This is a genomic window from Janthinobacterium breve (assembly GCF_051380895.1).
In the GTDB taxonomy this organism is placed as follows: domain Bacteria; phylum Pseudomonadota; class Gammaproteobacteria; order Burkholderiales; family Burkholderiaceae_D; genus Janthinobacterium.
The window spans coordinates 57,672-115,342 of sequence record NZ_JBNYXY010000009.1 but is presented as its reverse complement, the minus strand read 5'-3'; the positions used below and the strand labels follow the sequence as shown (position 1 = coordinate 115,342).

At 62.1% G+C, this 57,671-nt stretch carries 47 protein-coding genes and 1 pseudogene (2 of these 48 cut by a window edge); 28 read left to right on the top strand and 20 right to left on the bottom strand.

Annotated elements, in window-relative coordinates; genetic code table 11:
- A protein-coding gene (locus ACQ4W0_RS18860) for a PoNe immunity protein domain-containing protein (RefSeq protein WP_436578132.1) crosses the window boundary here: on the top strand, positions 1-1,168 show its 3' portion. The gene continues 239 nt to the left of window position 1, outside the view; the window shows 1,168 of its 1,407 coding nt (coding positions 240-1,407); its start codon lies beyond the left edge, outside the window; the stop codon is at positions 1,166-1,168.
- Positions 1,169-1,197: 29 nt separating this feature from the next.
- Positions 1,198-3,186, top strand: a complete 1,989-nt coding sequence (locus tag ACQ4W0_RS18855; RefSeq protein ID WP_436578131.1) for a DUF6630 family protein — start codon at positions 1,198-1,200, stop codon at positions 3,184-3,186.
- Between the two features lie 13 nt (positions 3,187-3,199).
- Here the strand turns inward: ACQ4W0_RS18855 and ACQ4W0_RS18850 are convergent, their stop codons facing one another.
- Positions 3,200-4,576 (bottom strand): YihY family inner membrane protein, encoded by a 1,377-nt coding sequence (locus ACQ4W0_RS18850; RefSeq protein ID WP_436578130.1) that lies wholly within the window; start codon positions 4,574-4,576, stop codon positions 3,200-3,202.
- A gap of 67 nt (positions 4,577-4,643) precedes the next feature.
- Here ACQ4W0_RS18850 and wrbA point away from each other — a divergent pair, with 67 nt between their 5' ends.
- From wrbA to ACQ4W0_RS18805, 9 genes are read left to right on the top strand one after another with little or no spacing between them, the layout of a single operon-like run.
- A complete protein-coding gene (gene wrbA / locus ACQ4W0_RS18845; protein WP_436578393.1) occupies positions 4,644-5,252 on the top strand; it encodes an NAD(P)H:quinone oxidoreductase in 609 nt (202 codons plus the stop codon).
- A complete protein-coding gene (locus ACQ4W0_RS18840) occupies positions 5,252-5,662 on the top strand; it encodes a DUF2069 domain-containing protein (RefSeq protein ID WP_436578392.1) in 411 nt (136 codons plus the stop codon). The genes wrbA and ACQ4W0_RS18840 overlap by 1 nt, the downstream gene beginning before the upstream one ends.
- Positions 5,663-5,673: 11 nt before the next feature.
- Positions 5,674-7,089 carry an FAD-binding oxidoreductase gene (locus ACQ4W0_RS18835; protein ID WP_436578129.1) on the top strand — a complete coding sequence of 472 codons (1,416 nt, stop codon included), beginning with the start codon at positions 5,674-5,676 and terminating at the stop codon, positions 7,087-7,089.
- Entirely contained in the window at positions 7,086-7,514 is a 429-nt protein-coding gene (locus tag ACQ4W0_RS18830) for a DUF4124 domain-containing protein (protein WP_436578128.1), read from the top strand. The genes ACQ4W0_RS18835 and ACQ4W0_RS18830 overlap by 4 nt, the downstream gene beginning before the upstream one ends.
- Complete coding sequence (locus ACQ4W0_RS18825; protein WP_436578391.1) at positions 7,502-10,093, top strand: FtsX-like permease family protein; 2,592 nt, start codon at positions 7,502-7,504, stop codon at positions 10,091-10,093. Before ACQ4W0_RS18830 ends, ACQ4W0_RS18825 begins: the two co-directional genes overlap by 13 nt.
- The gene (locus tag ACQ4W0_RS18820; RefSeq protein WP_436578127.1) at positions 10,093-11,169 is read left to right on the top strand and encodes a lipocalin-like domain-containing protein; all 1,077 of its coding nucleotides are present in this window, start codon (positions 10,093-10,095) and stop codon (positions 11,167-11,169) included. The genes ACQ4W0_RS18825 and ACQ4W0_RS18820 overlap by 1 nt, the downstream gene beginning before the upstream one ends.
- Positions 11,170-11,212: 43 nt before the next feature.
- Positions 11,213-13,066, top strand: coding sequence for an ABC transporter transmembrane domain-containing protein (locus tag ACQ4W0_RS18815; protein WP_436578126.1), 1,854 nt, complete (start codon positions 11,213-11,215; stop codon positions 13,064-13,066).
- Between the two features lie 12 nt (positions 13,067-13,078).
- Positions 13,079-13,753 carry a leucine efflux protein LeuE gene (gene leuE / locus ACQ4W0_RS18810; RefSeq protein WP_436578125.1) on the top strand — a complete coding sequence of 225 codons (675 nt, stop codon included), beginning with the start codon at positions 13,079-13,081 and terminating at the stop codon, positions 13,751-13,753.
- A gap of 9 nt (positions 13,754-13,762) precedes the next feature.
- Positions 13,763-14,848 carry a threonine aldolase family protein gene (locus ACQ4W0_RS18805; RefSeq protein ID WP_436578124.1) on the top strand — a complete coding sequence of 362 codons (1,086 nt, stop codon included), beginning with the start codon at positions 13,763-13,765 and terminating at the stop codon, positions 14,846-14,848.
- A 106-nt stretch (positions 14,849-14,954) separates the two neighbouring features.
- Here the strand turns inward: ACQ4W0_RS18805 and ACQ4W0_RS18800 are convergent, their stop codons facing one another.
- Positions 14,955-16,397 carry an OmpP1/FadL family transporter gene (locus tag ACQ4W0_RS18800; protein WP_436578123.1) on the bottom strand — a complete coding sequence of 481 codons (1,443 nt, stop codon included), beginning with the start codon at positions 16,395-16,397 and terminating at the stop codon, positions 14,955-14,957.
- A 159-nt stretch (positions 16,398-16,556) separates the two neighbouring features.
- Positions 16,557-19,301 (bottom strand): bifunctional diguanylate cyclase/phosphodiesterase, encoded by a 2,745-nt coding sequence (locus ACQ4W0_RS18795; protein WP_436578122.1) that lies wholly within the window; start codon positions 19,299-19,301, stop codon positions 16,557-16,559.
- A 205-nt stretch (positions 19,302-19,506) separates the two neighbouring features.
- Here ACQ4W0_RS18795 and ACQ4W0_RS18790 point away from each other — a divergent pair, with 205 nt between their 5' ends.
- Positions 19,507-20,481 carry a thymidylate synthase gene (locus tag ACQ4W0_RS18790; protein WP_436578121.1) on the top strand — a complete coding sequence of 325 codons (975 nt, stop codon included), beginning with the start codon at positions 19,507-19,509 and terminating at the stop codon, positions 20,479-20,481.
- Positions 20,481-21,524, top strand: a complete 1,044-nt coding sequence (locus tag ACQ4W0_RS18785) for an SMI1/KNR4 family protein (RefSeq protein ID WP_436578120.1) — start codon at positions 20,481-20,483, stop codon at positions 21,522-21,524. The genes ACQ4W0_RS18790 and ACQ4W0_RS18785 overlap by 1 nt, the downstream gene beginning before the upstream one ends.
- Here ACQ4W0_RS18785 and ACQ4W0_RS18780 read toward each other — a convergent pair.
- From ACQ4W0_RS18780 to ACQ4W0_RS18765, 4 genes are all read right to left on the bottom strand, one after another.
- Positions 21,521-23,794, bottom strand: a complete 2,274-nt coding sequence (locus ACQ4W0_RS18780) for a TonB-dependent receptor domain-containing protein (protein ID WP_436578119.1) — start codon at positions 23,792-23,794, stop codon at positions 21,521-21,523. The genes ACQ4W0_RS18785 and ACQ4W0_RS18780 overlap by 4 nt on opposite strands.
- A gap of 185 nt (positions 23,795-23,979) precedes the next feature.
- Positions 23,980-25,314: a VWA domain-containing protein gene (locus ACQ4W0_RS18775; protein ID WP_436578118.1), complete on the bottom strand. Its 1,335-nt coding sequence runs from the start codon at positions 25,312-25,314 to the stop codon at positions 23,980-23,982.
- 19 nt (positions 25,315-25,333) lie between these two features.
- Entirely contained in the window at positions 25,334-26,587 is a 1,254-nt protein-coding gene (locus ACQ4W0_RS18770; RefSeq protein ID WP_436578117.1) for a TerD family protein, read from the bottom strand.
- Positions 26,588-26,684: 97 nt separating this feature from the next.
- Positions 26,685-27,260, bottom strand: a complete 576-nt coding sequence (locus ACQ4W0_RS18765; protein ID WP_289947659.1) for a TerD family protein — start codon at positions 27,258-27,260, stop codon at positions 26,685-26,687.
- A 207-nt stretch (positions 27,261-27,467) separates the two neighbouring features.
- On the opposite strand from ACQ4W0_RS18765, the gene ACQ4W0_RS18760 reads away from it, so the two are divergent.
- The 8 genes and pseudogenes from ACQ4W0_RS18760 to ACQ4W0_RS18725 all read left to right on the top strand — a co-directional run bounded on the left by ACQ4W0_RS18760 (position 27,468) and on the right by ACQ4W0_RS18725 (position 36,017).
- A complete protein-coding gene (locus ACQ4W0_RS18760; RefSeq protein WP_436578116.1) occupies positions 27,468-28,265 on the top strand; it encodes an alpha/beta fold hydrolase in 798 nt (265 codons plus the stop codon).
- On the top strand, positions 28,262-28,747 hold the full coding sequence (locus tag ACQ4W0_RS18755; protein WP_436578115.1) for a dihydrofolate reductase: 486 nt from the start codon (positions 28,262-28,264) through the stop codon (positions 28,745-28,747). Before ACQ4W0_RS18760 ends, ACQ4W0_RS18755 begins: the two co-directional genes overlap by 4 nt.
- A gap of 237 nt (positions 28,748-28,984) precedes the next feature.
- A complete protein-coding gene (locus ACQ4W0_RS18750) occupies positions 28,985-31,249 on the top strand; it encodes an Orn/Lys/Arg family decarboxylase (protein ID WP_436578114.1) in 2,265 nt (754 codons plus the stop codon).
- A 158-nt stretch (positions 31,250-31,407) separates the two neighbouring features.
- Positions 31,408-31,665, top strand: coding sequence for a hypothetical protein (locus ACQ4W0_RS18745; protein ID WP_436578113.1), 258 nt, complete (start codon positions 31,408-31,410; stop codon positions 31,663-31,665).
- Positions 31,666-31,752: 87 nt separating this feature from the next.
- Positions 31,753-32,316: pseudogene (locus ACQ4W0_RS18740) on the top strand (sigma 54-interacting transcriptional regulator).
- A gap of 53 nt (positions 32,317-32,369) precedes the next feature.
- Entirely contained in the window at positions 32,370-32,639 is a 270-nt protein-coding gene (locus tag ACQ4W0_RS18735; RefSeq protein WP_436578112.1) for a hypothetical protein, read from the top strand.
- A gap of 120 nt (positions 32,640-32,759) precedes the next feature.
- Positions 32,760-34,562, top strand: coding sequence for a DUF1800 domain-containing protein (locus ACQ4W0_RS18730; protein ID WP_436578111.1), 1,803 nt, complete (start codon positions 32,760-32,762; stop codon positions 34,560-34,562).
- A gap of 9 nt (positions 34,563-34,571) precedes the next feature.
- On the top strand, positions 34,572-36,017 hold the full coding sequence (locus ACQ4W0_RS18725; protein WP_436578110.1) for a DUF1501 domain-containing protein: 1,446 nt from the start codon (positions 34,572-34,574) through the stop codon (positions 36,015-36,017).
- Here the strand turns inward: ACQ4W0_RS18725 and ACQ4W0_RS18720 are convergent.
- Genes ACQ4W0_RS18720 through ACQ4W0_RS18705 form a run of 4 tightly spaced genes read right to left on the bottom strand, consistent with a single transcriptional unit; the run spans position 36,014 to position 38,162 of the window.
- Positions 36,014-36,877 (bottom strand): dioxygenase family protein, encoded by an 864-nt coding sequence (locus ACQ4W0_RS18720; RefSeq protein WP_436578109.1) that lies wholly within the window; start codon positions 36,875-36,877, stop codon positions 36,014-36,016. The genes ACQ4W0_RS18725 and ACQ4W0_RS18720 overlap by 4 nt on opposite strands.
- Positions 36,835-36,999 (bottom strand): hypothetical protein, encoded by a 165-nt coding sequence (locus ACQ4W0_RS18715; RefSeq protein ID WP_436578108.1) that lies wholly within the window; start codon positions 36,997-36,999, stop codon positions 36,835-36,837. Before ACQ4W0_RS18715 ends, ACQ4W0_RS18720 begins: the two co-directional genes overlap by 43 nt.
- A 3-nt stretch (positions 37,000-37,002) precedes the next feature.
- Entirely contained in the window at positions 37,003-37,641 is a 639-nt protein-coding gene (locus ACQ4W0_RS18710) for a hypothetical protein (RefSeq protein ID WP_436578107.1), read from the bottom strand.
- 2 nt (positions 37,642-37,643) lie between these two features.
- Positions 37,644-38,162 (bottom strand): Spy/CpxP family protein refolding chaperone, encoded by a 519-nt coding sequence (locus ACQ4W0_RS18705; RefSeq protein ID WP_436578106.1) that lies wholly within the window; start codon positions 38,160-38,162, stop codon positions 37,644-37,646.
- A gap of 193 nt (positions 38,163-38,355) precedes the next feature.
- On the opposite strand from ACQ4W0_RS18705, the gene ACQ4W0_RS18700 reads away from it, so the two are divergent.
- Both ACQ4W0_RS18700 and ACQ4W0_RS18695 read left to right on the top strand, forming a co-directional pair.
- Complete coding sequence (locus ACQ4W0_RS18700) at positions 38,356-39,045, top strand: response regulator transcription factor (protein ID WP_436578105.1); 690 nt, start codon at positions 38,356-38,358, stop codon at positions 39,043-39,045.
- Between the two features lie 2 nt (positions 39,046-39,047).
- On the top strand, positions 39,048-40,565 hold the full coding sequence (locus ACQ4W0_RS18695; protein WP_436578104.1) for a sensor histidine kinase: 1,518 nt from the start codon (positions 39,048-39,050) through the stop codon (positions 40,563-40,565).
- Positions 40,566-40,606: 41 nt separating this feature from the next.
- Here ACQ4W0_RS18695 and ACQ4W0_RS18690 read toward each other — a convergent pair whose 3' ends face one another.
- Positions 40,607-40,957: a FlxA-like family protein gene (locus tag ACQ4W0_RS18690; RefSeq protein WP_436578103.1), complete on the bottom strand. Its 351-nt coding sequence runs from the start codon at positions 40,955-40,957 to the stop codon at positions 40,607-40,609.
- A gap of 167 nt (positions 40,958-41,124) precedes the next feature.
- Here ACQ4W0_RS18690 and ACQ4W0_RS18685 point away from each other — a divergent pair, with 167 nt between their 5' ends.
- Positions 41,125-42,348, top strand: coding sequence for a PrpF domain-containing protein (locus tag ACQ4W0_RS18685; RefSeq protein WP_436578102.1), 1,224 nt, complete (start codon positions 41,125-41,127; stop codon positions 42,346-42,348).
- A 41-nt stretch (positions 42,349-42,389) separates the two neighbouring features.
- On the opposite strand, the gene dcd is transcribed toward ACQ4W0_RS18685, so the two are convergent.
- The 4 genes from dcd to ACQ4W0_RS18665 form a co-directional block, all read right to left on the bottom strand.
- Positions 42,390-42,959, bottom strand: a complete 570-nt coding sequence (dcd, locus tag ACQ4W0_RS18680; protein ID WP_426073688.1) for a dCTP deaminase — start codon at positions 42,957-42,959, stop codon at positions 42,390-42,392.
- A 133-nt stretch (positions 42,960-43,092) separates the two neighbouring features.
- Positions 43,093-43,893, bottom strand: a complete 801-nt coding sequence (locus ACQ4W0_RS18675) for an alpha/beta fold hydrolase (protein WP_436578101.1) — start codon at positions 43,891-43,893, stop codon at positions 43,093-43,095.
- Between the two features lie 58 nt (positions 43,894-43,951).
- Positions 43,952-44,659, bottom strand: a complete 708-nt coding sequence (locus tag ACQ4W0_RS18670) for an HAD family hydrolase (RefSeq protein ID WP_436578100.1) — start codon at positions 44,657-44,659, stop codon at positions 43,952-43,954.
- A 24-nt stretch (positions 44,660-44,683) separates the two neighbouring features.
- A complete protein-coding gene (locus ACQ4W0_RS18665) occupies positions 44,684-45,445 on the bottom strand; it encodes a sulfite exporter TauE/SafE family protein (RefSeq protein WP_436578099.1) in 762 nt (253 codons plus the stop codon).
- 151 nt (positions 45,446-45,596) lie between these two features.
- Between ACQ4W0_RS18665 and ACQ4W0_RS18660 the strand changes: the two genes are divergently transcribed.
- Positions 45,597-46,520 (top strand): LysR family transcriptional regulator, encoded by a 924-nt coding sequence (locus ACQ4W0_RS18660; RefSeq protein ID WP_436578098.1) that lies wholly within the window; start codon positions 45,597-45,599, stop codon positions 46,518-46,520.
- A 3-nt stretch (positions 46,521-46,523) separates the two neighbouring features.
- Here ACQ4W0_RS18660 and ACQ4W0_RS18655 read toward each other — a convergent pair whose 3' ends face one another.
- The 4 genes from ACQ4W0_RS18655 to ACQ4W0_RS18640 all read right to left on the bottom strand — a co-directional run bounded on the left by ACQ4W0_RS18655 (position 46,524) and on the right by ACQ4W0_RS18640 (position 53,102).
- Positions 46,524-47,045 (bottom strand): GNAT family N-acetyltransferase, encoded by a 522-nt coding sequence (locus ACQ4W0_RS18655; protein WP_436578097.1) that lies wholly within the window; start codon positions 47,043-47,045, stop codon positions 46,524-46,526.
- A 45-nt stretch (positions 47,046-47,090) separates the two neighbouring features.
- Positions 47,091-47,528 (bottom strand): ComEC/Rec2 family competence protein, encoded by a 438-nt coding sequence (locus ACQ4W0_RS18650; protein ID WP_436578096.1) that lies wholly within the window; start codon positions 47,526-47,528, stop codon positions 47,091-47,093.
- A 339-nt stretch (positions 47,529-47,867) separates the two neighbouring features.
- The gene (locus ACQ4W0_RS18645; protein ID WP_436578095.1) at positions 47,868-51,989 is read right to left on the bottom strand and encodes a PIN domain-containing protein; all 4,122 of its coding nucleotides are present in this window, start codon (positions 51,987-51,989) and stop codon (positions 47,868-47,870) included.
- A 474-nt stretch (positions 51,990-52,463) separates the two neighbouring features.
- On the bottom strand, positions 52,464-53,102 hold the full coding sequence (locus tag ACQ4W0_RS18640; protein ID WP_436578094.1) for a hypothetical protein: 639 nt from the start codon (positions 53,100-53,102) through the stop codon (positions 52,464-52,466).
- A gap of 284 nt (positions 53,103-53,386) precedes the next feature.
- On the opposite strand from ACQ4W0_RS18640, the gene imuA reads away from it, so the two are divergent.
- The 3 genes in view from imuA to ACQ4W0_RS18625 are tightly spaced (at most 3 nt apart) and all read left to right on the top strand, a layout consistent with a single transcriptional unit that may run on beyond the window.
- Positions 53,387-54,247 carry a translesion DNA synthesis-associated protein ImuA gene (imuA, locus tag ACQ4W0_RS18635; RefSeq protein ID WP_436578093.1) on the top strand — a complete coding sequence of 287 codons (861 nt, stop codon included), beginning with the start codon at positions 53,387-53,389 and terminating at the stop codon, positions 54,245-54,247.
- Positions 54,180-55,649, top strand: a complete 1,470-nt coding sequence (locus tag ACQ4W0_RS18630) for a Y-family DNA polymerase (RefSeq protein WP_436578092.1) — start codon at positions 54,180-54,182, stop codon at positions 55,647-55,649. The genes imuA and ACQ4W0_RS18630 overlap by 68 nt, the downstream gene beginning before the upstream one ends.
- A 3-nt stretch (positions 55,650-55,652) precedes the next feature.
- Positions 55,653-57,671 carry the 5' portion of an error-prone DNA polymerase gene (locus tag ACQ4W0_RS18625; RefSeq protein ID WP_436578091.1) on the top strand. It continues 1,146 nt past the right edge of the window, so the window shows 2,019 of its 3,165 coding nt (coding positions 1-2,019); it begins with the start codon at positions 55,653-55,655; its stop codon lies off the right edge, out of view.

Genomic DNA, 57,671 nt, shown 5'->3' with positions numbered 1-57,671 from the left:
CTTCGAAGGCCGCCACGCGGCAGCCTTCGCGGCCGAACTGGGCTTGCAATACGACGCCAACAACCGCATCGACCGCCCCGGTGGCCTCGACGAGCTGCTCGAAGCCTACGAAGAGCAGACGGACGGCAGCTGGGCCACCCTGCCGAATGAACCGCCCGCGCCACCGCAGGCTGGCTGGGACGACGTGTACTTCCGCGTGCGCGACCTGAGCGACGGCAGGGCCATCCAGAGCGTGACTACCATCGCCTACGAGAGCAGCCGCTTCCCTGGCTACACCCTGCTGGGCACGACCATGGTGGGCGTCGGCGCCATCGTCCACGATGACGAGACGGCGCAGTATATGCAGCAAATCTTCGCTGATTGGACCATCCAGCGCGATTGCGCCGCCACCTGTCCGACTTCGTCCGCACCCTGGCCCTGCACGCCGCGCCAGGCGCCGCCCATGCCGCTCGGCACCCCATTCGATTTCGCCCGCAACCTGGCCTACCTGGACGCCCTGCTGGCGGCCTATGTGCGGGCACAGGCGCGGGCGCAAGACGAGGGTGGCGATAGCGCCTACTGGGATTGCGCGGCCGCCAGCGTGGCTTACCAGGTCTTCTCGCTGCGCTATACGGCCGGCCTGCCCTTGCCCGAGGTGGAGCCTGCGCTGGAAGCGGCCGTCGCCGCCTGCGAAACGGCGCGCGAGGAGCTGGCCGCCGCCTACGATGACGATGCCTTGCCCGCCTTTGATTTCGAACAATTGACGGATTACGCGCGCGCCTTGCAGTTGCTGGGCGCGACCTTGCTGTTCGGCCGCCACGACCTCGCTGCCCGCCTGGCCGCCCTGCAAACGGCCTTCGATGGCGAAAATGTGGTGTATGAAATGCTGCTGTCTGCCGTCGATCCGCAGCGTCCCGCCGTCGACGAATGGTATTTTGCCGAGCCCTATTCCGCCCTGTACGACTGCCTGGACGAGGACGATCCCGCGCAGCAGCTGGAGCACCTGCGGCACTACCTGGCCAGCTGGCATCGCGCGCTGGTGCGCGAAGACTGGTTCAACGGCCATTTGCGCGCGCAGGGCCTGGGCGGCTACTACGGCCTGTGGGCCTTCGAAGCGGCCGCCGCGGCAAAGCAGCTGGGCCTTGAGCGCAGCGCACTGGCCCACTGGGTCATGCCGCCGTCGCCCTGAGTACCCCGTTCACTTTTAGATAAATATCAATGATCAATACCGCAGCCCTGTTCAGCACGGCCTTCCTGCCCGGCCAAGCCGGCTTCGACACCGACGCCATCACGGGCCTGGCAGAATGGCGGCTGGACACACCCATGCTGTTCAAGCTGCTCATCGGCGCCGACGCGCAAGCCGTCGCCTGGCCCATCTATGACGATGGCGAAGACTGCCTCTGCGTGCTGGCCGCGCCAATGGTCCAGGCGCAAGCCAGCTGGCAAGCCCTGTCCGCCCTGATGGACAGGCCGCGCGACGCAGCGTCCATCAGCGCACGCAGCGCCATCAGCGCCCTGCTGGCCGGCGGCCAGCCATGGATCATCCTCGATAGCGTGCAGCTGATCCCGTACGATATCGACACGCCGGAATACGCGGCCGCGCTCGATGCCCAGCGCGCGGAAGCGCAAGCCTTGCACTCTGCCCTGCTGCGTGGCGACCGGGAAGCGCTGGCGTCCCTGCTGGCCGCCGGCGCCACTTCGCCCGCCACCGGCTACTGGTCGGCCACGGCCGATGCGCAACTTGCCGATGTCGAGGAGCTTGAAGGGGAAGACCTGCCCTTCCTGCAAGGACTGGAAGTGCGCAAGTGGCTGGAAGACGCGCTGTGCTACGAGGTCGCTGCGCTGGGGCAACCCGACATCCTGGGCCTGGTCACGCCGTATGGGCGCTGGATCGTGCCGCTGTCGCTGAACGTAACGACACTGGGCGTTTACCACGCGCACGATAGCTGGATCACCTTTGCCACGGCGGAGGCCCCCGATGCGCACGGCGTGCTGGACCTGAACGGCACGATGGTACTGCCGCCCGCACCTGGCGCCCTGAATGTGATCAGCCCCCACCTGGTACAGCAAATCGATCGCGACGGCGCCAGCCGTTTGCTGCGCCTGCCCGATGGCACGCTGCTGTTCGAAAGCGTGTACTACTTCCGCCAGCGCGACGATGGCTATATCGATATCCAGCGTCAGACGCACGATGACGAGCGCAATGTCTGCGGCGTGATCGACGCCACGGGCAAGGTAGTGCTGCCGACTGCCTACAGCTCCGTGCAGGATTTCGGCGCGAAAAAGAAAATCGCCATCGTCAGCCAGCGCATTGATGACCGCTTCCTGTTTGGCCTGGCGAATAAGCAGGGCGAACTGCTGGCGCCATGCCAGTACGAAACCATCGATTCCGCCACAACGTCGTCGCCGCCCAGGCTGCGCAAGAACCTGATTTTCGCCATCGATGCGCAAGGCCGGGCCTGCATGCTGACCCTGGATGGCAAGCAGGCGTTTACGCCCCTGTATCCGCCCGCCCACCATTTGCGCGGCGTGGCCGTGCAAAGCGACTTTTTATATGTCGTCAAGGATGGCATGGCCTGGACCATGGATTTCACGGGCCGGTTGCTGGAGCAGCTCGACACCGTGGACAACTTCAAGGCGGCCATCACGGCCCAATTGAGCGAGACCATGGGACTGGGCAAGAAGAAAGCGGTGCCACGCAACAGCTTTACGCCGGCGCAGATCCTGGCGCGGGCCGACCGCGAACAACTGCACGCCATGGCAACCCTGCTCTTGCTGGGCGATGCGGAACTGGCCGCGCGCTGCGTGGACATCACGCTGGAAGAGCTGGCGGAGGATGACCAGGAAGAAGAATACGAAGGCGATACGCCAGCAGCGGCGTGCTTCTTCCTGCTCTGGTGCACCGCCGCCGATGTGCTGGGCCACGGCGCCACCCTGGACTGGAAATCGGTCGATGAAGTACCGCACATCCACCTGCATATCGAACTGCCCGCGCTGCGGGACTTCCGCTGGGCGGAACGCGAAGACGGCGACGCCTTGGACGATGGCCTGGCCGCCATCGCCGCCCATTTGGCGCCGCATCAGCTGCACCTGGTGAACATGAACGGCGGCGAAGACACGTATTACCTGGGCGTGGTGCGCGCGCAGGATGCTGAGGCGTTCAGCAAGGTGGCGCTGCAGGCGGCCCTGCGGCCCGTAGTGTACTAAGAGTAAGGGGCGCTCAGTTGCATTTGACGGCCCCGAAATGCTGCGCCAGGCTCAGGCCCAGTCCCTGCTCCACGGCGTTTTCCACCTGCGCCGCCAGGGCGGCCGCGTCTTCGGCCGCCTTGATGTCGCGCTCGTTGGTGGAACCTGCCGGATAGCCGGAGTTCACGCGCATGCCGCCGAAGACGAATAAACGGTAGACATCGGCTAGGCTGATGCGGTTGACATTGCCCAGCAAGACCCAGTGGTCAGAACTGTCGGCCACGCGCTTGCCCCACTGCACGCGCACGGCGCCATCCACATTGACCCTTCCCACCCAGCCCTGCTGCACCATCTTGTCGAGCAGGGTTTCCATCTCTTCGAAACCCAGGCGCGTGCTGCGGCGGATCTCGGCCGCGCCCACCAGGGCCGAATCAGCGCAGTGGCAGGCCTGGTGCAGCACTTTCAAGATGGCGACGGCATCGACGAATTCGCTGCCCGGCGCCGCTTCGTACCACCAGCGCTCGTATTTCACGACAGGCAAGGCGGCCACCAGCAAGGCGCCCACCAGGGTGATCATCCAGCTCAGGTAAATCCATACGAGAAACAGCGGCAAGGCGGCCAGCGCGCCATAGATGCGCGAATAGGTGGGAAATTCCTGGATGAATTCACCGAAGCCCCGCTTGGCTACCTCGAACGCCAGCGCCGCCAGCAAGCCGCCCCAGGCCGCGTCGCGCCAATCCACGTCGCGGTTCGGCACGGCGATGTACAGCAGGGTAAACGCCAGCATGGTTAGGCCGACCGACACCAGCGTATAAAACACGGCGCCGAGGAAGGGCACGGCCCCCACCACGCCGCTGGTGGCCATGAACAGGCGCGAGGTCACCGTCAGCGACACGCCCACCAGCAGCGGGCCCAGGGTGACGATGGCCCAGTACACGAGCAGGCGCTTGGTCCAGCGGCGCTCCTGGCGCACGCGCCAGATGCGGTTGAAGACGCGTTCGATCAAGCCCATCATGCCCACCGAGGTGAAGATCAGGGCGCCCGCGCCAATGGCCGACAAGCGCGTGGCTTTCGAGGCAAACGTGGTCAGGTAGTCGAGGATGGTGTTCGAAATCCCCTTGGGCATCACGCTTTGCACGAAATAATCTTCCAGCGCGTGGCGGAAGGTATTAAACAGGGGGAAAGTGGTAAAGATGGCCAGGGCCAGGGTGAGCAGCGGCACAAGCGCGAACACGGTGGCGAATGTGAGGCTGCCGGCCACTTGCGGCAGGCTTTCCTCGCGCACGCGGCGGCGCGCGAACTGCAGCAGGTCGCGCGTTTCGGACCAGGTCAGGCCGCGCACGACGGCCAGCCCCATGCTCAGGGCGCGCCACAGGTATAGCAAGAACGGCAGTATATATTTTGAAAACATGTGCAAAATCAGAACGGCGCCATGACAGCAGTCGTATCAGGCTGTAAAGCGCCCTATAATACCAATGATGAAGCCAACCAATCTGATTATTCTCGTATTGTTTTATTCACGCCATGGCGCCACGCGCCAGTTGGCCGAGCTGATAGCCCAGGGAGTGGAAAGCGTGCCTGGCTGCGATGCGCGCCTGCGTACCGTGCCCGCCGTCTCCACCATAACCGAAGCAACAGCGCCGGAAGTCCCGCTTGACGGCGCGCCCTACGTGGAACTGGAAGACTTGCAGGAATGCGCGGGCCTGGCCCTGGGTTCGCCCACGCGCTTCGGCAACATGGCCGCCGCCATGAAGTACTTCTGGGATGGCACGGCCAGCGACTGGCTGTCCGGCAGCCTGTCCGGCAAGCCCGCCTGCGTGTTCACGTCCACGGGCAGCCTGCACGGCGGCCAGGAATCGACCCTGCTGTCGATGATGATCCCCCTCTTCCACCACGGCATGCTGGTCATGGGCCTGCCCTACACGCATGCGGAACTGATGACGACGACCACGGGCGGCTCGCCGTATGGCGCCACGCACTGGTCGGGCATCGATGGCGACAAGGCGCTCAGCGACGATGAAAAACGCCTGGCCATCGCCCTGGGCCGGCGCCTGGCGGAAAACGCCGCGAAACTGGCAGGCGCATGATGCACGGCGCACTGCACAAGTATTTTCACTGGGGCGCCATCGCCAGTCTCGTCACGCTGATTGTCTGGTGCCTGCTGTGGGAAACCGTCGTCGCGCCGCTGCAGCCGGGCGGCTCCTGGGTCGTACTGAAGGCGGCGCCCCTGCTCATTCCCCTGTACGGCGTCATCAAGCGCGACGTCTACACCCTGCAATGGTCGTCGATGGTGATCCTGCTGTACTTCACGGAAGGCGTGGTGCGCGGCTACAGCGACACGAATCCTGTCTCGGCCCTGATGGCCTGGGGCGAGGCGGCCATCGTCTGCGTCTACTTCTTCTGCGCCGTGCTGTATCTGCGCCCGTATAAAAAGGCTGCCAAGCGCATGGCCAGGGAACTGCTGGAAAAAGTGAATAAAGTGAGCATCAAGAAATGAGCGACACGCTAATGACTGACCAAACCGATTTCCTCGCCGCCTGCCGCGACCTGCTGGGCGACAGCTACGTACTCACCAACGACGCCGACACGGCGCCCTTCCTCACCGACTGGCGCGACAGGTTCACCGGCAAGGCACTGGCCGTGCTGCGCCCCGCCACGGTGGAACAAGTGGCAGGCGTGCTGCGCGCCTGCGCGCAATGGCAGATTCCCGTCGTGCCGCAAGGGGGCAATACGGGCCTGGTGTTGGGCAGCATCCCGGATGACGCGGGCACGGCCATCGTGCTGTCGCTGGCGCGCCTGAACAGCATCCGCGCGCTCGACCCCGTCAACCGCACCATCACGGTGGACGCGGGCTGCATCCTGCAAACCATCCAGGAAGCGGCCAGCGCCTCCGGCTGCCTGTTCCCCCTGTCGCTGGCGGCCGAGGGCAGTTGCACCATCGGCGGCAACCTGGCCACGAATGCGGGCGGCACGGCCGTGCTGCGCTACGGCAATACGCGCGAGCTGTGCCTGGGCCTGGAAGTGGTCACGCCGCAAGGCGAGATCTGGAGCGGCTTGCGCGGTTTGCGCAAGGACAATACCGGCTATGATTTGCGCGACCTCTACATCGGTGCCGAGGGCACCCTGGGGGTCATTACCGGCGCGGTGATGAAGCTGTATCCGCAGCCAAAAGCCTGCATCACGGCGCTGGCCGCCATGCCCTCGCCCGCCCACGCCTTGCGTTTGCTCTCCCTGATGCAGGACCATTGCGGCGCCAGCCTGACGGGTTTTGAATTGATGTCGCAGTATTGCTTGCAACTGGTGGCGGAGCAGTTCCCCCAGCTGCCACGGCCATTTGCCGAAGCCCATGGCCAGTACGTGTTGCTGGAGCTATCCAGCAGCCAGTCCGAGGCGCACGCCGTGGAATTGCTGGAAGCGAGCATCGGCGCGGCGCTGGAAGAGGAGTTGATCGAGGACGCCGTCGTCGCCAGTTCCGTGGCGCAGTCCGAAGGGCTGTGGCAGCTGCGCGAGCACATTCCGCTGGCGCAAGCGCAAGCGGGCAAGAACATCAAGCACGATATATCACTACCCATTTCCTGCATCGCCGATTTTATTGCCGTCACGGACGTGGCCCTGGAAACGGCCTTCCCCGGCTGCCAGCTCGTGTGCTTCGGTCACCTGGGCGACGGCAACCTGCATTACAACGTGGCGCCGCCGCCCGGCATGACAGATCGTGACTTCCTCGCCAACCAGGATGCCATCAACCGCATCGTGCACGACCAGGTCCATGGCTTTGGAGGCTCGATTTCGGCCGAACACGGTATCGGCGCCCTCAAAAAGAACGACCTGGCGCGCTACAAGTCGCCGCTGGAGTTGCAGCTGATGCGCGCCGTGAAACAGGCGCTGGACCCGCAAAACATCATGAATCCGGGGAAAATCCTGTGAAATCGCCGTCCCTCCTGCTCTGCGCCATGGCCTTGCTGGCCGGCTCCGCCAGCGCGCAGGACGTCTACAAATGCGTGCAGGATGGCCAGACCAGCTACAGCGCCACGCCATGCACGGGCGGCCAGTTGCAGATCCTGGAAATCCCCTCTCCCCCGCCTGCCGTCGACAAGGGCGCGGCCACGCGCCAGGAACGGGTAGCCAGCCAGATGGAAGCGGCACGCAAGAAGCAGGAAAATCTGGCAGACCAGGCGCGCGAACGGGCCGCCAAGCAGAAGGAAACGCATGACAAGCATTGCGCCCAGCTGCGCCTGGAGCAAAAATGGGCGGCGCAGGACGCCGTCGGCGCCGGCGACAGGAACCGCGACGCGGCGCAACTGAAAGCGCGGCGCGCCGGCGAACGCCTGGCCGTCGACTGTCTGAATTGAGTGCGCCGCTGGCCAGCCCGGCATCGACGCGCCTGCTGTCGCGCTGGCTGCTGCTGGGCGAATGGCGCGCGCATCCCGTGCGCGCCCTCGTCGCCATCCTCGCCATCGCCATCGGCGTGTCGCTGGGTTTTGCCATCCATTTGATCAACGCGGCCGCCTTCAATGAATTTTCCACGGCCGTCAAAAGCCTGTCCGGCCAGGCCGACGTGCAGGTGGCCGGGCGCGAAGCGTTGTTCGACGAAGCCATCTACCCATGGCTGGCGCAGCGCGACGGCGTGGCCATGGCCTCGCCCGTGCTGGACCTGCAGGCCGCAGTGGCCGGCAAGACGGACGGCGGCCCGCTGCACATCCTGGCGTTCGACGTCTTCCGCGCCGGCTTCATCTCGCCCGACCTGATCGGCGCACCCGCCGAAGGCCAGCCGTTCGACACCCTGGCCGACGACGCCCTCTTTTTATCGCCGGCCGCCTTGCGCTGGCTGAACGTGGCGCAAGACGACAAGATTGCCCTGCAATCGGGCACGGGCACGGTGTCGCTGCGCGTGGCCGGCTCGCTGCAGCGCGCGCGCGCGGGCCAGCGCATCGCCGTCATGGATATCGGCGCGGCGCAGTGGCGCTTCAACAAGCTGGGCAAGCTGTCGCGCATTGACTTGAAGCTGCGCCAAGGCGTCAACCGCGACGCTTTCCAGGCCGAGCTGGCGCGCGCGCTGGAAGCGCAGTACCCGGGGCGTTTCCAGGTAGGCCAGCCCAATGACGAGAACCAGAATAGCCGCAACAATAACCTCAGCCGCGCCTACCGGGTCAACCTGACGGTGCTGGCCCTCGTCGCCCTGTTTACGGGCGCCTTTCTGGTGTTTTCCACGCAGGCCTTGTCCGTCATCCGCCGCCGCGGCCAGTTCGCGCTGCTGCGCGTGCTGGGCATGGAGCGGGGTCAGTTGCTGCGCCAGGTGCTGCTGGAGGGCGCCAGCCTGGGCGTCGTCGGCGCCGCGCTGGGCATCGCCGGCGGCTATGCCGTGGCGGCCGTCGCCCTGCGCTTCTTTGGCGGCGATCTGGGCGCCGGCTATTTCGCGGGCGTGCAGCCGCAGGTGCAATTCACGCCCGTCGCCGCTTTCGTCTACTTTGCTCTCGGCCTGGGCGTGGCCTTGCTGGGCTGTGCCGCGCCCGCGCTGGAAGCGGCGCGCGCCGCCCCCGCCATCGCACTGAAATCGGGCAGCGAAGAAGTGGTGACGACGCGCCTGGCGAAAACCTGGCCCGCGCTGGCCTGTCTGCTGCTGGCCGGCGCCCTGACCTTGCTGCCACCCGTATTCGAACTGCCCCTGTTCGGCTATCTGTCCATCGCCCTGCTGCTGATCGGCGCCATCGCCCTGATGCCGCAACTGGCGGCCGTGGTCTTCCGTTCTCTGCAGCGCACATGGCTGCGCACGGAAACCAGCGCGCACGCGCCCGTGCGCAGCCTGACGCTGGCCCGCCTGGCAAATGCCTCGGGCCAGGCCGGCATCGCGCTCGGCGGCGTGCTGTCGAGCTTTAGCCTGATGGTGGCGATGGCCATCATGGTGTCGAGCTTCCGCGTCTCCGTCGATGACTGGCTGCTGCAGATTTTGCCGGCCGATGTGTATGTGCGCACGGCCGCCAGCGGCGGAACGGCGGGCCTGAACCCGCGCGAACAGGCGGCCATCACCGCCCTGCCCGGCGTGGCCCGAGTGGATTTCCAACGCGTGCGCTTGCTGTCGCTGGCGCCCGACCGCCCGAATGTGGTGCTGCTGGCGCGCCCCGTCAACCTGGCCGATCCGGGCAAGAGCATGGTGCTGGTAGGTGACACCCTGCCCGTGCTAGATGGCGCGCAAGCCGTGTGGCTGTCCGAGGCGGCGGCCGACCTGTACAACCACAAGCCGGGCGACAGCATCAAGCTGCCGCTGGCGGGCGGCTTGCACCAGTTTTTTATCGCCGGCATCTGGCGCGACTATGCACGCTCTTCCGGCGCCATCCAGATGCCGCTGGCCGACTACCGCGCCCTGACGGGCGACAATGACGTGAGCGATGCAGCCCTGTGGCTGGCCAAGGATGCCACGGGCGAGCAGCTGCAGCAGCGCCTGAAAGCCCTGCCGTTTGGCGCCAGCCTGGAAGTATCGAATCCGTCGGCCATCCGTGCCCTGAGCCTGCAAATCTTCGACCGCAGCTTCGCCGTCACGTATTTATTGGAAGCCATCGCCATCGTCATCGGCCTGTTCGGCGTGGCCGCCACGTTTTCCGCGCAGACCCTGGCGCGCGCGCGCGAATTCGGCATGCTGCGCCACGTGGGCGTGACGCGCGGGCAGATTTTGTCCATCCTGGCGCTGGAAGGCGGCGCGCTGACGGCGCTGGGCATCGCCACCGGCTTTGTTCTGGGCCTGTTGATCAGTTTTGTGCTGGTCTTCATCGTCAATCCCCAGTCATTTCACTGGACCATGCAACTGCACTTGCCGTGGCCCTTGATCGCCACGGTGGCCGCCGCCCTGCTGACAGCCGCCGCCCTCACGGCCCTGATCGCGGGCCGCCAGGCGCTGTCCGCAGGCCCCATCCGCGCCGTCAGGGAGGACTGGTAATGCGCCGTATAACTTATCTGCTGTTGTTCTGCAGCGCCGCCGCCATCGCCGCGCCGCCCGTTTTCGCCCCCGTCACGCCGCTGCCGACAGGTCAAACCCTGCGCCTGCCGCACGATTTCGGCGCCCATCCCGCGTATAAGACGGAATGGTGGTATGCCACCGGGTGGGTCAAAACCAGCGGCGGCGAACAACTGGGCTACCAGGTGACCTTCTTTCGCAGCGCCACGGCCGCCGATGCGGACAACCCCAGCGCGTTTGCGGCGAAACAGCTGATCATCGGCCACGCGGCCCTGTCTGACCCCAAGCTGGGCAAGCTGCTGCACGACGAGAAAAGCGCGCGCGAAGGTTTCGGCCTGGCCTACGCCAAGGTGGGCAACACGGATGTGAAACTCGACGACTGGCGCATGCAGCGGCAAGCCGACGGCAGCTACCAGGTCAGCCTGGTCGCGCGCGACTTTACACTGCAGCTGACCCTGGCCCCCACGCAGCCCGTGCTGCTGCAGGGCGAAGGCGGCTACTCGCGCAAGGGCGCGCGGCCCGCGCAATCGAGTTACTACTACAGCGAGCCGCAGCTTGCTACCCGTGGCACGATCGCACGCGCGGGCGGCAAGGCGGAAGCGGTGACGGGCACCACCTGGCTCGATCACGAGTGGTCCAGCCAGGTGCTCGATGCGGACGCCAGTGGCTGGAACTGGATAGGCGCCAACCTCGCTGATGGCGGCGCCTTGATGGCCTTCCAGATCCGCAGCAAGACAGGTGCTAAACTATGGGCGCACGCGACATGGCGCGATGCGTCCGGTAAGATGACGCAGTTCGCCCCCCATGAAGTCGATTTCACGCCCACGCAGCTGTGGCGTTCGCCCCGCACGCAGGCCGAATACCCTGTCGCCACCGAAATCCGTACGGGGTCCACGCGCTGGCAGATCAAGCCATTGCAGCCCGACCAGGAACTCGATTCGCGCCGCTCGACGGGCGCCGTGTACTGGGAAGGTGCCGTGGCGGTCGAGCGCGATGGCCAGCCGGTGGGCCGCGCCTACCTGGAAATGACGGGCTACGTGCAGCCGATGAAGTTATAAGCATTATCAGCACCATCGAATATGTAAATCAAAGCGAAAAACAATGACAACCAGCACAGAAACAGGCAGCACGAGTACCACCGCAACCAAACCGTCCCTTGATACCGGCACCAGCCGCGAACTGAAAAAAGGCAGCCTGGCCGCCTTCAAGGGCTTGATGCCCTTTTTGACGCCGTACCGCAAGCAGTTCTTCCTGGCCGGTATCGCGCTGGTGGTGGCCGCCGCCTCCACCCTGGCCATCCCCGCCGCATTCAAGCAGATGATCGACCTGGGTTTCGGCGGCGCGGCCGGCTCGAAAAGCATCCAGCATGTCGACCTGGTCTTCCTGGCCCTGTTCGGCGTGGCGTCCATCCTGGCGCTGGCCACGGCGGCGCGCTTTTACACGGTGTCGTGGCTGGGCGAGCGCGTCACGGCCGACATCCGCAGCGCCGTGTACCGCCACGTCGTCACGCAAAGCCCCGCATTCTTTGAAACCACGCAGACGGGCGAAGTCCTGTCGCGCATCACCACCGACACGACACTGATACAGGCCGTGGTCGGCACCAGCATCTCCATGGCGCTGCGCAATGTGCTGCTGTTCCTGGGTGGCCTGGTGATGCTGTTCGTCACCAGCGCCAAGCTGGCCGGCATCATCATCGGCTTGCTGATCCTCGTCGTCGTGCCCATCATCGTGTTTGGCCGTCGTGTACGCAAGTTGTCGCGCGATTCGCAGGACCGGATCGCCGACGCGTCGGCCATGGCCGGTGAAATCCTCAACGCCATGCCCACCGTGCAAGCGTTCACGCACGAGAAAATCGAATCGAAACGCTTCGGCGACTCCGTCGAAGGCGCTTTCATGACAGCCATGCGCCGCATCCGCGCCCGGGCGCTGCTGACCATGATCGCCATCCTGCTGGTCTTCGGCACCATCGTCTTCGTGCTGTGGCTGGGCGCGCGTGCCGTGCTGGAAGGCACGATGACGGGCGGCGACCTGGGCCAGTTCATCCTGTACGCCTCCATCGTGGCCGGCGCCATCGGCGCCTTGTCCGAAGTCATGGGCGAAGCGCAGCGCGCCGCCGGCGCCACCGAGCGCCTGCTGGAATTGATGGCCGTCAAATCGGAAATCGAGTCGCCAATCAAGCCCCTGCCGCTGCCGGCGCGCGCCGCGAACGGCGCCTCGCTGTCGCTCGATGATGTCATGTTCTCGTACCCGTCACGCCCGGACACCCACGCGCTGGATCACGTCAGCCTCGACATCCGCGCCGGCGAAACGGTGGCCGTCGTGGGGCCGTCCGGCGCCGGCAAGACCACCCTGTTCCAACTGTTCCTGCGTTTCTACGACCCGCAAAGCGGCAGCATCCGCCTCGATGGCGTGGACATCAAGCAGCTGGACCTGCATACCCTGCGCGACGCCATCGGCATCGTGCCGCAAGATACCGTGATCTTCTCGGCCGACGCCATGGAAAACATCCGCTACGGCCGCGCCGGCGCCAGCGACGAGGAAGTCATCGCGGCCGCGAAAATGGCGGCCGCCCACGAATTCATCGAGCGCCTGCCGAATGGCTATAAATCCTTCCTCGGCGAACGGGGCGTGCGCCTGTCCGGCGGCCAGCGCCAGCGCATCGCCATCGCCCGCGCCCTGCTGAAAAACCCGCCCCTGCTGCTGCTCGACGAAGCGACCAGCGCGCTGGACGCGGAATCGGAACGCCTGGTGCAAAAGGCCCTGGAAGCGGCCATGGTGGGCCGCACCACGGTCATCATCGCGCACCGCCTTGCCACCGTGCAGCGGGCCGACCGCATCATCGTCATGGAAGACGGCAAGATCGTCGAAACGGGCACGCACGCCTCGCTCGTCGCCCTGGGCGGCATCTATGCCAACCTGGCCGCCCTGCAATTTCATCACGTACAACTGAATTAAACACGACTCGCCATGAACGCCTTATTCCACGCCAACCTGGGCATCACCGATTTCTGGACCTTTTTACTGGGGACCATCTTCATCGTCATCCTGCCCGGCCCCAATTCCATGTATGTGCTGTCGGTCGCCGCGCAGCGCGGCGTGCGGCCCGCTTACCAGGGCGCCTTCGGCATCTTCGCGGGCGACCTGATACTGATGGTGCTGTCGGCCTGCGGCGTGGCCTCGCTGCTGAAAGCCAGCCCGGCCCTGTTTTATGTCGTGAAATACATCGGCGCGGCCTACCTGGGCTGGATCGGCCTGCAAATGTTGATCGGCTGCTGGCGCAAGTTGCGCGCGCCCGCGCCGGCTGAAGGCGAAGCGGCAGCGGCGCCGGCGCCCGTCAAGGAAAGCGATCCATTCCGCAAGGCCCTGATCATCAGCCTGATGAACCCGAAGGCCATTTTGTTCTTCATTTCCTTCTTCATCCAGTTCGTCGACCCGGCCTTCCAGAATCCCGTGCTGTCCTTCGTCGGCCTGGGCCTGATCTGCCAGGTGATCAGCTTTACCTACCTGACGGCCATCATCTTTGTCGGCGCGCGCCTGGCCGAGACTTTCCGCCGCCGCCGTCGCCTGTCTGCCGGCATGGGCGGCGGCGTGGGCGCCATGTTCATCGGCTTCGGCGCGAAGCTCGCCACGGCCACACTGTAAGGAACTACCGTGAGCGAGCTTGAACTGCGCCAGCGCTGCCATACCGTCCTGCCTGGCCACCGCCAGCCCACGCCAGCGGCCACTTTTGCCGCCATGGCCGCCTGGTGCGATGCCAACGACATTGCGCACGATACCTATGGCGAAGGCGCGCTGATCGAACAATTCGAAAACAAGGTCGCCAGCCTGCTCGGCTTCGAGGCTGCCGTGTTCTGCATCACGGGCACCATGACGCAAGTGACAGCCCTGCGCCTGGCCTGCCAGGACCGGGGTTCCTCGCTGGTGGCGCTGCATCCGACGTCACACATCCTGCGCCACGAGCGGGGCAACCATGAATTGCTGGAGCACTTCAAGGGCTTGATGATTGGCGACCCGCACCGTCCGTGGACGGTCGACTATTTGCGCGCCGTGCCCGATGCGCTGGGTGCGGCGCAGGTCGAATTGCCGATGCGCGAAATCGGCGGCCAGTGCCCGTCGTGGGACGAATTGAACGACATCAAGCGGCACTGCCGCGAGCACAACATCCACCTGCACATGGATGGTGCGCGCCTGTGGGAAGCGCAAGCGGGTTTTGGCCAGCCCCTGCCCGCCATCTGCGATGGCTTTGATTCCGTGTATGTCTCGCTGTACAAGGGCATCGGCGGCCTCGGTGGCGCCATGCTGGCCGGCAGCCGCCCGTTTGTTGAACGGGCGCGCGAGTGGTTCCGCCGCCAGGGCGGCAATATCGTGCACCGCACGCCCTATGTGGTAGCCGCCGCCATGCAATTCGACGCGCGCATCGCCGCCATGCCGCAGTATTTTGCACGCACGCAGTGGCTGTACACGCTGCTGCGCGACTTCCCGGCCATCGCCGTCAATCCCTCCCAGCCGCAAGCGAACATGCTGCATCTGCACTTGCCCGTCTCGCGCGAACGGGCCATCGCCATCCGCAACCAGGTGGCCGACGACCACGGCATCTGGCTGTACAGCCGCGCCAGCCACGCAGCCCTGCCCGGACACAGCGTGGTCGAATGGTATGTGGGGGATCAGTTGCTGGAACTGCCGGACGACACCGTGCGGCTGGCCTTGACCCTGCTGGACGAGGCCATGCGCGACTAGGCATGATCGGCGCAGGCCAACACCACCACTGTCATGCCCCCGAAAAAAAAGCGCCCGAAGGCGCTTTTTTCATTTCATGGCGGCAGGGTTGGCCGCCACTACCTGCTTAGAACTTGTAGTTATAAGCGAGACCGATCAACTGCATGCGGGTCTTGAACAGGCCCTTGGTGGTTTCACCGTTGCCGGTGCAGCCAGTCTTGACCGGCGAGCAGTCGTTTGTGTAGTTGACGTCAGCATCCTTGAAGTCGATATAGCTGTAGGCCAGGTCGATCGAGGAATTGGCGTTCAGCTTCCAGTTCGCGCCGATCGAGTACTGCATGCGGTCGCTGTCCGGCAGGGCTGGGTGGCGCAGCTCGGCGCTGCGTACCGGTGCCTGGTCATGGGCGATACCGGCGCGCAGCATCAGGCTCTCGCTGTACTTGTAGTTGGTGCCCAGCGAGACGCGGTAAGTGTCTTTCCAGTTCTGGCGAATGCGCTCGGCGCCTTCGGCCGTCGGCGGGAACTGGATATCCAGGTTTTCCAGACGCGAAGTGCGGGTCCAGGTGACGTCGCCCATCAAGGCCCATTTATCATCCATCTGATGGAAGGCGTTGACCGACAGGGTTTCCGGCGTGCGCAATTCCACCAGCGCTTCCGAATTGACCTTGTTCGATGCCTTGGCAATGAAGGCGTTCACGGCAGGATTGCTCGTCACCTGCGAGAAGTCCCAGATGGTGCTGCCCTTGAGCTTGTGCGAAATCGACGAGCGGTAAGCGATACCGAAACGCGTGCCTTCGTTCAACTGGTACAAATAACCCAGGTTGAAGCCAAAGCCCCAATCATGGCCGTCCATCGAAGCATGGCCATCCTTGATCGGGCCCTGCAGCGCGGCGCCGGCAGCTTGCGCCGCAGCCAGGCCTTGCGTCTTGGCGATATTGGCCAGGAATGCCTGCGATGCGGTTGGCGCAAATTTGCCCAGGAAAGCAACCGAACCCGGCACATCCACGCCCTGGCCCAGTTCCGCCTTCATGTATTCGGCCGTCACGCCGAAACCGAACGAGTGGTGCTGGTCCAGCTTGAACGATACGGAAGGATTCAGGGCGATGGCTTCGAGCTTGATATTGGTGATCGCATAGCGGCCATACCAGTCATTACCATAGTCCAGCTTGGCGCCATACGGCACGAACAGGCCCGCACCGACGGTCCACTGATCATTGATTTTCTTGCTGGCGTACAACGCAGGCGCGACCACGGCGTCCGGCGCGTAGTCCTTGGTCGCCGCGTAAGGCGTGCGATTGCCTGCGAAGAAAGGCTTCGAGCCCGCATCCGTGTAGGTCGAATGCGGTACGACGATAGTGCCGCCGCCGACGAACTGCGTGCCTTCCAGGCGCGACAAGCCGGCCGGGTTGTAGAAAATGGTCGACGCGTCGGCCGCTTCGGCGCCGCTGGCATCGGCCGTGCCCTGGGCGGAAACGCTTTGCGAACCAAAACGGTAGCCGGAAGCCTGGGCGGTGGAAGCGAAGCCGGCGCATGCGACGGCGATCAGAAGGGGCAGATATTTATGTTTCAAGTTAGTCTCTCTTTATTATATGAAGTGTCTTCGTCACATTGTCTCGGGTAGCTCAACCTCACCCGTCCTGCACTGTTCTTGCCGCCGTGAACTCCAATTCACTGACGGCATGAGCGAAGCATATAATATTTTTTAGAAAAAAGCGAACGTTCGCTCTTTTTATGAAACAGCGTTGTTTTTCTCGTCAATCACTGGGCTGTAGGGGGGCAGCACCGGGGCTGGAAGCGGTATCAGAAAGCGCTGGTGCATCAGCGCCAGCATCTGTTCGGCCGGCACGGGGCGCGAAATGAAGTAGCCTTGCACCTCGTTGCATTGCAGCGCGCGCAGGATGTCGAGCTGCTCGCGCGTCTCCACCCCTTCGGCCACCACGCTCATGCCCAGCGCATGCGCCATCGACAGGATGGCGCGCACGAAGACCTCGCCCTGCTCCGACCGGCCCAGTTCCATGGTGAAGGCGCGGTCGATCTTCAAGCCATCCATGGCGAATTTCTGCAGCTGCGACAGCGAAGAATAGCCGGTGCCGAAATCGTCGACCAGCAGGCGCACGCCCAGCGCGCGGATGGCCGACAGCTGCTCCACGGCGCGGTTCTGTTCATCCATCATGGCCGATTCCGTGATTTCCACCTCGATCAGCCGCGCATCGATGCGGTGGCGCGCCAGCGCGGACGCCAGCACCTGGTGCACGTCGCCACGGCCGAACTGGCGCGCCGAGACGTTGATGGACACGGGCACCAGTTCCAGCCCGCTGGCCTGCCAGCGCGCCATTTGCAGGCACACCTTCTCGATGACGACTTCGCCCAGCTGCGAAATCAGGCCGCTGCTCTCGGCCACGGGGATGAATTCCAGCGGCGGCACCATGCCATGCTGCGGGTGCTGCCAGCGCACCAGCGCCTCCATGCTGCACAGCTGCCCGCTCATGGCGTCGACGCGGGGCTGATAGACGACGAGAAACTGGTCCTGCTCCAGCGCCGCCACCAGGCTTTGCTCCAGTTCGCGGCGGTTGCGGATGGTTTCGAACAATTCAGGCTGGAAGAAGCGGTGATGGCCCTTGCCTGCCACTTTCACGGCATACATGGCGATGTCGGCGTTCTTCAGCAGCACTTCCGTCTCGGCGCCATCGCGCGGATACAGGCTGATGCCGATCGAGGCGCCCATCTTGTGGCGTTCGCTGCCCAGGTAAAACGGTTCGTCGAAGGCAATGGCGATGCGCTGCGCCACCTGCTCGGCGCGGCTGTCGTCTTCCACCGGGTCAAGCACGACGACGAATTCGTCGCCACCCAGGCGCACCACATGATCGCCCGGCCGCAGCACGGCCTTCAGGCGCAGGGACGCGGCGCGCAGCACCTTGTCGCCCTCGGCGTGGCCCTGCGTGTCGTTGATATCCTTGAAACCGTCGAGGTCGATGAACAGCAGCGCCAGCATCTGCCCCGCAATGGCGGCGCGCCCCAGGGCGCCGGGCAGGAATTGCTGCAGCCAGTAGCGGTTGGGCAAGCCCGTCAATCCATCTTCATTGGCCAGGCGGCGCAAGTCGCGCTCGTGTTCCTTGGCCGTGCTGATGTCTTGCAAGGTCACGGCCAGGCGGTCGCCGCTGCGCACCAGGCGCCTGCGTATCCAGCGCAGCTTGAACGGATTGCCTTCTGGCAACTCGATCTCTTCCTCGGAAAAGCCGGACTGCATGGCGGCCCGGTAATTATGGATCAGGTCGCGGAAATACGGCTCGTGGGCACGCGACTGCAAGCGCATGCCCAGCAGCTGCTCGCGGCGCACGCCGAAGTAACCGGCGCCCGGCTCGTTGCAGTCGACGATCTCGAAGTCGAGGATGCTGCCATCTTCGCCGCGCAGGGCGGCAATGATGTAAAAGCCGTCGCTGGTGCCTTCGGTCGCCATGCGGTAGGCGTTGCGCACCCCTTCGGACTGGTGGTGGCGCCACGCCAGGCGCAGCGACAGCACGGTGGCGACGGCGGCAAAGGCCAGCAGCAACACGGTGACGGCCAGGGCGATGCCGATATAAATGGTGCGCGTTTCCTCGTAGGGGTGCAGCATTTCGCCGTCCGACAGTCCGACCACGGCCGTAAACGGATAGGCTTTCAGCGCCTGCCAGCCCACATAGCGGCTTTGCTTGTCGGAAAAAGCGATCTTGCCGCCCGAATGCATGGCGCCGCTCTCCGTTTCCAGGAAGCTGGTGTCGAGAAACGGCGTGCCCTGGCCACTCTGCATGGGCAGGACGCGCGAACCGAGGCGCGTGCTGAACAGCTCTCCCTCTTCGCCCACCATGGCGGACATGCCGAACTTGCCGAAATTGACGCTGTTATAGAATTCGGAAAAATAGCTGGAATGAAGGGAAATGAGCAGCACGCCGTCAAAATTGCCATCCTCGTCTTCCAGCCGGCGCGTGAAATGCACGAGGCTCTCGTCCGCGCCGGGCACTGTGGCCTCGCTGGCTGCATTGGCCTTCCCCAGCGCGATGCGCAGCGCGCTGGAATTGCTGCGCCAGTGGCGCAGCAGGAAATCGCTGCGCTCGTTGACCCGCAGGCGCTGCAGCGGCGCCGTGGCCGTCACGGGGTGGCCCTTGCGGTCGAGTATGGCGACGATGGCAAATTGCGGCAAGGCATACATGCCCTGCGTCTTCAATTGATCGAGGCGCAGCTGGCCGCGCGAATTTTCCCACTCATACTTGAGCTGCAAGGTCAGCTGGTCCATCTGCTCCAGGGTGCGCAGCAGGTACTGGCCATACGCTTTCGACAGCGAAGACACGCTGTCGAGCGCCTGCTGCTGCACCACCTTCTTTTCCGCCTCCAGTTGCAGCAAGGTGGCCGTCCACAGCACCGCGCACAGGAGCAGCCCCAGCAAGGGCCAGGCCAGGATCAGGCGCAGGTTGGCCTTGAGAAAATCGGCCCTGCTCATCTCCACCACGGCGGCGTTACTATTATTTACAAATTGTCGCAAGAACATGGTGCAGCATCTGCCGTTTCTGTGTATTTCTTTAGGGACACACAAATTACCACAGAGTCATGTTTGCAGGTGAAACAGCAGCGCATTTATGTGTGCGGACGGCAGCCCGCCTGTCGCGCCTGCGTTACAATCACCATCCTTACCGTTGGAGAAATACATGCAGCAATATCAAGATTTGATCAAGACCGTGCTCGAAACGGGCAGCTGGCAAGACAACCGCACGGGCATCCGCACCCTGAGCGTGCCGGGTGCCATGATGCGTTTCGACTTGGCCAACGGCAACTTCCCTGCCGTGACAACCAAGAAACTGGCTTTCAAATCCGTGATCGGCGAATTGTGCGCGTTCCTGCGCGCCTCGCGCAACGCAGCCGAGTTCCGCGCGCTGGGCTGCAAGGTGTGGGACCAGAACGCCAACGAAAATGCGCAATGGCTGGCCAATCCCTACCGCGAAGGCGAGGATGACCTGGGCCCCGTGTATGGCGTGCAGTGGCGACAATGGCCCGCGTACAAACTGCTAGCCGCCGACCAGCCGGCGCAGATTGCCGACGCGCAAGCGAACGGTTTTGCGCTGGTTGCCCCCATCGTCGAAGACGGCGTGCAAAAAGTGCTGCTGTACAAGGCCGTCGACCAGTTGCGCGAATGCCTCGATACCATCATGATGAACCCGGGCAGCCGGCGCATCTTGTTCCACGGCTGGAACCCGGCCGTGCTGGACGCCGTCGCCCTGCCCGCCTGCCATTTGCTGTACCAGTTCATCCCGAACGCCAGCACGCGCGAAATTTCGCTATGTTTATATGTGCGCAGCAACGATATCGGCCTGGGCACGCCCTTCAACATCGCCGAAGGCGCGGCCCTGCTGCACCTGGTGGCGCGCCTGACGGGCTACACGCCGCGTTGGTTCACCTACTTCATCGGCGACGCGCACATCTATGAGAACCACCTCGAGATGGTGGAAGAGCAACTGAAGCGCACGCCGTTCCCCGCGCCGCGTTTCGTCATTTCCGAGCGCGTGCCCGACTACGCGAAAACGGGCAAGTACGAGCCGGAATGGCTGGAAAAGATCGAACCGTCGGATTTCTCGCTGGAAGGCTATGAACATCACGCGCCCATCAAGGCGGCAATGGCCGTCTGATGGCGGTCGCACCGCTGGCCGCCCTGCACCGCAAGCTGTTTGACGAAACGGACGGCAGCAAGTTCGCCCGGCTGAAGCAGCGGTTGCTGAAAAAGCATGCGCCCGACGACAGGCTGGCCGTGCTGGCCATTCTGATGGCGTATGCACGCGATGGGCAACTGCTGCACTGGCGCACTTTTTTGATGAGCGATATCGTGCACCTGGTGGAAGGCAATGAACACGCAGCCTTTTTCGCCTGGGCACTGGAGCAGCCCACACTGGCGTACTGGGGCGTGGATGGCTTGCTGAAAAGTACAGGCGTGGATGCGTATGCGCCACTGGTGGCGCTTGCGACGTCCGGCGCCGCCAGCCCGGAAGTGCGCGCCAAGGCGATCAAGGGCCTGGCCGTGTTCAGCCACCAGCCGTTTGACCAGGGCTTGCCGCCCGATCCCGGCCACTGGAAGACCGAGCAGCTGCCGCTGGACGCCGTGCTGGCCTGGCAAGAAGACGGCTACCCTGACGGTGCCGGCTACAAGGCGCCCGCCACGCATGAGACGCTGACCCAGCCGCTTTCGCGCCTGGAAATGGCAGCCACCTTCCTGGAGCGAAAACTGGCGCTGCGGCGCCAGCGCGCACAGGACCTGGCACAACCGTCGAACTGGCTGACGATCGCCAGCGCCGAAGACATGGCCGAGATCGACGCGCACTGGGTATTGCCGGAGATATACCGCCGCTTCCTGGAATGGTATTCGCCGCTGCGCGTGCATGTCGACGGCAAGCGCTTCCCGCAGGGCCTGCACCTGTACGGCGCGGCCGGGCTGGTGAACGCCCAGCACGGCTATGCCATCCATGCCGTGCACCATCACACAATCGCGGCCTGGCCGCCGAAGCTGGTGGTGATTGCCGATGCGGGCGGTGACCCGTACTGCGTGCACCTGGAAGAAAGAAGCATCGACGGCGCCTTGCCCGTGTACCGTGCCAGACATGGCACGGGAGAATGGCGCTTCGAGCTCCATACGGACGATTTCATCGACTTCCTGCACGAAATCGCGCTCGCGGCCTAGCCTGCTTCGCCTCCCGGTCCGCCGGGGCCGGGGCCGCCCGGTCCGCGTCCGCCTGGCGGACCGAAACGCGGTTCGCGTTCGCCCTCTTTCGCCGCCGTGGTGGCGCCGCCCAGGCGGTATGACAGTCCCACATAAATCATCCGTCCATCGAAGCGCCGCGTGCTCGTCTCGCGCAGGGAAGCGCTGTTGATGACAGTTTCCATCTTGTTGCTGCTGAACACATCGGTCACGTTCATGACCAGGCTCAATTGCGGCGACACCGTGTGGCGCAGACTGAGGTTCAAAGTATTGTTCGGCGAGCGGTAGCCCTGTCCCGACAGCATCTTGCCTTGCATTTGCAGGGCCAGCTGCAGCTGATTGGCGGGATTGATCTGGTAATTGAGGCGCGCGCGGCCGCTCAAGGCGTTGGCCGTGCGCGTGCTGCGGTTGCCCAGGTCGTCCGAGCTCGTTTGCTGGCTGCGCGCCAGGTTGCCGCTCGTGTTCAGGGTCAGGGACGGCGTCAGCTTGCCGCTGACGCTGAACTCCAGGCCGCTCGAATGGCTGCCTTCGCCGTTTTCGCGCGTCGTCAGCAGCACATTGTCGCTGATGAAATAACGGTAATCGACGATGGCGTCCGTATCGCGCCGGTGGTAGGCGCGCAAGCTGCTTTCCAGGCCCGCGATCTTCGTTTCATAGCCGATCTCAAACGAGTCCGTCTGCGTGGGTTTCAGCTTGGGATTGCCGGCCGACACATTGAATTCGTCGCGATACACCACGTACGGGTTCAGGTCGCCCGCGCTCGGGCGGCGCAGGCGGTGCGCATAGCTGAAGCGCAGATTGCTCTCGTCGCTGACTTTATAGGTGGCGAACAGGCTGGGAATGTAGTTGATGTAGATATTGCTGGCCTCGACGCCGCCCGTGATCTGGCGCACGTTCAAGTCCGTGTATTCGGCGCGCAAGCCGGCCAGCGCGCCCCAGCGCTCGGTCAGGCGCATCTGGTAGGAGCCGTACAGCGCGACGGTGCGCTCATCCATCTCGAAACGGTTGCTGCGCATGGGGTTGACGGTTTCCGCCAGGCTGGCCAGGTTGATGTCCGTGTACAGGGTGTCGAAGCTGCTCTGGTTGTCGGCCACCTTGTAGCCGAGCTTGGCCGTGCCGCCCGCCAGCGGACGCTCGTAGTCGCCGCTGAAGTCGATGATGCGGTTGCCCGTCTCGCTATGCTGGCGCGCTCGGCTGTCAAAGGCATTCACGGGCGCGACCGTGTAGCTGTTGGCGTAATCGCTGTCGCTCTCGTTGGTCGAGGATGACACGCGCAGGTCGATCTTCAAGGTTTCGCCCGGCAACTCGCCCTTGTGGTCGTAGCGCGCGCCCCAGCTGTAATTGCGGCTGTCGCCGTTGCGCACGGTGCTGCGCACATAGTCGCCGATGGTGCTGCCCGTGCTGTCGCCATTGATGTAGCGGTCGAGCGAGCGCTGGTCGTTGCTACGCCCGTTGTACGACACGCTGGCGGCCAGGGTGTCGTTCGTGTTCAGGTTGTAATTCACGGTGCCGTGCAAGCCCAGCGAGTCATTCAAGCCATTGCTGGTGGAGCTTTGGCTGCTGGGGGCGAAGGCGCCAGTGCCCCGCTCCAGGCGCTCGCGGCTGACCTCGCCGACGGAATTGCGGCCGTCATGACGCACATTGATGCCGCCCTGGTAGCCCCAGGGCCCTTCGTTGTAGCTGCCGGAGACGGAACTGTTGTAGCGCCCGGCGATACCCGCATTCGCATTCACGGTGGCAAAGCCGCCCGGCTTGCGGTTGCGCCGCATCACCAGGTTCAGGATCGGGCCGCCACCGGCCTCGTTGCCGAACTGAGCGCCGGGATTGTTGATCACTTCCACCGATTCGATATCGTCGGCCGCCATGGCGTTCAGGGTGGCGCCGCGCGAATCGCCCTGCAGCATGGCCGACGGCTTGCCATCGATCAATATCTGCACATTGCTGCTGCCGCGCAAGGATACGGAACCTTCGGGATCGACGGCCACCGACGGCACATTGTTCAAGGCATCGGCCGCCGTGCCATTGCTGCTGCCCACGTCGGACTTGACGTCGTAGACTTGCCGGTCGATACGACCCGTGGGACGTTCGGCGGTCACGCTGACGGAAGGGGTATCGGCGGCCGGCGCCTTGGCCGATACAGGTGCTGGTGCGGGCTTGACGGCGGCGTCGCCGCTGACAGTTTGCGCCTGGACAGCGGTGCCGGCGACCAGCAGGCTACCGCCCGCCAGACAGTGGAAAAGGATTTTATGCATTTGGCTAAGAATTATCGAGACGCTACGGATGAGGCGCTACGCCGCAGCGTGAGGGCACATGTGTGGGCACAGTGAAAGCATGCCATGAGTCCCGGGGTCAAAGCAAATGCGAACCATTGTTATTTACTTCAATTTACAAATCTCTTCCACTTGTTGCCGTACAGCCTCATCCGAAGAACTTTACGCTACTTCAGCAAGCCATTGCCACGCGCCAATTTCAGCCAGCCCGGATATTCCGTCATCAATAAATCATACAGTTCCGCATCGCTGTGCTCGTCGGGCGAGCTGACGGAAAAGTAATTGGCGTTATCGACCAGCCGGCCCTGCAATTCGTCGAGTTTTTCCAGGAAGGGAAAGTCGGAATCGGCAAAGGCGGCGAGGAACTTGCTTTTCGATTTGCGCCCCTTGCCGATGCCCATGAATTGCCAGAAGATGGGCTCCTTACTGGCCCAGCGCAATTGTTTCTCCGTTGTCGCCTGGTCGCTGGTGCCGCCATCGGTGACGAACATCACGTACACGGGCAGCTCGGCGGCAACGGGCCGCGTGCGCTCGCCGCCAGCCGCGTCGGGGAAGTAAAACGCACGGATCGCCTGCATGGCGGCGCCATAACGCGTGTCGCCCTCGAGCGGATGGCGCTGGATCGCCTGCCCCACATAAGTGTTGCAGTTACTCAATGCCATGGGCGCCGGATGGTGGACATTCTTGCCGAACAGGAAAACATCGATCTCGCCATCGTCGTCGAACTTGCAGCCCAGGGCCAGGATGCGCTCGGCAAAGCGCTGCACCAGCCCTTCCTTGTACAGCCGTCCCATGGAGCCGGAAATATCCAGGCATAAACAGACCTTGGCGCGATGATCCGACAAGCCCACTTTTTGCAGGGACACGCCAGCCTGTTTGACCAGGCTGACCAGTTGCGGCGCCTCCCGTTCGACACGCTTTTCCAGGCTGATCTTCGCCTGCTGAATTGCCGAAGCCGCGGCAGGAGCGGCAGGCGCGGCCTGGTCGACTTCGCCGCCGAAATGGCGCACCAGCGCATCGAGGCCGCCATTGAAACCCTGGCCCACGGCCATGCAGCGCCAGCCGCCATCCTTGCGGTAGAGTTCAAGCAGCATGACGGCTTTTTCTTGCGCAAAATCAGACCCGGCAAAGGGAAAGCGGGCCAGTTCGCGCCCGCCCGCCTGCAGGCGCGCATGGCCGGAGTGCAGCTGCGACATCACGCCACCGCCGTCGATGGACCCCGTCACGACGAGGCGGTCGATGCCGGCCGGCAAGCGCGCCAGTTGCAATGCAAACGCGGCCATGTCGCCACCGCCGCCGGCGCGCGCTTCCACGCCGCCGCACGGCGTGCGCGGCTGGTTGAAAAACGTCATGTAGCGCTCGTCGGACAGTTTGCCGCTGGCGTCGAGCCCGAAGCACGCCACGTCGAGCGCCAGTCCCTGCGCGGCGACGCCGATTTCCAGCACGCCATCGGGAACGAGATTGGCCAGCGGCAAGCGCTGACCCTTGGCCAAGGTTTCCATCAGTGCCTCCAGATATCAATTAAACGATGTAGCGGCGCGGATTGTCCGCGTTGAAATCATCTTCGTCTTCCTTGTCCTCGCCCTTGAAGACGACGGGACCGTTGAAGGCCAGCTGCAAGTTCTCGCCCTGCCAGCTCAACCACGGCGTCGCTTCGCTGCCCGGCTCCGACGTCTTGCCCGACGGCTCCAGGATGATGCTGTCGGGCGTGATGCGCGCCATGCCGATCACATAGGTGTAGACCGTATCGTCCTCGGCCGCCTTGGACAGGCGGAAGTCGAACGCGCATTCGACGATCTGCTGGCCGTATTGCATGACCATTTTCGGGCGCATGGACGCCACCGGGACGGCGCCGTTGGCCAGCGCCGAATACACGCTGAAGACCAGGCCCACCGTGCCGCCATAATGTTGCGCCAGCGCAGGATTGACTTCCACCGTTTCCGTGGCCGGCTCCTTGCCTGACGCGCCCGCCACATCGCCCAGGTGGCGCACATAAGGCATGGCGTCGAAGCTGCCGGCCGTGTCCGGCGCCTGGATGAAGCGCATCTGGCCATTCGGCAAGAGGATGCCGACGCGCAAATCGAGATCGTCGTTATCGTCGTCGCCATCGCCGTTATCGACCCAGGTGGCCTTGACGGTGAGTTTGCTCGGCGCGCCCGCGCCCTTTTCCAGCGACACCTTGTGCGTCTGGCCCGCCTTGGTCAGCGAGATTTTCGACAGGGAAATCTTGGGTGACGGCGCCGGTTCCGCTACCGCCTGCGCCACTTCGCCGCCGAAATGGGCGACCAGCGCGTCGAGGCCGCCATTGAAACCCTGGCCCACGGCCATGAAGCGCCAGCCGCCATCCTTGCGGTAGAACTCGCCCAGCATGACGGCTTTTTCTTGCGCAAAATCAACGCCCGCATACGCATAGCGGGCCAGTTCGCGTCCGCCGTCGAGCAGGCGCAGGTAGCCGCTGTCCAGCTGCGCTATGGTAGCCGCGCCATCGATGGCGGCCGTGACGACCAGGCGTTCGATGGAGGCAGGCAAACGCTCCAACTGGCAACTGAAACCGGCAAGGTCGCCAGGCGGCGCCGAGGCTTCCACGCCGCCGCACGGCGTGCGCGGCTGGTTAAAGAAGGTCATGTAGCGGTCGTCGGACAATTTACCCACGGCATCGAGGCCGAAACAGGCAAAATCGAGCGCCACGCCGGCGCTGGCGAGACCCAGTTGCACGACGTTGCCCGTGACGAGGCCGGACAGCGCCAGGCGCTGCCCCTTGATCAGGTTTTCCATGGAGTCAGGTAGATAAGAAGGAGATGCAAAGGAGAAGCAAAACCAGGCAGCGTGGCCGCCCGGCAAAAGTACGCCCTTTCAGGCGTCAACATGCTTTTTACGCATTAATTCCAAACGAACGGGCCAGAGGACCCAGGCCGCCTTTAAAGCCTTGACCAATCGCCTTGAATTTCCACTCGCTGCCAGCGCGGTAGATTTCGCCGAAGATCATGGCAGCTTCCGTCGAGCCGTCTTCCGACAGGTCATAGCGGGCGATTTCCGCGCCGTTGTCGCCGTTCAGGCAACGGATGTAGGCCTTGCCCACCATGCCGAAGTTCTGCTTGCGGGCTTCCGCGTCGTGAATCGTGACGGCCACGGCGATCTTGTCGATGTCAGCCGGCACGTTGGCCAGGTCGACGGCGATTTTCTCGTCGTCGCCATCGCCGCCACCCGTGGTGTTGTCGCCCGCGTGGACGATGGAGCCGTCTACCGACTTCAGATTATTGTAAAAAATGAAATCAGCGTCGGAACGGGCCTTGCCGTCCGTTTTCAGCAGGAAGGCGCTGCCGTCCAGGTCGAAAGCGGCGCCATCGGTGGCGCGCGGGTCCCAGCCCAGGCCAATCACGATTTTCTTCAAGCCGGGAGCTTCCTTGCTCAGGTTGACATTGCCGCCTTTTTGCAAACTGATCGCCATGGTAATTCCTCTTTAATTAATGTGGGGGTTGCATTCGGTGTTTCAGGTCACGTCGCCGGCACCCCGGCTTGATGAGCCATGAGCCTACCATAAAGTCCTTGCTTGCCAGCCGCACACTATTGAAAATAATGCCATACAAGGAGACTGCGCCCCTGCCCGGATGCACAAAATGACGGATAATGCCGCTCGACAAAAATTTTCACCATCATGAGCGATACGACTCCCCGTTTGAACTTGCATGAAGGCAGCACGCGACTCGTTTGCATTCCCGGCACCTTGTGCGATGCGCGCCTGTGGTCGCGCCTGGCGCCTGCCCTGGGCGACGCTTTTCATGTACAGCACGTACCCTTGCATGAGGCGCGCACGCGCGCGCAAATGCAATCGATGATTGCCAGCCACAGTGGCCCGCGAGCTCATCTGGTGGGCTTTTCGCTGGGTGCCTACCTGGCGCTTGAACATGCGCTGGCGCACCCGCAGCGCGTGCAATCTTTGACTTTGATCGCCAATTCGGCCCAAGGTTTGCTGCCGGCTGAAATTAGCGCGCGCCAGCGCATCGTCGCCATGCTCGAACGCAACGCCTATGCGGGTATCACGCGCCAGCGCTTGCGCGAACTGCTGCACCCGTCGCACCTGGACGATGCCGCCATCACGGGCCTGATCCAGCAGATGGGGCTGGACCTGGGCAAGGAGGTACTGCTGGCCCAATTCATCACCACCATCAACCGCCCCGACCTGATGGCGCGCTTGCCGGAACTCAATTTTCCCGTGCTGATCGTGGGTGCCGAAGACGACAAGCTCGTCGATCCCGACGATTTGCGCGCCATGGCCGCACGCCTGCCGCAAGCCACCCTGCACTTATTAAAAGACAACACGGGCCACATGATTCCGCTGGAAGCACCAGGCGCGCTGGCGCAAGCCATGCGCGCGCATCTGGAGGCGGCAGGCAATTTCAAGGATAATGACGGGCATCGGGCCCTGCCCCCACCTTTTTCACAGAACCCATGAGCCATTTGACCATCATCGTCGCCACCGACCAGCAAGGCGGCATCGGCATCGACAACACCCTGCCGTGGAAATTGCCGGAAGACCTCGCGCATTTCAAGCGACTGACGACGGGCCACCCCATCCTCATGGGCCGCAAGACCTTCGATTCCATCGGCCGCCCGCTGCCGAACCGCCGCAACATCGTCATCACGCGCAATGCAGACTGGCGCCATGACTGCGTGGAAGCGGTGTCGTCGGTGGAAGCGGCCATCGCGCTGCTGAACGGCGCGCAAGGCTATGTCATCGGCGGCGCCGAAATTTACAAGCAGGCATTGCCCCTGACGCAGCGTTTGATCATCACGGAAATCGGCCAGACGTTTGACTGCGACGCGTTTTTCCCCGCCGTGGATCATGCCGTATGGCAAGAAACCGCGCGTGAGGCGCATGTCTCGGAGCAATCCGGGCTACCTTACGCCTTTGTCACGCTGCAACGCAAAGCCTGATAAGGTTATATCTGATTAGCAGAATGTTGCTGTAATACCCCTGTCACACCGTTGCGTCACGCTAGCGCACGCTCGTGAAGTTTTACTACGATATTTTTTTCCCGCAGACGCCACATTTCTGCGAGAATCCCGTTCTTATTTTTTTTCTGCGGCTGCCGGCTTGTACTACCGCCTGAAGTCGCGCCCTAGTCCGCCCCTCCATTACGTCAGGGGCGGCTTGCTTTTTTGGAGACATGCATGAAATTTCGTTTCCCTATCGTCATCATTGACGAGGATTTCCGTTCTGAAAATACGTCCGGCCTGGGCATTCGCGCCCTTGCCGCCGCAATGGAAAAAGAAGGCATGGAAGTGCTGGGCGTGACCAGTTACGGCGATTTGTCGCAATTTGCCCAACAACAATCGCGCGCGTCGGCCTTCGTGCTGTCGATCGACGATGAAGAATTCGGCGCCGGTTCGGTCGAGGAAACCGACCATGCGTTGAAGTCCCTGCGCGCGTTTGTCGAAGAAATCCGCTACAAGAATGCCGACATTCCGATTTACCTGTACGGTGAAACGCGCACCTCGCGCCATATCCCCAACGATATCCTGCGCGAACTGCATGGTTTCATCCACATGTTCGAAGATACGCCCGAGTTCGTCGCGCGCCACATCATCCGCGAGGCGAAATCCTACCTGGACGGCCTGTCGCCGCCGTTTTTCCGCGCGCTGGTGCACTACGCCAACGACGGTTCCTACTCGTGGCACTGCCCCGGCCACTCGGGCGGCGTGGCTTTCCTCAAATCCCCGATCGGCCAGATGTTCCACCAGTTCTTCGGTGAAAACATGCTGCGCGCCGACGTCTGCAACGCCGTCGAGGAACTGGGCCAGCTGCTCGACCATACGGGTCCCGTCGCCGCGTCGGAACGCAATGCGGCGCGCATCTTCAATGCCGACCATTGCTATTTCGTCACCAATGGCACCTCCACCTCGAACAAGATGGTGTGGCACTCGACCGTGGCGCCCGGCGACATCGTCGTCGTCGACCGCAACTGCCACAAGTCGATCTTGCACTCGATCATCATGTGCGGCGCCATTCCCGTGTTCCTGATGCCGACACGCAATCACCTGGGCATCATCGGTCCTATCCCGCTGCATGAATTCACGCCGGAAAGCATTGCCCGCAAGATCGAGGCAAACCCGTTCGCGCGCGAAGCGAAGAACAAGAAGCCGCGCATTCTGACCATCACGCAATCGACCTACGATGGCGTGATCTACAACGTGGAAACCCTGCGCGAAATGCTGGACGGCAAGATCGACACCCTGCACTTCGATGAAGCGTGGCTGCCGCACGCCACCTTCCACGATTTCTACAAGAATATGCACGCCATCGGCAAAGACCGTCCGCGCGCCAAGGAATCGATGATCTTCTCGACCCAGTCCACGCACAAATTGCTGGCCGGCCTGTCGCAGGCGTCGCAAATCCTCGTGCGCGAATCGGATACGGTCAAGCTGGACCAGGACGCCTTCAACGAGGCTTACCTGATGCACACCTCGACCTCGCCGCAATATTCGATCATCGCCTCGTGCGACGTGGCTGCGGCCATGATGGAAGCGCCGGGCGGCACCGCCCTGGTGGAAGAATCGATCATGGAAGCGCTCGATTTCCGCCGCGCCATGAAGAAAATCGACCAGGAATGGGGCCAGGACTGGTGGTTCCAGGTGTGGGGTCCGGACAGCTTCAACGACGAAGGCATGGGCCAGCAGGAAGACTGGATGATACGCGCCGAGGATGACTGGCACGGCTTCGGCGACCTGGCTCCCGGCTTCAACATGCTCGACCCGATCAAGGCGACCATCGTCAATCCGGGCCTGTCGCTGGACGGCCAGTTCGGCGAAACGGGCATTCCCGCATCCATCGTCACCAAATACCTGGCCGAGCACGGCGTCATCATTGAAAAATGCGGCCTGTACTCGTTCTTCATCATGTTTACCATCGGCATCACCAAGGGCCGCTGGAACACCTTGCTGACGGCCTTGCAGCAATTCAAGGACGACTACGACAAGAACCAGCCGATGTGGCGCATCCTGCCGGAATTTGCGGCGGCCAACCCACGCTATGAAAAAATGGGCTTGCGCGACCTGTGCCAGCAAATCCACGATTTCTACAAGGCTTACGACGTGGCGCGTCTGACGACGGAAATGTATCTGTCGGACATGATCCCGGCCATGAAGCCGTCGGACGCGTTCGCCAAGATGGCGCACCGCGAAATCGAACGCGTGGCCATCGACGAACTGGAAGGTCGCATCACGTCCATCCTGCTGACGCCGTATCCACCGGGAATTCCGCTGCTGATCCCGGGCGAGCGCTTCAACAAGACCATCGTCGACTACCTGCGCTTCGCGCGCGACTTCAACGAGCGCTTCCCCGGCTTCGAGACGGATGTGCATGGTCTCGTGAAACGCGAAGTCGATGGCAAACGCGGCTATTTCGTGGATTGCGTGAAGTTGGACGATAACGTCTAAAAACGTCGTCGTACCATACACTGCGGTCATGAACGCCGCCTGATGCAGATCAGGCGGCGTTTTTCATTCTGGGCCGCCGCGCACGCTTGCGCCAGATCAAACGGCCGGGGTATCGGGCTTCTAAGATGGGCGACTCGTGCCCTCGTGATGGCTGGCATATGACGCTCAAGGTGTGGCTGGAAATCGTGCAGCAGGCGGCGGCTGGCAGTGGCGCCTTGCTGATGACGGCCTTGAAGCAGGCTCAGGTAACTGTAGCCCGGCGGCACGATGGCGAGGCAGCGAGCGCGGGCATCGTGCTGTTTGCCGAGGCCGATGCTGTGCTGCTGCAAGCGCTGCCGGCCCTGTGCCGGCACGCTTCCGTGCTGGCCATTGCCGCCTGCGGCCGGCCCCCAGCTGTGCGCAACAGCGCGCCCTGATGGCGGCAGGCGCGCTCGATGTGCTGCTGTGGCCGGACGGCGCCATTGACGCGGGCCAGGTGCTAGAGCGGCTGCAGCCAGGCCTCGGTGCTGATCACGGGCGAAACGGGCACGGGCACGGGCAAGGATTTATTGGCGCAACTGGTCCACCGCCTCGGCAACTAACGCGGCGACTTCACCATCATCGACTGCACCACCCTGTCGCCGGAACTGGGCGGCAGCGAACTGTTCGGCCACGAACGGGGCGCGTTTACGGGGGCGTCTGGTGCGCGCGATGGCGCTTTTGCCCTGGCCGACGGTGGCGTGCTGTTTCTCGATGAAGTGGGCGAACTGCCGCTGCCCCTGCAGGCGCAGTTGCTGCGCGCCATCCAGGAGCGCAAATACAAGCGCGTGGGCGGCAATACCTGGCAGCCCACGCAATTTCGGCTCGCGTGCGCCACCACTTTACCCAGCAGCTGGCGCAGCGGCCCTTCCAGCGGCGTGCCGCGCACTTGCCGGCCCGCTGCGGTGGCGCCCAGCTGGCGCGCCAGGAAAGCGTCGAACTGGAGCGGCACCTGCAATTCCAGCAAGCGTGCCGCCAGCGCCAGTTCATCTTCCTGCTGCAAGGGCAGCATGGCTGGCGCTTCCGGCAATTCCATCTCGGGACGATAGGCGAGCAGGCGTCTGGTCATGGCAGGCTCCGATGAAAGACAGGCGAATGGCCCATGCGTCCCTTACGCAAGGGCCATGTCAGTCATATGTGGGGAAAGGACTCGGGGAAGAGCGGGGCGGACGGCGAACGGCGTTTCGCCGATAGCGTAAAAACCATCGTTTCCGGCATAGCGAGTTTCGTTGTCAAGATGAGCTTTCAAACAAGCTTAATTGGCAGGAATGATTACGTCGCCTATCCGCCACAGTGCCCGCTATCGGGAAAAAATATTTTCCATTTTCAAAAAACAAACTTCGCGCTACATCATCAAAAACATCCTCAATAACACGCCAACGTCCATAAAAAATAAACGTAGCCAACACGTAAATAGTTAATTGGTAACAGGATTCTGGTAAGCAAGCCCTACAATTAACGGGCCAGATTTTGATTGCCTGAAAGAAACTAAATGACCCACCCTACTTTGCGCTGCTTCCTGGCCATAACATTGCTCAGCCTGCTTACCGCCTGCGGCGGTGGCGGCGACAGCAAGACCGGCTCGACCCAGAACCCGGACGTTTCGGTCGTGCCGCCGGCGACCACCGCCCCCGGCGATCCGACAGCCCCCGGCACCACGCCTGGCGACACCATTCCGCCGCCACCCCTGACCACGCCGCCGGCCAAGCAGACGGCCACCTTTACGCGCCCGGAAGCGTCGCGCTTCCTGGGTCGCGCCACGTTCGGACCGGACATGGCGGCCATCGATGCGCTGGCTGCCAGCGATAGCGACGCCTGGTTCCGCGCGCAGTTTTCGAAACCGCAGACCTTGCACCGCAAATATATCGACGCCAAATATTCCGCTGCGGGCGCGGCGGCCACCAAGGCCGTGCCGAACGACTTTTATGAATCGTTCTGGCAGCAGGCCGTGCGCGGCGACGACCAGTTGCGCCAGCGCGTGGCCTTCGCCCTGTCTGAAATCTTCGTCATTTCCACGCAAAACGAGGCCGTATGGCCGCAAACGCGGGGCCTGGCCAGCTATTACGATATGCTGGGGCAACAGGCGTTCGGCAACTTCCGCACCTTGCTGCAGGGCGTGGCCACGCATCCGATGATGGGCCTGTACCTGTCGCACCTGCGCAACCAGAAGGAATCGGCCACGCGTACGCCCGACGAAAATTTCGCGCGCGAAGTCATGCAGTTATTTACCATCGGCCTGTACCAGCTGAACGCAGATGGCTCATTGAAATTATCCGGCGGCAAGCCCATCGAGACCTACACGCGCGACGATGTGAGCGGCCTGGCGAAAGTGTTTACGGGCTGGAGCTGGGCCGGGCCGGACCAGGGTGCGAACCGCTTTTATGGCAGCGTGGCCGATCCGGACCGCGACTGGAAACCGATGCAGAACTATGCGGCGTTTCACTCCACCAGCGAAAAACGCTTCCTCGGCGTGAGCGCGGCAGGCGCCGGCGGCGGCGAAGCGGACATGGCGCTGGCCCTCGACACCCTGTTCAACCATCCGAATGCGGGACCCTTCTTTGGCCGCCAGCTGATCCAGCGCCTGGTCACGAGCAATCCCAGTCCGGCCTATGTGGGCCGGGTCGCGGCCGCCTTTGCCAACAATGGCTTGGGCGTGCGCGGCGACATGCAAGCCGTGATCCGCGCCGTACTGCTGGACCCCGAGGCGCTGTCGCCAGCCGGCAGCAGCCTGCGCACGGGCAAACTGCGCGAACCGCTTGTGCGCTTAGGCAACTGGATGCGCGCATTTAACGCCAAGGATGCCGCCTTGCAGTACCGCATCTATTACCTGAGCGACCCACTCGCCGGCCTGGGCCAGAATCCCATGAACGCACCTTCCGTCTTCAACTACTTCCGCCCCTCCTACGTGCCGCCCAATTCCGCGCTGGCGGCGGCGGGCCTGGTGGCGCCGGAAATGCAGATCACCTCGGAACCATCCGTCACCGGTTACCTGAACTTCATGCAGGATGCCATCCGCGGCGGCGTGGGGGAAAACCTCGCCGTGCGGGCCGACTACTCGGCCGAACTGGCCCTGGCCGACCAGCCGGCCGCCTTGCTGGAGCGGGTCAACTTGCTGTTAATGTCGGGCAATATGTCGTCCCGGCTGCGCACCAAGATCCTCTCGGCCGTCACCAGCATCGCGATTCCCGCCGCCAGCGGCAGCAATGCCGCGCAAGTGACGACGGCGAAAACCTACCGCGTGCACCTGGCCATTTTCCTGTCCATGGCCTCGCCTGAATACCTGGTTCAAAAATAAGGAAGCTGCATGACTATCACCTCCCACTTCTCGCGCCGCCGCTTCCTTGGTTCCATGCTGGGCCTGGCCGGCAGCACGGCCGCGCCATTCGCCCTCAACCTGGCCGCCATGGGCCAGGCAGCGGCCCAGTCCGCCGACGACTACAAGGCCCTCGTCTGCCTGTTCATGGCCGGCGGCAACGATACCTTCAACACGGTGCTGGCCACCGACACGCCCTCCTGGAGTGAATACCTGCGCTTGCGCAACACGGGCGGCAACGATTCGATCCACCTGGCCGGCGTGGGCGAAACGGGCGGCGTGCTGCCGATCGTGCCCGCCACGGCGCAGGCGGGCCGCAGCTTTGCCCTGCATCCCGCCCTCGCCCCCGTGAAAGACCTGTTCGACGGCGGCCGTGCCGCCATCGTCGCCAATGTGGGCACGCTGATCCAGCCTGTGAACCTGGCGCAATACAAGGCGGGCAATGTGGCGCTACCGCCGAAACTGTTTTCGCATAACGACCAGCAATCGACCTGGCAATCGGGCCTGCCGGAAGGCGCCAGCGTGGGCTGGGGCGGACGCCTGGGCGACCTGCTGGGCACGGGCAACGTGAATGCCACGTTTACAGCCATCTCGGCCGCGTCGAACGCCTTGTTCCTCAGCGGGCGCCAGGTGCGCCAGTTCCAGGTGGGACAGGCGGGCGCCGTGCCGATCCGCAATATCGGCAGCGGCTATCTGTTCGGCACCACCCAGGGTGAGACTGCCTTGCGCGACATCATCAGCACGGCGGGCGACGACATGATGGAACAGGAACACGTGGCGACAGTGCAGCGCGCGATTTCCAGCCAGAGCGTGTTGAGCGGCGCCATGCTGGCGGCCGGCGCGGGCGGCGTGCCGAATCCGCCGCCTTATGTCAACCCGAACACGGGCGCGTCCGGCGTCAACCAGCTGGCCGTGCAATTGCAAACGGTGGCGCGCATCATCGGCGGGCGCGGCGCCCTGGGGGCGAAACGGCAAGTGTTTTATGTGACACTGGGCAGTTTCGACACGCATGACCGCCAAAAGGAGCTGCACGGCGACCTGATGGCGCGCCTGGCGCACGCGCTGGCGTATTTCGACGCGACCCTGGCGGCCCTGCAGGGCGCCGACGTGCGGCGCCAGGTGACGACATTCACGGCATCGGACTTCGGCCGTACCTTCAGCAGCAACGGCGACGGCACGGATCACGGCTGGGGCGCGCACCACTTTGTCGTGGGCGGCGCCGTGAAGGGCCGCGACATCTACGGCGCCTTCCCTAGCACGGGCGTGGGCCATGCGCTGGACGTGGGCTCCGGCGCCCTGCTGCCGACCACCTCCGTCGACCAGTACGGCGCCACCCTGGCCAAATGGTTCGGCGTGGCCGACAGCCAGCTGGCCGACGTGTTCCCGAATATCGGCAACTTCAGCCAGCGCGACCTGGGTTTCATGACCACAACTTAACCATTGACGGCGATGGTCAGGGTGACGACGTAGCCATCGCTGGCATTGCCCGTCACCGTGGCCATCTGCAGGCTGGTGCCGTCGCTGAAGACGTTGTCGGTGGCATAACTGATCTGTGCCAGGTTGCGCACGCTGGCCGTGTAGCCGCTGGCCGTGTAGGCTTCGTTCAACGTTGCCATCGGGAACGTGAATTGCGAAGTCTTGATGCGGTTCGCGGCGCTGGCCGCCTTGGCCAGGCTGGGATAGACCTCGACATGCACGTGCGGCATGCGCCCCGCGTAGCAGCCAGGAAAGATGGTCATAAAGCCCAGGTTGCCGGCGCTGTCCGTTTCCTGCACGCCGCGCAGGTAATTTTGCGCCGTCACGCCGCCCGAATACAGCGAATACAGGCCTTCACGGTCGCAATGCCACAGATAGACGGCATAGCCGGCCAGGCTGGCGCAACTGCCGCTGGCGTTGAGCAACTGCAATTTGATGGTGAGCGGCACGCCCGCCGCCACACCCGTGGCGCCATTAAAACTGGCGCGGATATCGCTGCGCACCACGCCCGACTGGTTCAGCACATTGATGATGCTGCCGCCATTCGTGTTCGTGCCATCGGCCGGATACGGCCCGCCCGTTTCCTCGGGAATCACCAGGCAGGCGCCCGCCGTCGGCAGCGTGACGGTGCCGCCGCCGGAAATGCCTGTGCTGGCAGCGCTGCCTGCCGCCGTGCCGCTGGCGTCCGAACTGCCACCGCAGCTGATCAGGGGCACGGTGGCGGCGCCGGCCAGCAGCCAGCGCAGGACTTGCCGCCGTTCGGCAGCCTGTTGCCGCATCATTTCGAGGTCGGATGCCAGACCGTAATCATGTAAGTCCATACATATTCCAACAAGTGGGGCAAGCCCGCCAAGGCGGGACTCAGGCTGGCGCACAGGAACAGCGCCTGCGTGGCACGTTGCGCGAGCGCCTTCCTGGCAGCCAGGGCGAGCTTGTGTTCCATGGATCAGGCCGTTGTATTGACCAGGTTGCCGCTGGATGGCAGGCTGGCGCTGCTGCTGGAAGCGCCCAGGCTGCCCGATAGCGCCTGCAAGAAGCTGCTCAGCTTGGCGCTGCTGTCGCCGCTGGTGCTGGCGCTGCCGCCCAGGGCAGTGATCAGGCTGGAGAAGCTGGATTGCAAATCCGAAACGCTGCTGTTATCGCTGCCCGTGCCGGACGACAGGGTCTGGATCAGGCTTTGCAAGTCCGATTTGATATTGCCATGCCCCCGTGCCCGCCCTCCGCCGCCGCCCTTGTCACCGTCCTTGTCACCGTCCTTGTCTGCGCCAGCGCTGGCGCCCGCACCACCCTGAGCGTGCAGGCTGCCCATCAGCTGGTGCAGGAACGCCCCCAATGCCTGGCCGGCATCGCTGCTGCTGGCGGTGCTGGTGTCGGCGCTAGTGCTGTCGGACGACGCCGTGTCGGGCACCGTCACGCCGATCGACGACAGGGCGCTGGAAACGGCATCGAGAAAGCCGTTATCGTCCTGCCTGGGCGGCCGCGTGCCGCCCACGCTGTCGGTACTGCCGGTATTGCTGCCGCTGACGCGGTTGAACGCGCTCAGCTGGGTAGTGGCGCTGCTGGAACTCAAGGCACTGATGCTCATGGTCAATCTCCTGTGGGTAATTGGGGGCGGCGCGGACCGGGGCGGCTGTCGTGCCGCTGCTGCGCCTGCTTGCGCTGCTCCGGTGTCAGCACGGCCAGCAATTGCTGCTCCAGCCGCGCCTGCTGCAAGCTGATTGTCGCCATGGCTTGCGCCGCCGTATTCGCCAGCGCGCCGGCCTTCGCATCGTCGTAGGCGCTCGATCCTGCCAGCTCGCGCAGTTGCGCATGCGCCTTGAAAGCGATCTTTTCCTGTTCGCGCAGCAAGGGCGCCTGGGCGTAGGTGGCGGCGAAGACCTTGTCCTGCTGCGCTTCGCTCAGCTCGATGCCGCGCAGGAACGGTGGCAAGCCTTGCGCGCCGGGAATGGGGACGTGACCCGGACCGTGGCCCAAGCCGGGCGGCGGCCCTGGCATGGCGCGTGGCGGCGGGCCGTCCGGTGCAGATTCCTGCTGGGCCAGTGCGAGCAGCGGCATGCTGCAGGCGGACAGCAGCAACAGTGATAGGACAATACTCAGGTGTTTCATCGGGCTTTCCTTTCGTGGCGATCAGCCCTGATTGTCGGCGTCTGGCGTGTAAAGCAACGTTAGGGCCGCGTAAAAGCGTGTAAAGGAAGGTGCGGAAATGTAAGCAGGCGTATGTAAAAGCGGGTAAAACCGGCATGAACAGCCCCCTTTGACTGCTATCATCGGGCGATATTCACCCGAAAAAAGCACAGGCATGAGCAAGGTTTTGTTAATCGATGACGACGTGGAACTGGTCGGCATGTTCCAGGAATACCTGACGCAGGAAGGTTTTGACGCCCGCGCCGTGCATGACGGCGAAAGCGGCGCGGCCGAGGCGCTGACGGGCCTGTACGCCATCGCCGTGCTCGACGTCATGATGCCGCGCATGAATGGCCTGGAAACCCTGCGCCGCATCCGCGCCGGCAGCAACCTGCCCATCCTGATGCTGACGGCGCGCGGCGACGATACGGACCGCATCGTGGGCCTGGAACTGGGCGCCGACGATTACGTGACCAAGCCGTGCACGCCGCGCGAGCTGACGGCGCGCATCCGCGCCATCCTGCGCCGTTCGCAAGCGGCGCCGCACGACAGTTCGGGTCTGGCGCCGCTGGCCGTGGGGCAGTTGACGATGTGGCCCGAACAGCGCCGCGCCGCCTGGGCCGGCGCGCACCTGGAGCTGACGAGCACGGAATTCAACCTGCTGGAAGTGCTGGTGCGCCATGCAGGCAAGCCTGTGAGCAAGAATCAATTGTCCGAACTGGGCCTGGGCCGGCCCATGGCGCGCTTCGACCGCAATATCGACGTGCACTTGAGCAGCCTGCGCCGCAAGCTGGGCAGCCTGGCCGACGGCCGTTCCTGCCTGCAAACCGTGTACCGTCTCGGCTACCAGCTGATCAAGGAGTAAGCGTGGGCCGTCTGTTCTGGAAGTTTTTTCTGTGCATCATGCTAGCGCAAGTAACGGCCACCATCGGCATCGGCGGCACCTTCTGGCTGAAAAACCGGGCCGCGCAGCAGGAGCGGGCCCTCGACATCGACACCAGCCCGCCCGCGCAGATGGCCATCGAAGCGGCCAGCGCCACGCTGGAAGCGGGCGGCAGCAAGGCCTTGCAGCAGTTTCTCGGCAAGATGGAACGCATGCGCGTGTTTGCCGTCGATGCCCAAGGGCAAGAATTGATGGGACGCAAGGTCCATCCGGCCATACTCGGCAAGGCGCGCGCGCTGCTGGCGCAAGGCTCGCCCCATGCCGTGGTGCGCGAGGTCAGCGGCAGCGACGGCACGCACTACCTGCTGTTCCTGCCCTCGTCCGTCCGCTTTCGCACTGCCGAGGCGGGCGCCGCGCGCGACACGCTCAACGCCGTCACCCTGAGCGGCCCGCGCGCCATGGGCGGCCCGCGTGCCGAAGCGCCCGGCACGCAGCAGCCGCGCCCCGACTACCAGCGCGGCCCGTCGCGCGAGATGGGTGGCATGGGTGGCATGCCACCCGGACCGCGCATGGACAGCCCCTACCGCACCTTCATCCCCCTGGCCGCCGCCATCGCCGCCAGCCTGCTGTTCTCCTTCTTGCTGGCCTGGTATTTTGCGCGCCCCATCCGCGACTTGCGGCAAGCGTTCGAGGCCGCCTCGCACGGCGACCTGGCGCCCCGTTTTCACGCCAGCGGCAAGCGCGGCGATGAATTGACGGACCTGGGCCGCGATTTCGACCGCATGACAGGCCGTTTGCGCAGCCTCATGGATAGCCAGACGCGCTTGCTGCATGATGTGTCGCACGAACTGCGCTCGCCATTGGCGCGCTTGCAGGCAGCCATCGGCCTGGCGCACCAGCAGCCGGACAAGATGGACGCCTCGATGCAGCGCATCGAGCGCGAAAGCGAACGCATGGATAAGCTGATCGGCGAACTGCTGACCCTGTCGCGGCTGGAAGCGGGCGCCGGCTCGCCCCTCAGCGAAGACGTCGGCATCGCCGACCTGTTGCACGACATTATGGAAGACGCCCGCTACGAAGCGAAGGCGCGCCAGGTGGGCATAGCGCTGGCGGGCGACGCGGTCGTCGCCGACGCCGCTGTCACGGGCCGGCCGGAACTGCTGGCGCGCGCCGTGGAAAACGTGGTGCGCAATGCCGTCAAGCACAGCCCCGATGGCGGCACGGTGGAAGTGACTTTGTCGCGCCTGCATGATGGCAAGCAGGATCTGCTGCGCATCGCCGTGCAAGACCGGGGGCCTGGCGTTGCCAGCGCCGACCTGGCCAGCATTTTCCAGCCGTTCTTCCGCGCCAGCCATACCCAGCACAGCACGGACGGCCATGGCCTGGGCCTGGCCATTGCCCAGCACGTCATCAGTGCCCACGGCGGGCGCATCGGGGCCAGCTTGCGCAGCGGTGGCGGGCTGTGCGTGGAAATGCTGCTGCCCGTCAAAACGCCAGGCTGACCTGTCGGTGAGCCTGGCGGCGGGTATTGCCGGGGACCTTGTTACGCCTGCGTATCGATGATGCTGCCCAGGGTGGACGAGCTTGATTTGGCCGGACTCGTCGCCGTATCGGCGCTGCTGGCCGTCTGCGTATCTTGTTGCGCCACCTGTTGCGCGGCTGCCGCTTGCAACTGAGCAATTTGCGCCTGCAAGGCCTGGATTTGCTGCGCCAGCTGCTGTTGCAGCTTTTGCGACGCGTCCGTCTGCGTGCCCTTCTGCGATTCCGTCAATTGCTTTTGCACCGCCGTGATCTGCTTTTGCAGCGCCGCGATCTGCGAACTGCTGCCCGAACTGGCGCTACCGGCCGCGCCGACTGTGCCGACTGCGCTGCCTGAACCGATTGCCGCTACCATGATGCCTCCCGAATGTGTCGATACCAAGGTTAACGGCAGGCATGGGCGCGGATGTAGTGCTGCGGGTGTAAAGACAGGTAAAGACCTCCGCCGGCACACACTCTTGCTTCTCGGCACAAAAAACTGGCACACTGACGCTTCCCCTGCCAGACCCTGATCGGATCGCCATGCCTCTGCTGCCCGCCCTGCCCGACCTCGTGCCCCGCCAGCGCTGCGGCGTGATCGAGTTTCCTGTCCACCACATGCGCGGCGGCACGTCGACTGGCCTGGTCTTGCACGCGGCCGGCGTGCCGGCCGAGCAAACGCTGCGCGAGGAATTGCTGCGCCACCTGATGGGCGTGCCCCAGTCCGGCCGGCTGCCGGGCAACCGCCAGATCACGGGCCTGGGACGCGGCGCTCCCACCAGCAATAAAGTCTTCCTGGTTGAGGTGGAACAGCATGCGGGCCAGCCGCGCATGGTCAGCACCCTGGCGCAGCTGGCCGGCGAGCACGGCGATATCGACTGGAGCGTGAACTGCGGCAATATGTCGTCCGCCCTGCAACTGTGGGGCCTGGACAGCGGCGTGATCGAGGCGCTGGCCATCGGCGCGCACGATATCGATATCCGCAACACCAACACGGGCGTCATCACCACCTCGCGCATGGCGCGCGAACTCGATGGCAGCTTTACAGCCACCGGCATTCCCGGCGTGCCCGGCAGCTTCCCCCGCGTCGACCTGTTCCTGCAGCACCCCGCCGGCGCCAAGACGGGGAAATTATTGCCGACAGGCAAGGCGCAAGACACGGTGCACGGCTACGACGTCTCGTGCGTGGACGTGGCCGTGCCCATGGTCATCGCGCCAGCGAGCCAGTTCGGCAAGACGGCGCAGGAAGCAATACGGGAACTGGAGGCGGACACGGCTTTCATGCAAGCCATCCGCCAGGTGTGGCGCGCGGCGGGCCTGCTGATGGGCTTGCGGCGGCGCGATGGCGAGTTGATGACATTGGAAGAACTGGAGCGCAGCGAAACCATCCCCAAGTTCTGTATCGTGGGGCCTGCAGCGGGAGAGGGAAATATTGCGGTACGTTACTTTACGCCACAGGCGGGCCACGCCTCGCTGGCCGTCTCGGGCGGCTGCTGCCTGGCGGCGGCTTGCTTGATACCGGGCACGGTGGCGCATGCGCTGGCGCGCGGCGTGCCACCTGTCGGGCGGGATGAGGCAGAGATTGACATCGGCATAGAAAACCCGGCCGGCATCCTGGACACCACCATCGTGGCGCGCCAGGCAGGAGACGCCATCGCCATCGACAGCGCGGCCTACCGGCGCAGCACGCAAATCTTGCTGCGCGGCCATGTTCCCCTGTACCAGCCGTCAGCCGCACTGAAAGCGTGGCTGCTGAAGCAGTTTTAAAGCAAGACCAGGCAGGGCTGGTGCCCCGCCCTTCAAGGCAATCAGGTCTTGGGCAGGGTCACGCCAACCTGGCCCTGGTATTTGCCGCCACGGTCCTTGTACGAGGTTTCGCACACTTCATCGGATTCGAAGAACAACACTTGCGCCACGCCTTCATTGGCGTAGATTTTCGCCGGCAACGGTGTCGTATTCGAAAACTCCAGGGTCACAAAGCCTTCCCATTCCGGTTCGAACGGGGTGACGTTGACGATGATGCCGCAGCGCGCATAGGTGCTCTTGCCCAGGCAAATCGTCAATACATTGCGGGGAATGCGGAAATACTCGACCGTGCGGGCCAGCGCGAACGAGTTCGGCGGGATGATGCAATAGCCCTTGCCCGACACATCGACGAAGTTATTCGCGTCAAAATCCTTGGGATCGACGATGGTGGTGTTGATGTTGGTGAACAACTTGAACTCGTCGGCACAGCGGATGTCATAGCCATAGCTGGAGGTACCGTAGGAAACGATGCGGTTGCCGTCGCGTTCCTTGACCTGGCCCGGTTCGAACGGCTCGATCATGCCCGTTGCTTCCGCCATGCGGCGTATCCATTTATCGCTTTTAATCGTCATCGCAGGGGGTTCTTTCTAGAATATCGGAATGGCGGGGGCCGCACGCCTGCAGCAGGCACGGCCCGAATGGCAGGATTTTACGCGAAAACCCGCCACTTTTGGACCTTGCAAGATGAAAATCGTTGGCGTCAGGCTACTGTTTCTCCAGCAAGGAAGTAATCATCTCGCGCACCACTTGCGCCGTCAGTTCCGGGTTTTCCATGGGAAACAGATGGCCGCCCGGCACCTGGCGAAAAGACTTGCCGACCAGCTTGCGCGTGGCCTTCAAGCCCGCCTGGCGGCATTCCACCGATTCCGTGCCACCGATAAAACCGATGGGCACGGGAAAGCCATCCTTGACGAGGCTGCCGATGTGATGCGGCAAGCTGCGGTAGACGTCCGTTTCCACTTCGCGCGTAAAGCGCAGCTGCACCCCTTCCGGATGAGGGACCAGGCCGCTGTCCATGTAGTCGTGCAAGACTTGCGGCGCCCAGATGGCGAACATGTCCTTGGCGGCAAAGTGGGCATACGCGGCTTGCGCATCGGGCCACAGCTTGCGCCGCCGGGCGGAAAAGCGCGACGGAGAAAACCGTTCGCCCAGTGCCGTATTGCGCGCCAGGCGCACCAGCAAGGCGCGCCAGCCCGCCACCACGGGCGAATCGAGCAAGACCACGCATCGCACCAGGTCGGGCCGCTGCTTGGCCACCATCACGCTGAGCATGCCGCCCAGCGAATGGCCGACGAGGATCACGGGCGCGCTGTAGCGGCGTTCCAGCTCATCGATATACTCGCGCACCAGTTCGGGCCAGCCCGTGCTGACGGGGTAAGCAGGATCGTGCGCGTGCATGTCGAGCGCCTGCACAGCGTAATGCTGGCCCAGCAAGCCGAACAACTTGCGGTAGGTGCCGGCAGGATAACTGTTGGCGTGGGCAAAGTGCAGTTGCGGGAGGGTCATCGTGGGGCTGGGCCGGTGAATGCGATAGGCAATTGTAATGGCATGCCGGCAAGACGTATCAGAGGAAGGCCTCTAATTTCCGAGGTAGCAGCGGGGGCGCTTGCGCCATGCCGGGCACGAACGAGGCCAGCACCGCGCCCAGCTCCGCGCTTGATTCCACCACGCAAAAGGCATCGTCGAACGCATGCTCGCGGTTCATCTGATTGCGCACGATGATGCATTCCAGCCCGGCCGCGTTGGCGGCGCGCAAGCCGCGCGGCGAATCTTCCACGGCCACGCACTGGGCGGCGGCCAGGCCCAGGCGCTGCAAACCCAGCTGATAGCCGTCGGGCGCCGGCTTGCTTTCCCCATACATTTCACGCGTCAGGACGAAGTCGAAGTGCGGCAACATGCCCGTAGCCGCATGGCTGATCTGGAAATGCTGTGCATAGGCGCTCGTCACCACGCCCATGGCCACATGCGGGCGCAGCGCCGCCAGCACCGCTTCGATGCCGGGCATGGCCAGCCGGCGCGCCTGGCGCAGCCGTTGCGCAAACAGCACGGTGCGTTCGGCGCGCAGGCGCTCGACCAGTTCGATCGCGTGGCCCTGTCCCAGCAGCACATGCCAGGCGCCGTAGTTATTGTCCAGGAACCAGTCAAAGAATTGCTTCGGCGTCAAGTCTATGCCGTAGGGCAAGAGCAAGTCGCGGTTGCTTTCGTAAAACAGCTGCTCGGTGTTGACCAGCACGCCATCGTTGTCCCACAGCACGCCCTGGATGGTTTTCATGGTGAGGTCTTTACGTACAGTCAATTACTTGAAAAATATGTCGTAAGATAATTTCACGATCAACAGCACCAACAGCACGAGGAACAGGATGCGCACGAAGGCGGCGCCGCGGCGCACGGCGATCCAGGTGCCTGTCAGCGCGCCCAGAATGTTGCACACAGCCATCGGGGCGGCCACCGCGTACACCACGTGGCCGGCAGGAATGAAGAAAGCCAGCGCGGCCACGTTGGTGGCGATATTCACCAGTTTCGAGCAGGCCGAAGCGAGGATGAAATCGAAGCCGAAGACACGGATAAACAGGAAAATCAAGAAGCTGCCCGTACCCGGCCCGAACAGGCCGTCATAAAAGCCGATGGCGCCGCCGATGACGATGGCGAGGATGCGTTCACGCGGGCCGATGGGGCGCGGCTCGCGCGTCGTGCCGAAATCTTTTTTGATGAAGGTATAGATGGCCATGATGATGATCAGCACCAGCACCATGGGGCGCACTACCTGCTGCGGCACATACGACACGGCGGCCGCACCGATGAAGGACATGACAAAGGCGCTGGCCACGGCGGGCAGCACCAGCAGCCAGGGAATGTTGACCTTGCCGACAAACGAGCGGGCGGCAAACGTGGTGCCGCAGGCGGACGCCAGTTTATTCGTGCCCAGCAAGGACGTGGAAGCCATGTTCGGCATCAGGTTGAACAGGGCCGGCAGCTGGATCAGCCCGCCCCCGCCCACGGCAGCATCGATCAGGCCGGCAAAGAAGGCAAATAAACACAGTAGCGAGATGGTCAGCATGATAGGCAGTGGGGAATGGGCGACAGCGGCAGTATAGGCGTCGTGGATTTTTCCGGATGCAACTTCAAATTGCGGAAAACGCAATCAGGCGTAACGCTTGACGGAATGCGCCCCGTGCGGTCTACTGGCCTCTTTTGCCGGGAGTCACGCAATGTCGATGAAACTGATGTGGGAGATCCGCGCCTTCTGCACCGTGGTGGAAAAGCGCAGCTTCATCCACGCGGCGCGCATGCTGGGACGCTCGCCGTCGGCCGTCACGCGCGCCATCCAGTTCCTCGAAGACGCCATCGGCGCCGAGCTGATCCTGCGCACGCAAAAGCAGTTCACCCTGACGACGGCCGGCGAAACGTATTACGCGTCGGCCAAGCACTTGCTGGAAACGCAGGCCGAGGCGGAAGACCAATTGGCCGAGCTGAGCAACTCGCCGCAAGGCTGGGTGCGCCTGTCGGCGCCGGAAATTTTGTCGCTGGGCTTCTTGCCGAAAGTGGTGGCGCAGTTTTCGCGCGACTACCCGAATGTGTCCGTGGACATCCATTTCTCGGATAAATCGATCGACCCTATCCAGGAAAAGCTGGACTTTGCCATCCGCGGCGCGTTTCCCCAATCCAGCGAGCTGATCGGCTATCCCCTGTGGAATTACCGCCGCTACATGTACGCCTCGCCCGACTACATCGCCCGCATGGGCGCGCCCGACGAACCCGAAGAGCTGGCCGGCCACGACATCATCATGCACTCGGCCCCGCGCATCCTGCGCGACTGGCACTTCGTCTCGGCTACGCGCAACGTGCGCTACCAGGTGCAACCGCGTTTCCGCTTCACCTCCGGCATCGCCACCTTCCAGGCCGCCCTGGAAGGCGCGGGTATCGTGCGCCTGGCCAGCTGGCTGGCGGAACCGGCGGTAGCCGCCGGCAACTTGCGCCGGGTCTGCACGGCGTACCGGCTGACGTCGTCAAAGGAGCTCGATCCCAGCATCCATGCCGTCTACGGCACCTCGCGCATGGCCAAGGGGGCGCGGCTGTTTCTCGAATATGTGCGGCAGCGGGGGCTGGAAATACCGGATGAACGCGAAAGTTAGCGTCTATTTGACGACGATGGCATCGCTATACACGGCAAACCGCGCGCCATCGAAAGCAAAAGCCGCCACCTCGCGCATGCCCAGCCGCTCATGCGCGCGCAGCGAACCGATATTATCGCGCCGGATGAACAACACCGCCTCTGCGCTTCCATGCTGCGCGCGCATGGCGGAGTACAGCAGCGCCAGCAAGCCCTGCCCCCGTTCCGAGTCCGCAATGCAGACGGGGCCATACACGTAGGCGTTTTCACTTCCCGCATACGCAGCCAGCATGGCCAGCACCACGGGCGCCTGCACGGTGGCGGTCGCCGCGCTGAACAGCACGCCAACGACAGGCCCATTCGCCACGCGTCGCGCCACGATGACGGGCGACGCGCCATCCGCCATGGCGGCCACCTTGTCGCGCGAAAACTCGCCCGTCAGGCTGCCGCCCTGCGAGGGGGAATTGGCTTGCAGCAAGGCAGTGATGGCGTCGATGGCGTCGGCATGGGCCGTGCCGATACGGTAAGCGTGGCTGGACTGGCTCAATCTGGACTCCTCGGACGATGATGCTGCGAGCGTAGCATGAAAGCGTTAGCGCCCATGCCAGTAGCGCGGCCGGCTGGCCCGATATTGCGTCACCTCAACAGCGTCCCCAAACTCCAGCACCACCGCCCCCGTCACATCCGTGCGCAGCCGCGTGATCCCCATGTCGCCATAGCGCGCATACACTTGCGCCTTCGGATGTTTATAGCGGTTGCGGTGTCCCACCTGGAAAATCGCCAGAGTCGGATGGACGGCGTTCAAAAACGCCGGCGTGGACGAGGTGCCGCTGCCGTGATGGGGCGCCAGCAGCACGTCGGCCGCCAATTCGCCCTCCGCCGAGCGCGCCAGCAACTGCGCTTCCTGCGCCGCTTCGATGTCGCCGGCCAGCAAAATTGCATGCTGGCCTGCCGTGATTTTCACGCTGCAGCTGCGGGCGTTCGGTTTCAGCGATATATCGTCGTGGCTCGCTGGCAGCGGGTGCAACATGGCGAAATGTACGCCTTCCCAACAACCGCGAATGGACAGGGTATGGACACAGCAGTTTTCCCTTCAAGTACAGGCGATATGGGACGTTGTGGAGTGTCCATGCCCATAGGTCAAAAATACTTAGAAAATCTCGGGAAATGTCCATGGTTAGAAATTGGAACGTTGCCTGTGTTCTTCTAGCCTAGGCAGCTCATCCGGAATCGCAAACAGAAATAGTTAAAGTCCGCACGAAGTATTTAACGCAATTATCAAAGCGAGTAGGAAGTAAGGCATCACGCTCGTCCTTCAATAAATTGCATGCCAGTGAACCTAACTGTTGGAAAACCCCTGCTGGGGAACCTAGCGTCTGAACTTCTCTGCTGGCTCAACGCCCAAGAATACTTTTCCAATATGGCCTGGTTTTATCGATGACTCGTTTTTAGCTGCAGCCTGAGCTTGAGCAGGTTTGGCCATTGTCGCGGGCATCTGCACCTCCGTTGCCGCCTCGGCAAGTAGGCTCGACTTGTCTTCCAATAAGCACGGAATGCTACTGCAGAAGACTACGCGGATTGCAATAGGCCGATTGTCAGCAGGTGCTTTAATGCGATTCTTTGCACGTACGAACCGTTGGGCCAGATGCCGTTGCTGAAGCTTCATTTGGTTAGTCGGTAGGATGTTTGCGGGCCCATAAAGGTAAGTGCTCGCGTTTAGCGCATTAGTCAAGTCAACTATAAATTTGCTGATATTGCGTTCAAAATCAGGCGGACATTGCTTGTGCCGCATCGCCGCTTCGACCACGTGCTCGAACAACTCACCAAACGCCCCAAGATGGATTCGAAGTGAAGCGATTCGCGTCAAGAACTCTAACGCCACCTGTATCATCGAAGGGAAGTGAGTTTCATCCAGAGATAGATAGACCTTGAGACGACGCATGCCCTGCTGAAGGTACGCGCCCCCTTGCAGTACCATCCAGATAAGGTCTCCTGGGCCCAGAGATACAAAGCTTCGATTCAGGAGGAGCTGCCGAATCGTTGCAGAGGCCAGTTTCAAAGGGTCTACGAGGTCATTGCTTGAGCAATGCATTAGCAAAGCTTGTGGCCATACTCCAGCGACCTTTGCGACCACTTCCAAGAGGTTTCGGAACCTGCCGTCTAGCGTTAAGACAGTTGCGTTGGCGGCCTTGGCGAGCAGCAGCACTTCCATTTCCTCATTGAGAAGCACATCAGCCAAGCGAGACATTTCCGGTTCGTCTTCCAGCTCACCGTATGCAGGTTGCACCTCACAGTACATCTCCGCTGCTGCCAAGACAGCAGTGAAGAGCTGGATTCGCCGTGTATGGTAGCCAGCGTCGTGCTCGATAATGGCAAGCTCTCCGTTAACCTCAGTACTGGTCGCAATGCTCCTATCCTCCACCGCTTCGCGGAGAACTTCCTCCAACTTCGCCTTCGTTACTGTTGATATAAGCACCTTTGGCAGGTGGCGGAGTACTTCCTGAACCTCGATATTCACAAGCTCAGTTAGAGTCAATGCGTCAATGACGTACACAGCATCGGGGCGCCTAAGGAGTGCCAGCGCAGCAACGCGTTCCGCCTCGGCACCAATGCCGACGAAGAGCACTGGACCATCGGTCGGCCAACCTAAAACAACCTCAACGGTACTACGACCGTTACGCTCGGCAAACCCGGAAAGTGTCAGGTGCCCAGCCGCATAGGCATCGAGCAGTTGACGCGTGATGGCCGAGGAACGCATAACCTCAGACTTCATGTGTATCAAGTCGAGTTCACTGTCTCCGGTCCTTCCGAGGTGAACCATTTTTAAATGAGGCAACCCGCCCAACGCGTTGGCACGTTCCTGCACGACCTGAAGCATGTATAAATAGGCCGTTTGAATAGCGGCTACGGTATATAGCTTCGTCTCGCCAAAGGCGAGTGCCGGAAGTTCTACCTGTTGTCCCACAACTGCACCAAGCAACGCTGCTGCCCGGGGCTCCGCAGCGTCCGAGTAGCCCTCACGCTTCGGAAGTTGCCCGACATTCGCGGGGTCGATGACCAATCGCGCGGAATGCCCATACTCATCGACTAGAGAGATGCAGCTCCCAGTTACTACTGCCGGCACGTCCCTAGTCATAAAGGGAAGTTCGTTAGAGGCCCCAACAATGGAAAGGATATACGCCGACAACGCTTCCGGCTCATCCAAATTGCGACGGAGCATTCGATACAACCGACGCATTCCGCGCTCGGCCTCACCGTATCGAAGGTCTAGTCGGGCCAGCTGGGTGATACCCCGAATCGGTCCCTCGATGAATTCTGGGCAACGGCGAAGGTCGTTTTGGAACTCGGCCGGCGTTGACGAGTGCAAACTCACACTTAATTTCAAGAGCCAGCTTCCAGTCGTGTCTGGATACCGTCGCAGCTGCGCGTCCACCAACGGGCTCAGGAAAGCCCAATCCCCAGCTTGTTGGCTAAGTTCAATGGCAAGGTTCCTAGTATTATCGTTCTCAATCCAAACGGCAGGCAGCCTATCAATCAATTCTTTAGCTTTGCGTCGGTTATTGGACCACACATAGCACCCAAGCAACCTGTTGTGTAAGTCAGAGAGGCCTGTGGGAGTGACCAATTGCTCGAACAGCACTCCTGCTTCGGTAAACTGGCCGACGTTGTACAACAGTTCAGCGAGCATTAGTTTCTGGGTGTCAGTACTCTGGGGTGTCATCAAAGCCTTCGCTCGTCGTATGACCGCATCAGCTTCCAAGGTTTGTCCGGCTCGGTTTAGGACGCGCGCAGCGACGCATGCCGAAATGAGTCCACCTGCGACCTCGACCTTTGCCGCAAGCAATTCACTGATAGCAATTTCCTTCTGGTCGGCTCGCATCAATGCATCCCAGCGGATGGCCGTGAGCAGCTCAATGGTCTCGTCGTCGACTGGGTCACAGCAAAATGCTGCGTCGGAAGTCTGCTGAAGCAGTGTAAGATTGCCGTTGTTAGCAGCGAACTGCCCAACGAGGGCAAGGCTGGCGGAGTTCATTTCGGCCAGCCTTTCAGTTGCGAGACTCAGGAGCTCCCCCTCTCGGGCCAACTCAAACAGAGCAGTCACTTGGGTGCGGAGAATTTCGGCGGACCGGTACCCATGACCCTCTGCCTCCCGTGCAAGGGCGAGAGCCTCCGAAAACCGATGCAACATCAGCAGGGCGTAGCCCACGTAGGTAACAGTCTCCCCAACCGATTCGGACTGAACATTCCAAATGCGTTTGTACCAAGGGTTGAACATATCGACGGCGAACTCGAGTGCGTTCGTCTCACGCATTGGAAGTGCACCAGCCATTGCTCCGACAGGGTATCGAGACCCGCACTCGACGGCAATTTTAAGGGCATTCGCCCGGATGAAGAAACCCGCCGCATGGTGTTTGGCGGCCGATTGGCTGAGCTTGATTGCCTCGTCGAGATTCCCTGCTTTGAGTTCTGCCTGTGCAACGAACTGAAGGGCGTCGGGCTCTTTCTTTAGCGCTTCGGGCACATCCATCATCTGCACGCGCACACCTTGAAGTAGTCGGATATTGGCCAGCGCGAACCAAACCTGCAGAGAGTCCGGGAATCGCTCAAGGGCTGACTCACCGGCTGCAAGCGCCTCTTCAAGCTTCATTTGAAGCATGAGGCCCCGAACTTTGGCGGCGGCCATGCGCTCATCATCTGGATAGTGCTCGAAAGCCTTAAGAAACAAGACGGCAGCCTCTTGGTCATCCACACGCATGAACCAGCGGCAGAATCCCTTCTGGAGGTACCATCGAGCCTTCTGGTGGGCATCAAAAGGTTCTAGGTCCTTACCAAAGACTGCCAAATGTTCGAGCGCATCGCGGTACCGGCAAGCTTTTAGCAATTCATTAGTGCGGTCAAGTTGGTCTGAGATGAGTCGGTCGACGGAGTCAAGTCGCGCGAGCGGCAGACCGGCAATGCTTTGCATAATCGTGTTCGATTCCAGCACGATTTCATTAATTGCGTTGTACGACTTCTCTTGCCGATGAAAGGCTGCTCCCGGTGTATGTGGCGCATAGCTATCCTGAAGAATCGGGAACTGGTCGATGTGATTACAAATGTCCTCCCAAAACTCCACCTCGACTGGAAATAGCCCCTTTGCCTCCCGGTCATCCGAGAGTACTTGGACCTTCTTCAGTAGCGGTGCGTCGTTTGGTGCGGTGGTAGCAAATATGAGTTTCCTAATAGGTATTTTGTGCTTGTCGGCTTTGCCAACTTCCTCCTCAACATCTTCCCACTTGAGCGGCTTCATCGTGTACTTCTTACACTGGATACCCACGCGCCCAACGCCAGGTTCCTTAACAAACACATCAACACCGCCCTGAACTTGGCCACGGCGGCCATTCATCTTAGGCATTCTGTCGTTGAAGACTACCCCGTACACTTGTGCGCACATGCGCTCGAAGTCCGCCTCATTTTTTGGCGGTGAAATTTCGAATGGAATGGTATGCAAGCGGCAACCCTCTCTTCATTTAGTTCTGCGCCAAGGGCGCCCGCCGCATCCCGACTATTCGCTCAAAATTTGACTGCCTTGCGCCCGGAAAGGAGCACATGTTCAGCTTGTCATTTCTATCGCTGCCTGCGACATTTTAATTTAGATGTGAGTGAACGAGCGGGCCCACAAAGCAGCCACGGGTAGATTACTCACTAGCCATTCGAACCGGTTGAACCACCTACCGTTTTTGAAGACGCTATGTCGTCGTATGCAGAGTATGTTAAAAAAATCGCAAAATTGCAATCCTAATGGGTGCGGATGAGAGCGCGGTGAGTACAGATTCTGGGCGTTGATTGCAGTGAGCCCTGGTGGCGGGCAATTCGTCGGACGGGTGGTTGAGCAAGCAATTGGCTATTTCAGGAGAGATTGAAAAGATGGAGAAGGGACTCAAGGGGATATCGAAGGACGAATCCCCTAAGAGCGAGCAATAGATTAACAAGGAAGTTGTATTATAAAACCCGCAGTCTGGCACTTAAATAATCCTTGCATAGCTGGCAAGTGCTTCTTTTTAAGGTCATACCTCATGATTTTGCGATGCAACGAAAATAGCCCAGCACTTAGAAAGAACATATCTTTCGGAGGTATAACCTGAATAACTACCTGCGAGCCAAAACTGGTAAGGCAAGTCCTTAGCTCATCCCCCCACATCTGCAATCTTCCGTCGCGAACCAACAACGGAGATTCGATGCGTACTGTCTTGCAACGGAGTTCCAGACCAAGTTGCACGGCCTTAGCCGCGACCTCACAGAGCTCATTTCTGCTGGGAAATGCCTTCCACATGTGCAGAGCCAACACATCCTTCTTGATGCCTACAGCTATCCAAATATCGCCAGCTGGGACGGGGAAATAGCGAATTGTTGCCACGAACACAAAAAACCCGAGCGAAGTCAAGATAACTACACCGGTACCGAAAATGTCGGTGGAGTAATTATGAGTCCTCGACCACCATGACCAGGGGCCAGTAAATAGTAAAAGGCATAGCATCAACGTCAGAAAAAATCCACAATTGGCTACTGCTTTAAACACCTTCAAATGATGCGAGCTTGCCATCCATTTTTGATAATTAGTCAAACAATCCTCCTTACAGCAAACCGAGTTGAGCACGGCCGCGCAGTGTTCATATATTCCAAATACTCCTGAACAGAAATCATCCTATCTTCGACGGGATGTAATGCATCAAACATGACGGCCCAATAGTTGCCTTGAATCACTATATTGTACTGTTAATTCGAATTTCTATAGTTGTAGACCACGTAGTTTCGGCCACTCCAAACTCAACAAACCTGCCGATTCCAATGAACCAGTCCGTACTGGAAAATGGCGCTTCATCACCACAAGACAATTTCACCTAGACAATGTTGCTTTATAGGCAGTTAAATCAGGGCTGTCTTTTTTTACCTCATGAATTATACTGTACGCATATACAGTATTTTACAAGAAATCTTCCAACCCTAACCACGAGACCAAATTCAATGCTGTGTCCACCCCTCATCCAAAGCGAGTCAACTCGTGCGCTTCTGCAACTGCCCCTGCAGGATGTATGGCGTGCGAGCGAACTTGCGTTGTCCAGGTCGACGACCTGCACGACCGGTCACGCTGCTTTGGACGCGGAACTGCCAAATGGTGGATGGCCTAGGTCCGCTTTGGTGGAGGTACTGCTTCAACAGGCGGGCATCGGCGAGATGCAGTTGCTCAAACCCGCCCTCGCCAAGTTGGCAATCACGCAACGCGTCGCATTGATTCAGCCGCCATATCTACCGCACGCTATGACGTGCAAATCCTGGGGGCTTGTTGACCGCAATTTGCTTTGGCTTCGGCCGAGTATTTCGGCCGATGCGCTCTGGTCAGCGGAACAAATCTTAAAAAACGGCTCGTGTGGGGCCGTCGTGCTTTGGCAGTCGAATGTCCGCTCGGAATCCTTGAGGCGATTGAACCTGGCAGCCCAAAGCACGGATACCTGGTTGTGGCTGATACGGCCGCTTTCCAGCAGTGTCGACTCGTCGCCATCACCGCTTCGAATCGGGCTTCGGCCAGCTTTTGGCGGTGTATCGGTCGACATTATCAAACGCCGGGGGCCTCATTGTGACAACCCATTTTTTATACCGCTTGCGGACATGCCCGCTGGTCGTCAGCATCTGGATGTAGACCATGAAATTACTGTTAAGCGTGCACCTTCCACTACTGCCATTAGAAACGCTGCGGCCATCCTGGTCTGAACCAGGTCCGTATGCAGTAATGCATCAGGAGCAGGTCACGGCGATATCGCCCGGTGCCGCGCACAGCGGCGTGCGCTTGGGGATGCGCATTGGGGGCGTGTCGGCCATCGCACCTGCCACGGTGATACTTGAGCGCAGTCTTGAGAGGGAAGCCTTGGCGCTGGACGCCATCGCTATGGCTCTGTTGCAGTACACCCCAGAGGTAACGCTTCAAGACGACTTCTCTATCCTGATGGATGTGAGCGCCAGCCTGCGTTTGTTCAAAGGGCCGCATGCCATCTGCGGGGCCATAGCTCGCAGTATTGCTGCGCTGGGTTTCACCGCGCGCCTTGGGGCAGCGCCTACCGCGCAAGGAGCGTGGCTGCTTGCCAGGAGTTTTCGCCGCAAAGGTACCGTGTTCCGCCGGCGCGCGTTGACTATGAAATCGCTGGAACGCATGCTCGACAGACTGCCGTGCGGATTGCTGCCTGGCGCCGCGGCATACGACGAATGGCTGGCCGGCATTGGAGCCAAGAACCTCGGCGCATTGCAACGTCTGCCACGCACAGGCCTGCTTCGACGCACTAGCAAAGACCTGCTTGCGGACCTCGACCGAGCTTATGGCCAGGCGCCGGAGATGTTCGAGTGGATTAAGGTACCGTTGACGTTCTCAGAACGGGTTGAGACCTTTGACCGTATCGAACATGCTGATGCACTGCTGCATGGCGCGACACGACTTATCCTCCAACTCGTGGGTTGGCTGACGTCGCTCCAACAGGCGGTTCGTGTTTTCACTATCGTTTTGGAGCATGAGCGCGGGCGTGCGGCGATGACTCCGACTGAACTCGAAATCGCGCTTGCGGAACCAGCCTGGCACGAGGCCCACTTGGTGCGATTACTCAAGGAGCGCCTTGGCAAGGTTGAGCTCATCGCGCCCGTCATCGCATTGCGGCTCGACGCCAAGAAAATCGAACCGATGCTTCCGCCGAATGAGTCCTTGTTCCCAGAGCCCGGTGGGTCGCCCCAAGATTTCCACCGGCTGCTGGAGTTGCTTACCGCACGCCTCGGAGCTGAGAACGTACTGACGCCGGCCGCAATGCAGGACTACCGGCCCGAGGTCTGCAACGAATGGGTGCCACTTACGGAAAAATATCGCAAATTGGATGGCGATGAAGTCCTGGAAGGACGCCCGTTCTGGCTCCTGCCAAAACCGATTCCACTGTTGATGCGTGGCGAGCGGCCGTTCTACGGGAGCCCGTTGAAAATTATTCAAGGTCCGGAGCGTCTCGAGGCCGGATGGTGGAACGACAAAACGGCGGCGCGCGACTATTTCATTGCGCAGGGCACCGACGCGTCCTGCTACTGGGTCTATCTCGAACGAACGAAGGAGGCCCGCTGGTATCTGCACGGTCTATACGCCTGAGCCATGAACACCACTTCCCTACCCTTGCCGGCCCCAGTACTACCCGACTATGCCGAGCTTCAGGTATTCAGCCACTACACTTTCTTGCGAGGCGCTTCGGCTCCTGAACAACTGGTCGCACGCGCCGCAAAACTTGGATACGCCTCCATCGCGATTACGGATGAATGCACTTTGGCCGGCGTCGTCAAGGCCCACATCGCCGCCAAGGAGTTCGGAATCCATCTGGTCATCGGCAGTCAAATGACGGTGACTCCCGAGGATGGAAGTTCTCCTTTCTCTCTCATCATCCTGGCGACGAATAGAAATGGATACGGGAACCTCAGCGAACTGATTACCGTCGCGCGGACTCGTACTGAAAAAGGTTCCTACCTAGTCCGGCCCCGCGATATCGCCTCGCCGGTTGGTGACCTGGTGCATTTGCGGAGCCTGCCAGATTGTCAGTTCATTCTCGTGCCGAAATACAACGCCAGCTATGATGAGGTGGAACGCCAAGCTGCGTGGCTGATTCAATGTGTACCTGGTCGCGCCCGCATCGCACTCACCTTGCACCACCGCGCCCAGGACGAAAAGCATAGGGCACTGGTGTCCGGTATATCCGAGGAATTCGGGATGCCCGTCGTCGCAACCGGTGATGTCTGCATGCACGTCCGTTCATACAAGCCCCTTCAAGACACGATGACTGCAATCCGCCATGGCATACCGGTCGCACAATGCGGGTACCGGCTGGCGCCAAACGCTGAGCAACATCTGCGTTCCCGAGTACGCCTGGGTAACCTCTACTCGCGGGAAGCGCTCGACGAATCGGTCCGGGTCGCGCAGCTTTGTGAGTTCTCACTCGATGAGCTGCGATATGAATATCCGCAAGAATTGGTTCCTGAGGGCGAAACGGCGACGTCGTACCTTCGCAGAGAGGCATACATTGGCGCGCACTGGCGTTTCCCGGCAGGTATCCCAGAGAACGTCCAGGCGCTACTGGAACGCGAGCTTGGCATCATCGCCGAACTCCAGTACGAATCGTATTTTCTAACGGTCTTCGATATCGTGCGGTTCGCCAGGTCGCAGCACATTCTCTGTCAGGGCCGTGGCTCGGCCGCAAATTCGGCTGTATGCTACTGTCTGGGCGTCACGGAAGTCGACCCATCGCGCGGCACGTTATTGTTTGAACGGTTCATCTCAAAGGAGAGAAACGAGCCGCCTGACATCGATATCGATTTCGAGCACCAGCGGCGCGAAGAGGTCATTCAGTACATTTACAAGAAGTACGGTCGGATGCGTGCCGCCCTTACCGCCGTGGTCATTTCGTATCGACCGCGCAGCGTGCTACGCGATGTCGGAAAAGCGCTTGGTGTTGACCTCTCTGTCGTCGATAAGGTCGCGAAGGCCTCCCACGGTTGGGGTGGGAAATCGGACCTTCAAGAGCGTCTGGTCTCATGCGGCTTCGACCCAAACTCACCCATCGCTGAGAAGTGGGCAGAGCTGGCCGACAGGTTGATGCGTTTCCCGCGCCACCTTTCACAGCATCCGGGCGGGTTCGTCATCTCCCACACCAAGTTATCCAGGCTGGTGCCTATCGAAAACGCTTCTATGGCGGAACGTAGCATTATCCAGTGGGACAAGGACGACATCGATGCCGTCGGTCTCCTCAAGGTCGACGTGCTCGCACTCGGGATGCTGTCGTGTATCCGGCGTGCACTTGACCTTGTATCTGAGCAACGTGGAGCGCGGTTCGAGCTCGGCGACGTTCCTGCTGAGGACCCGGCGACATACGAGATGATTTGCCAGGCCGACACGGTGGGCGTATTCCAAATCGAGTCGCGCGCGCAGATGTCGATGCTGCCGCGGCTCCAGCCCCGGACGTTTTACGACCTCGTCATCGAGGTTGCCATCATTCGTCCTGGTCCAATTCAAGGCGGGATGATTCATCCATTTCTACGCCGCCGCCAGGGTATCGACCCGGTGTCGTATCCAAGTCCTGAAATCGAATCGGTCCTTGAGCGCACCTTGGGTATTCCGATTTTCCAG

Excerpts from the sequence above, each read along its gene's own strand:
- ACQ4W0_RS18755 (WP_436578115.1), top strand. The coding sequence starts at position 28,262 with ATGAGCCATTTGACCATCATCGTCGCCACCGACCAGCAAGGCGGCATC.
- ACQ4W0_RS18745 (WP_436578113.1), top strand. The coding sequence starts at position 31,408 with ATGACGCTCAAGGTGTGGCTGGAAATCGTGCAGCAGGCGGCGGCTGGC.
- ACQ4W0_RS18725 (WP_436578110.1), top strand. The coding sequence starts at position 34,572 with ATGACTATCACCTCCCACTTCTCGCGCCGCCGCTTCCTTGGTTCCATG.
- ACQ4W0_RS18730 (WP_436578111.1), top strand. The coding sequence starts at position 32,760 with ATGACCCACCCTACTTTGCGCTGCTTCCTGGCCATAACATTGCTCAGC.
- ACQ4W0_RS18705 (WP_436578106.1), bottom strand. The coding sequence starts at position 38,162 with ATGAAACACCTGAGTATTGTCCTATCACTGTTGCTGCTGTCCGCCTGC.
- ACQ4W0_RS18855 (WP_436578131.1), top strand. The coding sequence starts at position 1,198 with ATGATCAATACCGCAGCCCTGTTCAGCACGGCCTTCCTGCCCGGCCAA.
- ACQ4W0_RS18820 (WP_436578127.1), top strand. The coding sequence starts at position 10,093 with ATGCGCCGTATAACTTATCTGCTGTTGTTCTGCAGCGCCGCCGCCATC.
- ACQ4W0_RS18770 (WP_436578117.1), bottom strand. The coding sequence starts at position 26,587 with ATGGAAAACCTGATCAAGGGGCAGCGCCTGGCGCTGTCCGGCCTCGTC.
- ACQ4W0_RS18840 (WP_436578392.1), top strand. The coding sequence starts at position 5,252 with ATGCACGGCGCACTGCACAAGTATTTTCACTGGGGCGCCATCGCCAGT.
- ACQ4W0_RS18670 (WP_436578100.1), bottom strand. The coding sequence starts at position 44,659 with ATGAAAACCATCCAGGGCGTGCTGTGGGACAACGATGGCGTGCTGGTC.
- ACQ4W0_RS18685 (WP_436578102.1), top strand. The coding sequence starts at position 41,125 with ATGCCTCTGCTGCCCGCCCTGCCCGACCTCGTGCCCCGCCAGCGCTGC.
- ACQ4W0_RS18775 (WP_436578118.1), bottom strand. The coding sequence starts at position 25,314 with ATGGAAACCTTGGCCAAGGGTCAGCGCTTGCCGCTGGCCAATCTCGTT.
- dcd (WP_426073688.1), bottom strand. The coding sequence starts at position 42,959 with ATGACGATTAAAAGCGATAAATGGATACGCCGCATGGCGGAAGCAACG.
- wrbA (WP_436578393.1), top strand. The coding sequence starts at position 4,644 with ATGAAGCCAACCAATCTGATTATTCTCGTATTGTTTTATTCACGCCAT.
- ACQ4W0_RS18815 (WP_436578126.1), top strand. The coding sequence starts at position 11,213 with ATGACAACCAGCACAGAAACAGGCAGCACGAGTACCACCGCAACCAAA.
- ACQ4W0_RS18660 (WP_436578098.1), top strand. The coding sequence starts at position 45,597 with ATGTCGATGAAACTGATGTGGGAGATCCGCGCCTTCTGCACCGTGGTG.
- ACQ4W0_RS18630 (WP_436578092.1), top strand. The coding sequence starts at position 54,180 with ATGAAATTACTGTTAAGCGTGCACCTTCCACTACTGCCATTAGAAACG.
- ACQ4W0_RS18700 (WP_436578105.1), top strand. The coding sequence starts at position 38,356 with ATGAGCAAGGTTTTGTTAATCGATGACGACGTGGAACTGGTCGGCATG.
- ACQ4W0_RS18850 (WP_436578130.1), bottom strand. The coding sequence starts at position 4,576 with ATGTTTTCAAAATATATACTGCCGTTCTTGCTATACCTGTGGCGCGCC.
- ACQ4W0_RS18710 (WP_436578107.1), bottom strand. The coding sequence starts at position 37,641 with ATGAGCATCAGTGCCTTGAGTTCCAGCAGCGCCACTACCCAGCTGAGC.
- ACQ4W0_RS18790 (WP_436578121.1), top strand. The coding sequence starts at position 19,507 with ATGCAGCAATATCAAGATTTGATCAAGACCGTGCTCGAAACGGGCAGC.
- ACQ4W0_RS18780 (WP_436578119.1), bottom strand. The coding sequence starts at position 23,794 with ATGCATAAAATCCTTTTCCACTGTCTGGCGGGCGGTAGCCTGCTGGTC.
- ACQ4W0_RS18665 (WP_436578099.1), bottom strand. The coding sequence starts at position 45,445 with ATGCTGACCATCTCGCTACTGTGTTTATTTGCCTTCTTTGCCGGCCTG.
- ACQ4W0_RS18650 (WP_436578096.1), bottom strand. The coding sequence starts at position 47,528 with ATGTTGCACCCGCTGCCAGCGAGCCACGACGATATATCGCTGAAACCG.
- ACQ4W0_RS18835 (WP_436578129.1), top strand. The coding sequence starts at position 5,674 with ATGACTGACCAAACCGATTTCCTCGCCGCCTGCCGCGACCTGCTGGGC.
- ACQ4W0_RS18760 (WP_436578116.1), top strand. The coding sequence starts at position 27,468 with ATGAGCGATACGACTCCCCGTTTGAACTTGCATGAAGGCAGCACGCGA.
- ACQ4W0_RS18765 (WP_289947659.1), bottom strand. The coding sequence starts at position 27,260 with ATGGCGATCAGTTTGCAAAAAGGCGGCAATGTCAACCTGAGCAAGGAA.
- ACQ4W0_RS18785 (WP_436578120.1), top strand. The coding sequence starts at position 20,481 with ATGGCGGTCGCACCGCTGGCCGCCCTGCACCGCAAGCTGTTTGACGAA.
- imuA (WP_436578093.1), top strand. The coding sequence starts at position 53,387 with ATGTTGCTTTATAGGCAGTTAAATCAGGGCTGTCTTTTTTTACCTCAT.
- ACQ4W0_RS18715 (WP_436578108.1), bottom strand. The coding sequence starts at position 36,999 with ATGGAACACAAGCTCGCCCTGGCTGCCAGGAAGGCGCTCGCGCAACGT.
- ACQ4W0_RS18690 (WP_436578103.1), bottom strand. The coding sequence starts at position 40,957 with ATGGTAGCGGCAATCGGTTCAGGCAGCGCAGTCGGCACAGTCGGCGCG.
- leuE (WP_436578125.1), top strand. The coding sequence starts at position 13,079 with ATGAACGCCTTATTCCACGCCAACCTGGGCATCACCGATTTCTGGACC.
- ACQ4W0_RS18720 (WP_436578109.1), bottom strand. The coding sequence starts at position 36,877 with ATGGACTTACATGATTACGGTCTGGCATCCGACCTCGAAATGATGCGG.
- ACQ4W0_RS18795 (WP_436578122.1), bottom strand. The coding sequence starts at position 19,301 with ATGAGCAGGGCCGATTTTCTCAAGGCCAACCTGCGCCTGATCCTGGCC.
- ACQ4W0_RS18735 (WP_436578112.1), top strand. The coding sequence starts at position 32,370 with ATGCGTCCCTTACGCAAGGGCCATGTCAGTCATATGTGGGGAAAGGAC.
- ACQ4W0_RS18675 (WP_436578101.1), bottom strand. The coding sequence starts at position 43,893 with ATGACCCTCCCGCAACTGCACTTTGCCCACGCCAACAGTTATCCTGCC.
- ACQ4W0_RS18750 (WP_436578114.1), top strand. The coding sequence starts at position 28,985 with ATGAAATTTCGTTTCCCTATCGTCATCATTGACGAGGATTTCCGTTCT.